This is a genomic window from Mesorhizobium sp. M1409 (assembly GCF_040317535.1).
Lineage (GTDB): Bacteria > Pseudomonadota > Alphaproteobacteria > Rhizobiales > Rhizobiaceae > Mesorhizobium.
In genome coordinates, this window is sequence record NZ_JAMYKV010000006.1 from 1 (window position 1) to 55,815 (window position 55,815).

Consider the following 55,815-nt stretch of genomic DNA (forward strand, 5'->3'; position numbering starts at 1 on the left):
TCTGGCTGATCGTCAGCACCGTGCCGTTAGCGTTGAGCGCCTGGATGAAGTCGCCGTTCACCGCCGACGAGGTCGGCAGGCCAGCGCCGCTCAGCAGCGTCGAGCCGGCGCCGTCGGTGCCGTAGCTGTGCGCCAGCGTGCCGGTGGTGTTGGCGGTGTCGGGATTGACGTCGCCTGTGCCGCCCGCATTGCCGCCGGTCAGCGCGTCGTCGTCGAGTTGCACGGCCGCGTTGGCCGACACCGTCGGCCCGTCATCGTCGGTGTGCAGCTTGTCGCCGACCGATTCAGTCACCGTCACGCCCTGCGATAGATCGACCCGGCCGACGTCGAATTTGCCGACCACCGCTGTCGCCTGAAAGCGGTTGAAGGTCTCCACCGCCTGTGTGCCGGTGTTGTCAGTGAACCACTGCACCGTATAGGCGTCGTTGAGATGTTGTGCGGTTATGGTTCCATCAGGTATGCCGTTAACGGTGTTGAAGGTGACGAAATTGTTCGTGACGGTTGTGTCGGTGACGACCTGCCCGTTGCCGTCTTTGATGATGACGCGAACGATGGCCACCGCCGCATCGTCGGCAAGTGCGCTTTGGCCGCCATCGTTGCCGAGATTGGCGCCACTGTTGAGATTGTTGTCGATGTAGCTCCGGCCCGACTCAGCAGCGGTTGTTGCGCCGCCGGCGCTGAATGCCCCGATCTTCACGGTGAAGTTGGTGCTCGGAGTGCCTTCCGTCTGCGAGATGAAGAGCGCGGCGTCGGTGACATCGATGAAGTCGGTGTAGCTCATGTTGTCGATGTCGCCATATGTGCCCGGTGCCTGGCCTTTGACGAAGCTGAACACCGCCGTCTCACCCGGATCGAACATCTGGTTGTTGACGCCGATCGTGGCGCCGATGCCGCCCTGGCTGGTCTTGATGTTGTCACCTGAATTGTCGAGTGTTCCGTCGGCGTGGATGACCGGGTGTATGCCGCTTACCACCAATCCTGCGCCGGATGTGCCCACCGCCACGAACAGGTTGTTGCCGGAGGCGAGATTGTCGAAATTGAAGGACGTCGATCCCGTTGCCGAGACGTTGAGAATGTCGGTCCAGTCGATACTGTCATCGCTGCTCGTTACATCCGGGTGCGCGATGGCCTCGAAGGTCACCATCTCGATGCCGGCGCTGAGATTGTCGCCGGCCGCTTTCAGATAGAAGGCGGCAACGACGTCGCCTACGCCCTCGGTGGCGCTGGTGGTGGCCAGCACGATCGTGCCGTTCGCATAGGAATGCAGATAGATGGCATCGCCATCGACCGTCAGTAGCGGGCTGCCATTGAAGATGACCTGATCGCCATCGAGCGGCGCGCCGCTGCCATCGGAGAAGAACAGCTTGCTGATCGTCGCTCCGTCGGGATTGACCGTGACGAGCCCAGCCCCGCTGACCGCCGCCTCGACGTCGTCGGCATAGGCGCGCTGGCCCGCGGACAGTAGCAGGTCGCCAGCAAGGCCGTTCAGGAAAGTCTGGAAAGCGGAGGAAAGCCCGGTGAGGTTGCTGTCGATTACGGTGTCGTTGCCGTCCAGCAAGGTCTGCTGCCCCGAACTCTGATCCAGAGTCAGTGTGCCGGTGATGTCGATGGTGGTTGTCATGATTGTTATCCCCAACAAGAACTTTGAGTTTTGAATCTTGTGATCCGCCATCCGGCGACGCCGACATGTCGGGGTTCCCCAGATCCGATGGCTTATCGAATTGCGGCCTTAATTCCCTCAATGTGCCGCCGACGCGGAGGACGCGTCCATTCCCGCTTAGGTAGTATTGGGGTCAATGGCCGTACCTGATCGAACGATATATATCCTTCGATAGTGGCCGGTGCCGGCGGTTGCACGGCCGATGCCGTCAGGCGGCTTTCCTGCCCGTTGACGGCATCATGTCGATGTCAGTTGAAAGCGATGGTCAGATGAGGCCGGTTCGGCCCGTTCCCGGGCGCTCGGCGTCTTTGCCATGCGCCACCCAGGCCAGTTCCGCCCGGCTGCCGAGGTGCAGCTTCTCGTAGACGTGATGCAGGTGCATCTTCACCGTGCCTTCGGATACATGCAGCCGCTGCGCGATGGTCTTGTTGCGCAGCCCGCGCGAGACGAGATCGGCGACTTCAGTCTCCCGTCCGGTCAGCTTGGACATCGGCTGGGACTGCGTTTCCGGCATCAGCAGTTGCTGGACGATCTTGTTGTCGATCCACTTCTTGCCCGCCGCCACCGCGCTCACGCATTCGACGAGATAGCGGTGGCTGATGCCGTCCAGCAGCAGACCGTCGCTGTCGAGCGCCTGTATTTCCTTGATGTCGATCCTGCCGGCTGGCTGGACGATGAAGATGATGCCGAGAGCGCTGTTGCAGGCCTTCAGCCGGGCTGAGAGACCGGTCGTCTGCGGATCCGCGATGTCCAGGCCGACGATGACGATGTCTGGCCGATGGCGCTCCACATGAGGGACCACGTCGACAGGGCGGCGGCACTGGGCGACAACATCGTGTCCAGCCTTCTGCAACACCCACTCAAGACCGGCGAGATACACCCCCCGCGGGTCGGCGACAACCAAAGTCGACATACCAACACCGTCCGAAAAAACGCAACAAACTTGGTTAAACACCCGTTAAAGCACGAAACCAGAGCTCATGCGTATTGTCAAGTAAACACTAATATAGTGATTGCTATAATAACGATCCGAGGCTTTCAGACCAGCGCGGAATCCCACACGCCGTCACCATGTTTTCCCGGCGGACCGCCTTACGATGGCGCGACGCGCGTTTTCTCCCCGCTGACGGCGATGTCAAATCTCGCCCCCAGATTGCGGCGACTTGTGACCAAAAAAAGTGCTGGCAGCCCAACCCTAAAGCGCGTCGCGTTTGAACGGATTCAGGCGACGCTTTAGGTCCTTGTTTTTATGCATGTCGTCCTCCCAAAACCGAGGTCACTTTTGGGCGACATGCATTAGTGCATTCGAGGCAACGAGGCGGCCCGAATCGCCCGCGTGTTAAGTTATTGGTAACCCTCACAAGTCGAACACAACTCGAAGGCCAAAAAAGGCATTGGCTTCTCGTGCCCTGCATGGATGCTGCGGCTGATATCGAGGCGAGTCCAAGGAGCAGAGACCAGCATGGCCACCGTCCTCAACGCCAAGGGCGTTCCACTCCCCTATAGCGGGTCCTCGACCAGGTGGTACTCGGCGACGAATTCCGGCCCGGCACTTTATGGCAGCATATACAACGACTCGCTCTACGGCGACAGCAGCGTCAGCGTCACGATGTATGGCGGCAAGGGCGATGACATCTACTATCTGTATTCCACGAAAAACAAGGCGGTCGAACTGGCCAACGAGGGTGTCGACACCATCTCGACCTGGATGAGCTACAGGCTCCCGGCGAATTTCGAGAACCTGACGGTCACCGGCGACAAACACTACGCTTTCGGGAACGAACTGAACAACGTCATTACCGGCGGCTCCGGCCAACAGACGCTCGACGGCTTAAAGGGCGACGACGTTCTCAAGGGCGGATCCGGGGCGGACATTTTCGTCGTGGCCCCCGGCAACGGCAGCGACCTGATCCTGGACTTCAGCGCCGAGGATACGGTGCGCGTCGGGAGCTACGGCTTCACCTCCTTCGAGCAGGTGCACGCCAACATGGTCCAGTCGGGCGCGAACGTCCGACTTGATCTATCCGACACCGAGTTCCTCGTCTTCGCCAACAAGACAATCGACCAGTTCACCGCAAGCCAGTTCGATCTGGCCCTGGACAGGTCGCATCTGCAACTCACCTTCTCGGACGAGTTCAACACGCTGAACCTGTGGAATGGCTCGAGCGGTACCTGGGACTCGAACTTCTGGTGGGGAGCCGCGAACGGCAGCACGCTCACGAGCAACAACGAGCTTCAATGGTATATCGATACCAGCTACGCCCCGACGAGTTCAGTCAACCCGTTCAGCGTCGAGGACGGTGTTCTCACGATTACCGCCGCCCGAGCCCCCGAGGCTATCAAGCCCTACATAAACAACTACCAATACACGTCGGGTTTGCTGACGACTCACGAATCCTTCGCGCAGACCTACGGCTATTTCGAAATTCGGGCCGACATGCCCGAAAAACAAGGCGCATGGCCGGCCTTCTGGCTTCTTCCGGAGGACGGCTCCTGGCCACCGGAACTGGACGTCATAGAGATGACCGGTCAGGATCCAAACAAGCTTCTTATGACAAGCCACTCGAACGAGACGGGAACACATACGACCGTGGCCTCGACGCCCTTTGTCTCGGATACCGGAGGGTTCCACACATACGGGGTGCTGTGGACGGAAGACGAACTCGTCTGGTATTTCGACGACGTCGAAGTTGCCCATGCCGCGACACCCGCCGACATGCACGAGCCGATGTATATGCTGGTCGATCTGGCGGTGGGCGGCATCGCGGGAGCGCCCGCCGACGGGCTTGCGACGCCCGCGGAAATGCAGATCGACTACATCCATGCCTATTCGTTGAACGATTGGGTTATCTAGGTGGCACGGTGCACGCTGAAGGCAACAACCCGCAGGGTATGCATACGAGAGCGCTGCATTGAAATCATTGATCAATTTCCGCCGGCGGCACCGCCGCCAGCATAGATTTTAGTTATTTCAACAGCTTAGCGAATTGCGGGAGAGCGCTACCGCCTTTCTTCGACCCTTGACGGTCTAGTGAGCACGCGTTGCGGCGCGCTCGGGCGGGCACGGATATGCTCATCATCTTTCGACCTGCCGCGCCCGAAACGGCCCGGGAGGGAGCGCGGCAGCTAAGCGGCTGATCGCGCCCCCAGCTCCCGCCGAACCAGGACAAGCGTCGCATCGTCGGGATCGGTGGTGATGGTGAAACCCATGTCGCGCTCGACCTCGATCGCGGCACGGTTTTCACGGCTCTCGATCGCTTCGATCGCTTCGAGGCCGAGGTCTTCGGCATATTTCGCAATATAGGCGAGCAGCTCCCAGCCGACGCCCAGATGCTTGCGATCGGCGCGAATGCAGATCGCGACCTCACCGTTTCGGTCGGCTGGATCGCTTGCCAGCGTCGCAACCGCGATCAGCATTCCGTCCGCCGAGAACGCAAGAAAATTATGGATATGGGCGTCGTCTGAACGCGTCATCGCGACCAGCCGTTCATGGGAGACTTCCTTCACGGCGCCGAGAAAGCGGAAGCGCAGGTCGTCCGGCGTCACATGGGTGAAGAACTCCGCCAAGGTCGGTTCGTCTTGGGGATGCGCAAGGCGTATCTCGAAGCGAAAGCCGGTGCGTGTGGTGATTGAGCTATTCGTGGTCATACGCGGACCTCTAATCCTGGATTGTTCTGAAGCGGCCGGATGCTGCGGAGCCAAAGGGATATGGCTTTGCTCAGTATCTCCATGCCGCCGTTCGACGATATCCGGGTCATTCGCTCATGCAGTGGAGCGCGTCGCGCTTGACGATTTCGATGCTGCGCAGGCTGAGCAGGCGGATGACGCCCTTGTCCTTCAGCCGGGTGAAGACCCGTGAAACGGTCTCGATGGTGAGGCCGAGATAGTCGCCGATGTCCATACGAGACATGGGCAGTTCCACCTGTCGCAAGCCGCCCTGCCGTTCCGCGATGTCGACCAGGAAAGCGGCGACGCGTTCGATGGCGTTCTGGCGACCCAGGACCAGCAGGTGTTCCTGCGCGCGGGTCAAACCCTTGAGCGCCAGGGGCAGCAACTGGTGGGACATGTCCGCCCCGGCATTGAGCCGCAAGACGCGCACAGCGGTGGCGTTGATTGCTTCCGCGAAGAAATGATGTGTCGTGTCAGCCTCGAAGCCGAATGTCTCGCCGGCGAGGTGGAAGGCGCTGATCTGCCGGCGGCCGTCGGCAAGCAGGCGGTAGATGCGCACGGCGCCGAACTCGACCTGATAGAGGGCTAAGGCCTTCTCGCCCTGGGCATAGATCTCCGAACCAGCGGGAAAGAAACTAACCGGCTGCAATGGTGCCGGGTCGAATACCGCCGGCAGGCTTGGCTGGACAGAATGCGACGGCAGTGAAATTCTGGAGCTCGTGTAGGCGTGCATGGCTGTTTTCCCGGTTGTTCCGTGACACAGCAATCGCGCGAATCCGCGGGTCGCGAAATTCGGTTATATCCCTACGGGAAACTACCTAGGATTCGACCGTGGCAGCACGGGAGCCGTTGATGATGGCCGGTGCATGCCCGATCTGCTCGGGCGAGGTCGGGGGTGCCTGCCGGAGCCGATCGAGCATCTGGTCTGAGCCGTAGCCCATCGGACCGCCCATGGAAAAGCGCTACGGTCCCCGCCGGGCTCGCGGCACCGGTCGAGGATTTGATGCGGCGAATTTCACCACCGCGCTTGCCCAATTGTCATCCCGCGGTCATACGTTGGCGCTACATACCGTTAAATCTGGATTTATAGATACATGGATAAAAAACTAGCTCTCCTTGCCTTGGCGGCGCTCGGCCAGGATACCCGGCTCGAGGCTTTCCGCATGCTCGTTCAGGCTGGCGGCGAGGGAGTTCCCGCAGGTGAGATCGCTGCACGGCTCGATACCGTTCAGAACACCATGTCGGCGCACCTGAAGATTCTAGATCATGCCGGCCTGGTTCGAGCCGAGCGCGACGGCCGCACAATCCGCTACGTCGCGGACATGACCGGCTTCCGCGATCTACTCGCCTATCTGATGGAAGATTGTTGCAACGGCGCACCGGAATTGTGCCAGCCCGTCATTCAAGCTGTGACCTGCAAATGCTAGAAGGGAGGCGTACGCGATGAGCGAGCCGTACAACGTTCTGTTTCTCCGCACCGGCAATTCGGCCCGTTCGATCATCGCCGAGGCGGTCCTTAACCGTGTCGGTGTCGGCAAGTTCAAGGCCTATTCCGCCGGATCGCACCCCAATCAGCCTGCCGATGAACATGGTCGACAAACTTGCCCTGCAGAAGCAGCTGGACGAGATCGGCCGCAACCCGCCGAAGGCCGGCTGAGTCAAGGAACCAACCATGACTGATCATGCTTTGAACGCGGGCGAGGCGACGCGGCCCAGGATTGGCTTCGTTGAGAAATACCTGACGGTATGGGTAGCGCTGTGCATCGTTGCGGGTGTGGTGCTCGGTCATCTGCTGCCCGGCGCGTTCGGCGCCATTGCTTCAGCCGAGATCGCCAGGGTCAACATTCCCGTCGCGGTGCTGATCTGGCTGATGATCGTGCCGATGCTGTTGCGCGTCGATTTCGCCTCGCTGGCCAGGGTCGGCACCTACTGGCGCGGCATCGGCGTGACGTTGTTCATCAACTGGGCGGTGAAGCCGTTCTCGATGGCGCTGCTGGGCTGGCTCTTCATCGGCTGGCTGTTTCGGCCTTGGCTGCCCGCCGTGCAGATCGATTCCTACATTGCAGGGCTGATCATCCTTGCCGCGGCACCGTGCACGGCGATGGTGTTCGTGTGGTCGAACCTGACGCGCGGCGAACCGAACTTCACACTGTCGCAAGTGGCGCTCAACGACGCGATCATGATCGTCGCCTTCGCACCCATCGTCGGTCTGTTGCTCGGCCTGTCGGCCATTGCCGTGCCGTGGAGCACGCTGGTGTTGTCGGTGGTGCTCTACATCGTCCTGCCGGTGATCGTCGCGCAACTGGTTCGCGCCCGGTTGCTGGCGGCGAAGGGGCAAGCGGCGCTCGACGCGCTGCTGGCTGCCATGCAGCCGCTGTCGCTGTTTGCCCTGCTGGCAACGCTGGTGCTGCTGTTCGGCTTCCAGGGCGAGCAGATCATTGCCCAGCCGCTGGTGATCGCGCTGCTGGCGGTGCCGATCCTGATCCAGGTCTATTTCAATTCCGGCCTTGCCTATCTGCTCAACCGCATCTCCGGCGAGCGGCATTGCGTGGCCGGGCCATCGGCGTTGATCGGCGCGTCGAACTTCTTCGAGTTGGCGGTGGCAGCCGCGATTGCGTTGTTCGGGCTGAATTCGGGCGCCGCCCTCGCCACCGTGGTCGGCGTCCTCATCGAGGTCCCGGTCATGCTGTCCGTGGTGTGGATCGTGAACCGCAGCCGGGGCTGGTACGAAGAGGGTGCCGCCGTCAAAACCACAATGTCGACAGAGAGGCCCGCGCAATGACCGTCACCATCTACCACAATCCCGATTGCGGTACGTCCCGCAATACCCTCGCGATCATCCGCCAATCGGGCGAGGAACCGGAAGTGATCGAGTATCTGAAAACGCCGCCGTCGCGGGAACGACTGGTCGAACTGATTGCGGCGATGAGGATGAAGCCCCGTGACTTGCTGCGCGAGAAGGGCACGCCCTATGCCGAACTCGGCCTCGGCGACCCCAAGTGGACCGACGACGAGATCCTCGATTTCATGCTGGCGCATCCCATCCTGATCAACCGGCCGATCGTGGTCACACGTCTCGGCGTCGTCCTTGCCCGGCCTTCGGAAGCGGTTCTCGACGTCCTGCCAAATCCGCATATCGGGCCATTCGTCAAAGAGGATGGCGAAGTCGTGGTCGACAGGACGACATAGGGGCGCACCCTCGCGGTGATGCAGGTGTCGGGCGGCTCGCGGAGCTTCAGCGCCGTCAACCAGCTGCGTATTCTCGGCCGCTGGGTGCGGATGGTCACGATTCCCAACCAGTCGCCGGTAGCCAAGGCGTTCGCCGAGTTCGACGAAGCCGGCGGTCGATCTGAGCCAGAAAATTCATATTTCGAGAATCGCCGAAATTCATTTGACCGACTTCCCAATCGCGCTTATACATATTTCCATGAAACTCGAACAAGCAGCATCGCAACTCGAAGCTCTCGGGAACCCCACCCGGCTTCAGCTCTACCGTGTCCTGGTTAGGGCGGGGGACGAAGGGCTTCCGGTTGGCAGTATCCAGGAGAAACTGGAGATTCCGTCCTCGACACTGTCGCATCACCTCAAGCGGCTTGTCGACACTGGCCTCGTGACCCAGGAACGCCAGGCAACAACTCTGATCTGCCGCGCCAACTATCCCGGCATGAATGCGTTGATTGGCTATCTGGCTGACGAGTGCTGTGCCGACGCAAAATGTGCGCCAGCGGCCAGCAAAGCTGTCGCCTGATTTTTTTTGCGCGAATAATTCGAAGATACTGGAAGGATCGAACAAATGAGCGACATCGCAAATCTCCCGGTGGCCGTCATCGGCGCGGGGCCCGTGGGCCTCGCCGCGGCCGCTCAACTGATCAGCCGTGGACTGAAGGTGAAGGTGTACGAGGCCGGCTCGCATGCAGGTTCGAACCTGTTGGACTGGGGGCACGTTCGCGTTTTCACGCCGTGGCGCTATTGCGTCGATGCGGTTGCCCGCCGGCTGCTCGAGGGCCATGGCTGGACAATGCCGGAGCTTGAGGCATTTCCCACCGCCGATGAGATCGTCGATCAATACATCGGCCCGCTCGCGCAGCTTCCGGAACTGGCACCGTCGATCGAGACCAATGCTCGCGTCATCGCCGTATCCCGCTGGGGTGCCGACAAGGTCCTCAGCAAGGGGCGTGAACAGAGGCCCTTCATGCTGATGGTCGAAACCGCAAGCGGCCGGCGCCGGGATACGGCCCGCGCCGTCATCGACGCTTCGGGCACATGGCAAACACCGAACCCGCTTGGCGCAGGCGGCTTGTCCGCTGAAGGCGAGAGCGAGTTCGGCGACCGGATCGCCTACGGCATACCCGATGTCCTCGGCCGGGACCGCCATCTCTATGCGGGCCGTACGACGCTCGTGGCGGGGGCCGGTCATTCGGCTGCCAATGCCTTGCTGGAACTGGCCAAGCTGTCAGAAAGCGCTCCAGGCACCTCTGCAATCTGGACGACGCGCGGCACCGACCTGGTGCGGATCTATGGGGGCGGCGATGCTGACGCGTTGCCGGCACGCGGTGAACTCGGCTCCGAAGTCAGGGACCTTGCCGAAAGCGGGCGCGTCCGCCTTGTCACCGGCTTTGCCACCACAGCCATCAGTGAGGTGGACGGCCGCCTGCTTGTGGACGGGCAAACCAAAGACGGTCTTCAAACCATCGGGCCCGTCGACAGGATTATCGCGGCCACCGGCCAGCGGCCGGACCTCGCCCTGACCCGCGAACTGCGGCTCGATCTCGATCCATGGCTTGAAAGCGTAAAGGCGCTCGGTCCTCTCATCGATCCTAACGAGCACTCTTGCGGGGACGTCCCCCCGCATGGCCACCGTGAACTCAGCCATCCGGAACCGGGGTTCTATACGGTCGGAATCAAGAGCTATGGGCGTGCGCCGACATTCCTGCTGCTGACCGGCTATGAACAGGTCCGCTCCGTCGCAGCAGTGATCGCCGGTGATATGGCGGCGGCCGATGCCGTGCATCTGGTGCTGCCGGAGACCGGCGTTTGCACGGTGCCGGCATCGTTTTCCGGCTCAGCAGCCAAAGGCTGCTGCGGTGGCCCGGCGCCTGTGGCCGTTGACGCCTGCTGTGTTGCGGACGCGCAAGCCAAGGACAAGGGCAAGGCCGGCTGCGGCTGCAGCGCCGCAGCATGACCATGTCGCCCCCGTCGGCCGCCGTCGTGCGTGGTCGTCGCACGATCATCACGACGCTCGGCGTGACACAGATCATGGCGTGGGGATCATCGTATTATCTCCCCGCGGTCATTGCGCCGGCAGTCGCCTTAGGCACAGGCTGGCCTCTGGCCTGGGTCGTTGGGGGCCTGTCTCTCGGATTGCTCACAGCGGGAGTTATCTCGCCGCATGTCGGGTCTTCGATCGAGCGGCACGGTGGCCGCAACGTTCTGGCCTTCAGCGCGGGTTGCATTGGGCTTGGCCAGATCGGACTTGCGGTAGCGCCCAATCTGGCCGCCTACATCATCGCGTGGCTCGTTATCGGCCTCGGCATGGGGGCAGGGCTCTACGACGCCGCGTTCGGCACCCTTGGCCGGCTCTACGGCCATGGGGCTCGCTCCGCCATCACCACGCTCACCCTGTTCGGGGGCTTTGCGAGCACGATATGCTGGCCGATCTCGGCTTTTTTGCTGGGGGAGATTGGATGGCGCGGCACGTGCCTGGCCTACGCCGCGGTCCAGCTCTGCCTTGCCTTGCCGCTTTACCTTGTGATCTTGCCTCGTGGCCTGCCGCAACCGGCTGCCAAAGCCGCGTCGAGTAGGGCGGTGACGCCTGCCCTGCAAACCGGCTCCAATCTCACGATCATGATCGTCCTGGCCGCGACCCTCACGCTTGCGGCGGTAATCTCTTCGATGCTGTCAGTGCATCTGCTTACGATCCTGCAACGGAGCGGCATGACGCTTGCCGCAGCCGTTGGGCTTGGAGCCCTCGTCGGCCCCTCCCAGGTGGCTGCCCGGACGGTCGAGATGGTGATCGCGCCCCTCCATCACCCGATCTGGACCAAGTTCGCGTCGGTTACCTTCGTCGCTATCGGGGTCTCGGCGCTCTGGCTCGGCATGCCGATCATCCCGCTAGCACTCGCGTTCTACGGCGCGGGCATCGGGCTGGAATCCATTGCGCGGGGCACTCTGCCGCTCGCGATCTTCGGCTCCAATGGCTACGCCAAGCTGATGGGTCGCCTTGCCATGCCGAGCCTGATTGCTCAGGCGGCGGCGCCGTCCCTTGGCGCGCTGCTGCTGGAGCGCTTCGGCGCTTACGGCACACTGGCGACGCTTTCCGGCCTTGCGCTGATTAACGTCGCCCTGGCATGCGGCTTGGGTTGGCTGTTTTTCAGTCGAAGGGATATTCAGGTGCAGCCGCAATAGTGTGGCTGACGGTAGCGGTTGCCCACTTAACTTATTATTAGCGACTGGTAGCGGGAGAGGGACTTGAACCCCCGACCCCAGGATTATGATTGCTAGTGTCGGACAATTTTTCACCCGCCAAGTTTGTTTACTAATACAGGCATAGCGACAAACTCAGTGGTCAACCTGCTGAAAAACAAGGGTTTTGTCAACGAATTGAATCAACTTCCGTTCAAACATGAACGATACGATTGAGGTTCCGTCGGGGCTTGTAAACAAGATAGCGAACGGTATAGAGACGGTATACGCAAAATGGGCCTGATCATGCCGACCGAACGCTGCAGCATTGGAGTTTCCGAAACCAACCGGGCCTTCCGGATGGCCAAGGATGGACACGAAGGGCCTGTTCACATCTTCAAGCACATGGGGAGGGAGGGCCTTCAGCTTCGCGTCCAGCGGAACACTGCCGCCTGGGTCGTCCGCTACAAGGACCTGACTATCACGATTGGATATCTCTACCCGGAGAGGTCGGAGCTGCCTCTCGGCGGCCACAACGCCGCGCTCGATCTCGCGGCCGACATCAAATCGGTTCTCATTGACCAGCCCGACCGCCGCGATGAATACCTGCTTCTGCGGTACCGCACCACTGAGGATGCCAAGGGCAAGGCCCGTCGGCTGACGCATGCCGAGGCGCTGTCCGCTCTCCGGCCGAACTCCAACACGTGGACGCTGCGCGAATGCGTCGACCAGATGGTCTCGGAGCGGGAGAAGCCGGACGCGGATGAGCCGCTGCGCCCGGCTACCGTCACGGAAATCCGAACAGCCTTCAATCGGCCCTGCATGCAGGCGCTGATAGACAAGCCAGCCTCCATGGTCACCCGGGGAGAGGTCGAAGCCGCCCGCAACGAGGTGCGAAAGACGGTCGGCGCGTCGTCGGCGAAGAAGCTGGTGGCCTGGGTGAGGTCCGTCTTTGGCTACATGGCCAAGAACCATTCCGGCGCGTCTGGCATCACTGGCGCCGACCCCTGGTGGGAGCTGCTTCATGCGCCGTACAAGGTCAAGGAGCGGACGCGGAAGCCCAGCCTTGAGGACATCGTGAAGACGTTGATCCTTGCGGAGGAATACCTCGACAAGCCTCTCCCGGGCCGGATGATGGACAGGGCATCCGTTGGGGCGGGGGTCCTCGCCGGACTGTGGTTCGTCGTCATGACCTGCCAGAGGTCGGATGCCGCGATGCGGTTAAAGACCTACAACCTGCTCCCTGACGAGCGGCGCGGCGAGGGCTGGATGATAGCCGCATGGGAGGCAGAGCTCATGAAAGCCGGGCAAGCTCAGATGCTTCCGATCCCGGGGAGGGCGGCGGCTCATATCCAAGCTGTTCGGGCGAGGGCGAAAAACACAGGGTCGAAACAGTGGGCTTTCCCAAGCGACCGTGATCCGGACATCAACGCCAGCCGATCAGGCGTATACCGAATCCTATACCGTCTCGCTGGCAAGGACGTGCTCATACAGAAAAAGCCTGATGATCACGAACCCAAATTGAGAAAAAACGGCTCTCCTCGTAAAGTCCCTGAGAGGACGCCGCGCCGCGACCTGATGGCGGAAGCCGACATCGCCTGGTGGTCCCTGCATGACGTTCGCCGGACGCTCCAGGATATTCTCGACAGCGCTGGCATTCCTGGCGGCGCGTCGGCGGTGCTGGCGCACGAGATGAAGTCCGACGTCACTCTGACGCTGACGATGACGGAGCAGCAGCGTGACGACTTTATGCGGCAACGCGTCGCCCGAATCACGAACGCGGCCTACGGCGCAGCCCAGTATCCACGGTTGAAAGCGGAGGCCATGGAAATCTGGACGAACGCACTGTTCGACGAGTACGCCAAGCAGAAGGCGGCCCTGTTGACTGCAGGCGCCGCATGATCATGCGTTCTCCCGGAGGATGCCCTCTTCTTTGGCGGCTAGCCGGAAGCATCTCCGGACCTCCTGCGATGTCGCCTCGTCTGCCAGCGCGGCCATGCAAACTCGAACCGCAAGCTTCCACTTCGGTCCCTTCTTGGTAAACCGAAGGAGTTCTTCGGAGGCTGCCTCGACGTGACTGATGCCCGAGGTAACCCCAGGCTGAAGTGCTTTGATATAAACGGGGGGCGAAAACCAGTGCAGGGCCATTGGGGAGGACTATCGGGTATTCGGGTTCAAGAGGAAAGTCTGCCGCCGTCGACGAGGATGCCAAGCGCTCTGAGGATTCGGATGCCTGTCCAGAGCCGCGGTCCCGCTGTCGACACGGTGACAAGCAGCCGCCCAACGGCCTCTGGCGACATCGCACCGGTCACGATGTCGCCGAAGCGCTCCCGGGCGAACTCGGCCAGTTCTTCGGCTTGCGTCATTCCGGCATCTCGTCACCGGGTTCCGGAGGCACGTCGGGTGCTCGGTCGAGAATCGACAGCGCCCGAGCCATCTTCAGGAATGCCCGCGTCTCCTCGATCGCCGACTCGTAGGCCGCGATCCGTTCCTCGAGCAACGCCTCCGGAGTCAGTCCACCGGGAGTGCCGTCGACGAACACAATTTTCCTGCTGCCGTCCGCCAGCTTGACTAGAACGGCGACGCTGTCGCATTCCCAGCCAGACCACAACACAGACAGGGCGGCGAGCGGCTCGAAACCGACATTGCCGTAGCGATCGAGTATCTCCTCGCTGAGCAGCTGCAGCTGGCCGCCGTCCAGGTTTGTCATCGCGTCTTCTCCTTCGACAGCGGCGGCACAGGCACGCCGCCGTCCGCATGGTCGTCACAGCGGGTTGCGTACCAGCCTCCACGGACCCGCAGGACACCGGGCGCCCCGCAGACCTCGCAGGTCCGGACAGCGCTGGCCTCCGCCGCCCGGTAGGCTTTGCTCAGCTCGATCTTGACCGCATCAGGCAGGTCGTCGGCGGTGCGGTAGTAGATGCACAGGTTCCCGAATTTTTCCTTGACCTGCCGCAGATCGAACGCATCCTCGCGCCCTACGGGGATCACCTGCCGGACGACGAGGAAGAACTCGCGGATGATAGAGAACCACCCGGCATTGCATTCGAAACGCTTGGTCGCGAGGCCGGGGAACACGGTGGCAATCGCTTCGTATTGCCGCCGCTGATCGACCCGATATTCGTCCGTGTCCCATTCATACATCGTCAAATCTCCACTACCAGCGCGAGATCGAACGCCGGGTTTTCGGTGCCGTATCCCCGAGGATTACAGACCACCCGCGTCCCGCCGACCTCGTAGTCGAACGAGTCATGCGTGTGCCCGTGCACCCACAGCGCCGGCCGACCCGTGTCGATGGTCGCCGTCAGGTCACTGGCGAACGCCGCGTTGAGGGCGCTGCCTGCATAGCGCTCATGGACCGAGTTCCGGTGCGGTGCATGGTGCGTGACGACGACGGTCTGACCGTCAAACGGAGTTCTCAACTCCTGCCGGATGTACGACACCGAGGCTTCGTGCAACTCCTTCGCCCGGCCCGAGGTGAAGGCTTCATGAGGCTTCTGCGTCCACGTGATAGCCCGGTAGTCCGTGAGCATGCCTTCCGCCGTCGCCATGGCCCAGGCCAGGTCGCGCGGACTACGACTGTCGAGCGCAAAGTCAGTCCAGAGCGTCGCCCCGATGTATCGCACGCCGCCGATGACAACACTGTCGTTCTCAAGGAAGTAGACGTTCGGCAGCCGGGCCTGCCGTGCGAACTCCAGCTGTTCGACGACCGAGTACCGATAAAATTCGTGGTTTCCGGCGACGAAGATCGTCGGCATGAACGTGGCGATCTCGCGCTCCGCCCAGTGCAACGCGTTGCTGATGCCGTTGGTCACGTCGCCCGCTACGATGCACACGTCCGCGTCCGCCGGCGGGATCGGCGGCATGCCTTCGTAGTCGAGGTGAAGGTCGGAGAGGACCCAGAGTTTCATGGCTTTGCCCTCCGCGCAGCCTTCTCGGCTTCCCGCGCCAGCCGCTCCCGGTGCTTGATGCCGCCTTCGCGCTCGGCGTATTTCGGGGCCTTCGCGCGCAGCACCCTTACGATGTCCTCGATCCGCTTCTCCGCATTCAGGATCGTGGCATCCGCCTGCCGGATGAATTCCTCTACGCTGATAGGCTTGAAGGCTTGCGCGTCGACCCCGACATCCACGGAACCCGGCAGGCCGAGGGCCTTGCCATGGCTGTGGCCGAAAGCTTGATAAGCGCCGCGGTGCTGGGCGTTCCAGACGTAGCCAGCGTAGTGCGACAGCATGATCCGCTGGCCGTCATGGGTGATCTCGGCGGCATGCGCGACATCGGCCCACGGCAGCCGCTTCAGCGACGGCAGCACGTGGCCCTTCTTGTCGACGTCGTGGTTGCCGAGGATGAGCTTCTTCGTGCCGTGCAGGGCGTGAAAAATCTGGGCGACCCTGCGCTCGTCCAGTCCCATTGCGAAGTCGCCGAGATGCCACACGGTGTCGCGGGGGTGGACAGCCCGGTTCCAGTTGTCAATGAGGCACTGGTCCATGTCGTCCGTCGTCGAATACGGACGGGCGCATGCCTCTTCGCGAAGCATGAGGGCGTGGCCGAAATGGGTGTCTGCAGTCAGGAAAGTAGACATGGGGAACTCCTCGAAAACGATAGTGATGACGTGCGCCCAGTGAGCGCGGCGGTCAGCTGGCTATTCGCTTCGGGGTCCTCAACATGATGTCGTCTCCTGTTCTGTCGCCATCTATAGCGGCAGAGATCTAACGAAGTGCGATCGATAGCGGGCTCGACCTTGTGGCGTCAAGGATCCGTCAGAACGGGCACACGTCGTCGGGTCTCAGGTCGTCCGCCGAGCGGTCGTCCCATTGCAAGGCTCCAGCGGCGTAGGCCGGATCGGTGAAGTCGTATTCGGCCGAAGCCTCCGTAACCTGGCGCGTCGGGATGAATCCTCGCGCCGAGCGCAGACGCTTCGGAGCGGGCGGAGCCACGGGAATCCTTCCAGCCTTGTCGTCTACGAGGATTGCCCCCGCGATCTTCATGAGCTGGGGCAGGTTCCATTCCTTCGCGGCGTACGCCAGGTTCTTCAGCGCGGCTTTCTGTGTTGCGCTTTCTGCCTTGCGCAGGACCCTAAGCGCGGCAACCAGCGTGCCGAACCCCTTGACGTACGGTTCCATGGGCAGCCACGGCGAAACCTGATGGTCGCAGTAGACCTCGAAATGGCCATCCTGGAAGTAGCCACGGAACTGGCCCCGCCAGGATAGAAGCCACGCAGCGCGTCGAGGATGTCCTGCGCTCCGTTCGCGGCGATCTCCCGTGCGCGGGCAAGGCGGCCTTCCTCTGTCGGCCGCTGCCTGACGGCTTCGAGCAGGCCGCGGGACATGCCCGTTCCGGCAGTTGGCGCTGGAACTGGAACCGGAGCCTGGACTGGCTTGGCGACGGCGGGAAGGCGGTGCGTCGGGACGGAGCCTTGCTCCGCAGCCATCTCGCTCCACATCGAGAAGCCGGCGCCTACGCCGCTGCGTTCGACGACGCTAATCAAGACCCAAGCCTCCAAGCCAGACATGGCCTCGCCCTTCGGATTGGCCTTCGCCCGCTCATAGACGGCCCTCCAGCCTTCGGACAGGGTGATCGCGTCAAGTCCGGTGGACGTGACGGCGCGGCCAATGACCAGCGTGGACGGCAGCTCGTGCGGCTCGAGCGTGACATCGCCCCGGCTGATCACGTCCATCTCCCGAGGCGTCAGCCTTGCAGCCTGCGTCGTCGCCTGCCGCTTCTTCACCGGCGAGATCAGGAACACCAGTCTCTCGACGCGGCAGCCCCGTCCCTCTCCCAGGACAGGCTCGCTCATAGAGACCTTGAACCCGATGTCGTCCTCCTCGCGGGCGATGTCGGCGAGTGCTGGCTTGACGGCGCGAGCCATGAAAGAACCGAGGTGGAGATGGCCGTCGGCCATTGGGTATGAAAGGGACTCGGCCAGCGCGGCCGGCGAAACCTCCCAGCGCTTGCTGGCCGCGTCCGGGCGCGAAGACCTGTACGCGAAACGCGGATAGAGCCGTCCGGCGTAGCGGCTCGTGAAGCGGGCGAAAGCATTGAGGGACAGCATCGTGTAGTCATACGCGTCGAGGATGGCCGCGCGCACGGGGGCCGGGATCGAGTAACGCACCAGCGCCGTCCCTGTCAGCAGGTCCTGTTCGTGCTGCGCCAGGATCAGTGGCATCGAGCCGTCGATCCGCGCCCGCTCGGTCCGGAAGTCGTAAGTGACGCGGGTGCGCTCGAGCCTCTTGATGGACTCCCGGACGCGCGACTGGCGCACCGTGCGGTCCGTGTCCGCGTCGAGGAACCGGGCCATCTTGTCAATGCCGAGGACGTGCCACTCCTGCGCGATGCCGCAGTCGCGGGCGTTCGCCAGCATCAGCTTGTAGAGCGCCGTGTCCTGGGCCGTGAGGCAGTCCGCCCCTTCGATACGCATCGTCTCGATCATCGTGCGGGGCTCGTCGAACTCCGGAGGCGCTTCCGTGAGCTTGGCCTTCTCGCAGGTTGCCTGCTTCAGGAGGTTTCCCTTGGAGCGCACGCCCTTGCGTTCGCTTCCTCGAACCCGCCCCTTCTTCCTGATGATCTGCACGACGCCTTCCCCCTCGTTGCCCCTGTGACAAGGTTGGGCGTCGGCTTGGAGGCGTCAACGTCTCTGTGACAAATCATGCCGCAATGTCACAGAGACGTTTAAGTGACATGAACTGCCATTGTGTCACGGAGACGCGGCAAGCCTTTGTAATCGCTGGTCAATCGTCTATGTGCATTCGCGTGCCATTTTGTCACATAAACGATCCGTGATCGGACTCTGGCCGTCCGGGAAACGAAAATGGCGCGTTTCCGTGACATGGCCTGCCATTTTGTCACATGAACGAGGATTCGAGGCTCGCCGCGGACGGTCAAAAAGGCCGTTCTCGTGCCATCATGTCACGGAAAGAATCGGGTTTTGGCGAGATGGGGTCTGGCCGTGTCAACAGATTCCTACCGGGTACTAGGATCTTACCCTAGGAGACTTCGGTTTTTTGGGGGATTTCGGGGGCCGTCCGGCTTTGAGAATCCGTGTTGCCTGACGGCGAAAGTGGACTCGGTCCTGCTCCGCTTCAGAGGCTCCTGGAACACGAAGGATCGGCTCACGCGAGGCAAGCGTCAACGGGTGCCTCCGGCTGTGAAAAAGAAAGAGCCGTGCCGCTGCGCGGGTTTGGGGGTTTAGGCCGAGCAGGAGGAAGTGGCAGTGCTAGTCCTGCCACCGTCGGCAGGGATTCGAATCTGGATGTGCTGTGTTCCGGAAACCTTGGCCGCAGGCTCCAAGGCTCCGCGTCGGGCTCGCCCCGGGCTCCGCCCAAGGTTTCCCGTCAACCCGTGCCGAAGGCAGCTTGCGAAGCCTCGCCGGTCACTTTCGCGTTTTCATCGTTTACGCGTAAATCCCCGCTGCATCGTGCGGCCGTCCGGGTCAGCATGGTCCTTGGAGAGGGGGAACGGACATGCACGACGTCGACGTCCCCATGACGTACGTGAGGTCGTCGGCGAAGCGGCGGAGCGAAGCACAGCGGTAGATTTCCGTTGTCGCCTCCGCCGCCGGCAGGCAGGCTGGCTTCAGGGCATCGGAGGGGAACGATGGAAATTTCACTGTGGGACGACCCGGAGGGCTTCGTCGACGAATTCAACGCCACGCCGGAGGCAATGCAGCACGACCATGCGACGGCCACGCGCCGCCGCGGCGGACTCCGGGCCGTTTGCGAGAAGTCCTCGCTGGCCGTGTTCGGCATGAATTTGCGGGATCTCGACCTGGAGGCCCGGAAGACCCTGCCGCCCCGGGACCAGCTGGAGGCGGCCCATACGGCCGTCCGCACCGTCGCCGGCTACGACCCTGACCACGCGGCGCTGGACAACAACTGCGGCTTCGCCCGCAGCGACGTCGCGCTGGGCCACGCTCTTGCCTCCGCGCCTTCGTCGGCGGCCATAGGCTCTCCCGGCATGGCGCTGCTCGTCTGGCGGATGGCGATGCGGTATCGGCGCCAGGTGCCGCCGCGGCTGAACCTGATCACGGGTTTCACGGACCAGCACGATTTGTTCGACTAGCCCTTGCATTGGAGGATTCGCCGACTGAACATGGTCTAGCTCCGTCCTTCCGAACGATGCAACCAAACCGACACGAACCACGGCGGAATTCCAGTCGCTGCTGCGGCTGATCGGCATAGCCTTCTGGCTGCTGATGGGCCTAGCCGCCGTCCGGGCGCCGCGCGGCGACGCGGCGCTGACCACGACGCTGCTGATGGCGGTGCTGCTGCGACTGTTCCGGAAGGAAATCTGGCTGGCTGGCGCGCCGGCGACGACGGCGGAAGCGATCGGAAAGCCGTTCAAGGCGCTCCGCCGGATCGTCAAGGCCGCCCGCCCGGACAACGATCCGTTCGAGGCGGCCTTCGGCGACGTGCCGCACATGGGGCGGCGGGATCAGGATTCAGACAGCAAAAAGGGGGAATGACCATGGAGAACTGTAGATATCGCGGGCCCGAGGCGCAGGCCCGGTTCGAGAATCGCGCCATCGCCGAGATCGAATCCCTGAAGCAGCAGGCCGCCGACCGCACCGCCGACTGGGCGGACGCCGAAAAGCGCCTCGCGGCAGTGCTGCGGGAGTGGGAGGACTCGCAGGCTTCTGTTCGCATTCTCCAGGCCCGACTCGTCGGCGCTGAAATGGCTGCGTCCGCCGGCCGGGAAACGTCGAAGTCCGCCATCGCGGAAATCGAATCCCTGAAGGCTCGGATCGCCAGCAACCAGGACGAATACAACTCCGAGGAAACCCGGTACCTGACCAAGATTTTCGATCTGGAGACGGAGCTCGACAAGGCCGAAGTCGAAACCGGGCGGCTGTCCTGCGAACTCCATGACGAGAAGGGCTGCCGGATCAACTCGCAGCAGGACCTCGACGAAGCCAACCGCATGCTGAACGCCGTGAAGGTATTCAACTCCCGCTGCTTCAGCGGATCGTCATGCTCGTACCTAGACATCGTGGACGCGCAGGATGCGGGTTACATCCCCACCGCCGCCTGATCCGCCAGCGGCCTTGTCGCTTTCAGGCGTTCCCCCAATCCTGTTTCTGGGAACGCCGAAAGGCCGCTGGGGGAACAACATCATGGTCAAGCCCGTAGACGAAGAGCCCGAGGTCGTCCTCACTCACTGGGGCATCATGCAAGAGAACCGCATCGGCTTCCGTCTCGTCGGCGTTCACGCCGGCACGGGTCGCGGCCGTGTGACCAGCGCCCTGGTCGAGTTCGAAGAACTGACCATGATCGCCAAAACGAAAAGCGGCCGCACCTACCACCTGCGCGGTCCGACCGATCCGGATGCCACGGCGGCAATGATTCATGAACACATCCAGCGCTGGGGGCTGACGGTCCACGAAGTCGCCATGGCCGACGTCAGCGACCTGGCGTACGCGCTGCCGCAGAATCCGCAGGGGAGCTGGCATTGATGGCCGTCCTTCCAGCCAAGGCGGATGCCGCCATCAGCATCGCGACCCTGATCCACGAGCGAGGCCTTACCATCGAGCAGGCTGCCGAGATCGCCGAACTGGAGGCGGGCGTGCTGCGCGGAATCGTGGAACACGGACGCGTGGATGGGATCAGTCTGGAGAGGCTGGATCGCGTGTCCGAGGCGTTGCTGCAGGATGTTGATCTGACTGCGGAGGAACAGGTCGGCCTCGCGCAGCTCGATGCCGGACTCGGTGTCGACTTCGATGACGTGATGGCGAAAGCGGATCGGATCATAGCGGAGGCCAGGCACAAGGCGACTGGCGATCGTGAAGGTGATGGCGACGATGATGCGCCGGGGAGGAAGCCATGATCGGCCTGATGTCGGAACTCCGGGCAACCATGGTGCTGTCGATCTCCGGCAGCGCGGTCTGTCCGTTGAAGCCGCAGCGGAGATCGCCGATGTCGATGTCGGCGTGATGCGCGCGCTGGTCGAGAGACGTGATCACCGGATGCTGGATGTCTACGCCCTGGGAAGAGTCATGGAGGCGCTTGAGGCGGCACCGGAAAGCGGGAGGCGGTTGTGAGCTACTACGACATTCCGGAAGGCGGGCGAGACCTCGAACTCGGCCGCAAGATTTACATGGATGCGCTGGCGGACCGCCGTGGCTTCCGCGAGGACCAGCTCGCGCCGCGCCTGTGCGCACATGTCTATTAATTGAAGCGCGCGGGGGCGCTGCGCCCCTTCGCTTTCCTGTCCCCTCGCATTGTCTGCTGTGCGTCAGTCCGTCGCCGGCTGTGTGGTTGACGCCGAGGCCGGGTCGGCCAATCCTGTTGATGGCGAGGCCTTTGGCCTTGGCGGAGGCGGCTCTGGCCACGTGGCCGGCTGCGGCAGCCTGGGCGACGTCGGCGGCGGATCGAAGCCTGCTGACCCCTAAATGATAGCCGTGTCCCGGGCCTGAATCCCGTCTGGCGGCATAGGCCTTCCCAAAAATAATTTCATGGTAAAATGAAAGTAGTAAGCGAGGCGTTTCGGTAATACGTCAACAAATTTGTGCAGTGTCAACGATTGAAAAGGCGTCCATAGACAAAATACTCCATTGCACTTCTGTCCGCTCGCAGACATCCTTTATGTGTGAGCGGCGTAAACGAGGCCGAGATCACGGAAACGCCCCACAGGGACAAGTATATAGGGAACGGGATTATGAGTGAACTTCTGAAGAACGTCATCGCCGAGGGCAAGCGCATCCGTGAAGCGGTTGAGGCCGACGGCGGCAAGGACAGGCCCATCGATGCACGTCCCGGCGAGGACGAGCGCTTGTATCTCGAGATCGATTTCCGGGACGGCGAGACCAATCTTGTGAACTCGTGGGGCAACGGAACCCCGGCCTGGATTTGGGAAGGCAGCGGCGTCCGCTTCCAGTTGCAGCCGTCGCTTTCGCAGCTGGCCTTGGCCAACCTCCTCGAGGAGCAGCCTGAACTTGTCGGCGCGGTCATCGCCGCGGCAACCGGCGCTGACGATGAGAAAATCGGCGCAAACGATGCTCTGGACGCAGCGCTTGAGAGCCTCGGCGGCTTCATCGTCATGGACGAGGCGGAATTCTTCGGCGACAGCCCGATCACGGGGCGCGAAACAGACGCGGAACTCGGCGCCTTGGCCCACGTCCGAGGGGACAATGCTTCGGGCTACGACCGCGAACTTTACCTGGCGTTCAGCGAAGCCGAGGCTCTGAAGTGGCTCACCGGGCGCCGCAACGAAGCCCGCGACGTCCTGGACGACCTCGACGCAGCAGCATGACGGTTTCTCAGCCTATGCGGCCGGCATCGCGCTGGCCGCATATACGGGGGAAACCTGACCATGGAATGGCAGCAATCAGACATGAAGGGAACGGGACTATGCTCAAGAAGATGACAGTATACGGTCGCGAATACGACGTCGCTTTCGATGCGGAAGTAGTCCGCGCAAACCGCCGCCACCGCCGCTACATCGTCAACGGCGGCGGGTATGAGGATCGCTACCTCCTGGTTCATCGCGAGTCCGTGCAGCAGGCTTTGGAGCGGATGATCGACTGCGACCGCGAGGCTGAATTTGAAGCAGCCTGACGGATGTCCCAGCCTATTCGGCCGGCTTCCCGCTGGCCGTATATACGGGGACATCCCGGCCGCGGGGGACGCGGGAAGCATCTCGACAGGAGAAAAGAGATGAATACGCTTGCAAACCAACTGCGCGGACTGCGCGACACCGCAACCGCTTTCCTTGCGACCGCGAAGCCGGAGGACGTCGAAGTCTCCGTCGCTCTCGACGAAGACAACCGCTTCGAAGCGGTCGTCTGGATCGACGGCCTCAACCTCGGCGTCGGGGTCGGCGACATCGAACTGATCGGCACGCCGGGCAGTTACGAGGCCGAGTTTGAGTTCCGGTACTCGGATCCGGAGACATACGAGGAGCGGACGGTCACGCTTTCGGCGGCCCATGAGCCGGCGGAGCCGGACAGCCAGGCGCGCGGCTGGGACCACCTGCGTCGCCATCCGGCCGCCGCCGCGATCGACTTGGCCCAGATCGCGATCGGGGTGTTCTTCGACAGTGAGCTCGAGGATCTGGCGGCGGCAGCCTGACGGATGTCCCAGCCTATGCCGGCGGGGGTTCGCTCCTGACGGCATATACGGGGACATCCCGGCCGGACATGAAGCGAACGCCACCATGGGCGACATCAAGAACGGCATCATCAGCAAACCGCACGGGGTCAGCACCTGGACGGCGGCGGAAGCGGCGGCCGAGGCCAAATCCCGGAATGGAAGGAGCGCCGGCGTCAGCTACGGCCGGCTACGATGACGTCGAAACCCTGACGCATGGCGGGATCGAAGGCATGATCTGCCCCGCACCGATCGGGAACGGAAGCGGATGGGAATGGATTTCAGCTGGCACTGCGAGGGAATTTCGGCATCGTCGTTCGACACGCTCGCTTTCGCCCGCGCCGACCTCGTCGAGCGTCTCGCATACGAAGCCGAACTGACGCAAGCGAAGCAGCTTGACGGTTTCCCAGCCTATGCGGCCGGCCTCCCACTGGCCGCATGTACGGGGAAACCTGACCGGATCATCCGGCAGCAATCAAAACCAAGAAGGGAACGATCATGAACAAGGAATTGAAAGCTTCCGTCGCGAGGATCGGCGTCGCCGCGATGCAGGCGCACCAGGACTACATGGCGGGCAAGATTGGCGGCGTCGATGCGGTCGTCACGCTGCACCGCGCCATGGACGAACTGGTTGACATCGGCGCGAAGAACAAGGACCTCGATTTCGTCGCCGAGATGGCGGCGGAGGTCAGGGTCGCGGACTATGACGCGCCGATGGCCGACGGCGACATGCTGACGATCTTCCGCGACGTCGACCCGATGATGACTGTGCGCCAGTTCGGACGGCTGTGGTCCGGTGCCATGGAGGAGGTCGGCATCGAGAACCGTCTTTCGGTAGACGTGGAGTGCAACCGGGCGTTCGCCGCCTACGAGATCATGGACATCGTCGCCGGGGGCGATGCGATCCCGCCTCTGCCTGCCGCGGCACGGTTCATGAAAGAGATGGCGGCGCTGACCTGGAAGATCAGAAGCGCTCATTGCGCGAGGGCGGCAGCATGACCGCCAAGGCCCGTTTCAACGAACTCAGAGGGGGGCTGCGGCTTCCCCTCGACGACCTCGCCAGGCTGCTCCGGCGCCCGTTCGGCACCGTCAAGGCTTGGGCCAGCGACAGCCGCCCCGATCTGATCCCGCCTCCCGACGTGCTGGCGGCAATGGAGGCCGAACTGGTCGGCCAGGCCATTGATCGCATCCGGGCGGCCGGGTTCGACGTCATTCGGCACCGGAAGGCAGCCTAAAATCTGAAACCTGAAAGGCGATGAGAAAAGTGTCGTACTACCATGTCGGCAATTATGCGACCTTCGGCCGCTTCGGCCCGAGGGAGGCGAAGGATGCCATTGAATCCCTGCGGGACCTGTGCACGGAGCCTACCAGCCGGCTCTCGGTCATTTACGACGACGGGCTGTGCATGCACCTCACCATCGAATCCTTCGACCGTCCCGAACCCAAGCCCGCCTCCTGACCTGCGCCAGCCTGTCCGTCCTGACGCCCCGGCTAGCCACCGGGGGCTTTCGCTTTCCATGGGTCCACATAGCCCTGCACCTCGCCGACGCAACGAATGGGCCGTTTCTGTTGATCCGTTTTGCGCCGAATCAGCCGAAAAGCCGTGAACCCGCCCGGTTGACCCGAAGGCGGGCTTCCCGATCCGCCCCCAGACACGCCGTGGCAGGCTGCGCATCCACGCTTTCCGGTGCCGGCACCTGCAGGAGTGAATCCTTGGCCCGCATGCCGACGTCTGCCTGCTGCGCATTGGCATCCCGCGCCTTATAGTAGTCAAGCGGGAGGTGTCGCTTTGATGGCCACCGGGGTCGGCCCCGCGCCAGTCCACTTGTCGAAAGCCGCAGGGACGGCCCGCTCTGTCAGACCGTTGCGTTTCAAAGCCGTCATCACCGTGACGGCAGACACGCCAGATGCGACAGCTCCTGCGCCGACTGCCAGGACCGCCCCGTCTCCCGAGCGCGTGTTCTCAAGGCGGCGGCGGATGCGGCTCGAAGGGATCGCATGTTCCTTTGAAATATTTCGAGAAGCAATGAAGCAATGTTGACGCAGTTTCGAGAAAAGCCTTGGCGATCGGAAAATGGGTGTGGTTTCCTACATGCCACCTTATCCGAGTTTCGCCAGCTTTGCGGCCTGACGAATGGCCTTGACGGCATCCGGGTTGGTCACGGGATAGCCGGCGATGAAGCGTTCGACCGAAAACTCCGGGAACTCGGTCTGCAACCGGGCCGCTAACCCGGCCGCCTCCAAGGCCTCACCAACCGCCGCATGCGCCAGCGCCAGGAACATGATCACATTGGGAGAATCCGGCGCTCCCCTGCGCAGCGATGCGATGGCCTCATGATGCCTGCCGGCGGCGAACTGGATGCGGCCCAGCATGCGGAAATACGAAGACGGCGCCAGCGGATTCAGAAGCATGGCGCGCTCAATGAGCGGCATCGCTTCGGCCGGATCGCCAGCAACCAGCGCCTTGCTGCCGGCCAGCAGCGCCAGCGTGTCGGCGTGATTGGAGCCATATTCGAAGGCGCGGCGATACGCGCGCTCCGCTCCTTCGAAGTCGCCGAGACATCCCCTGAGATCGCCAAGGCAATTGCAGGCAGCACTATCCATCGGATCAAGCAGCATCGCGTTTTCAACCGATGCCCGCCACTTCTCGATTGAGCCCTGCGCATCGTCGCTGAAGCCCTGGCAGGCCTCCATCGAATGGGCATAGGCAAGCTGGGTCCAGGCCCTGACCAGGGTGGGGTCAAGCTCCAGCGCGCGTGAAAACAGGCGGATCGCTTCGGCAATGCCGGCGCGGCTAAATGTGTCCTGCCGTTCGACACCAAGCAGATAAAGGTCATAGGCCCGCAGACTCGCCGGCGGCTTGCGGCGGATCGCATTGCGGCCGACCGTGGCGAGCGCTCCGTAGCTGCCGGCGATCACGTTGATGACGCTCTCGGTCAGACTATCCTGCAGCGTGAAAATGTCCTCGACGGGGCGGTCATAGCGCTCGCTCCACAGGCTGACGCCGTTGCCTGCGTCGGCAAGCTCGATCGTCAAGCGAACCCGCTGGTCGTCCGCCCGCAGCTGACCCGAGACGATGTAGGTGGCGCCGAGCGCCCTACCGTCGGCAACGAAATCGGCGGGCTTGCTGCCCAACGACTTCATGGTGTGAAAGGCGATGACCGGCAGATCGGCGTAGCGTGCCAGATCGATGCTGATGTCCGATGACAGGCCGTCGGCGAAGCGATGCCAACTCTCTTCTGAATTCAGGCATTCGATCGGAAATATCGCAAGCACCGGCGACGCGTCGGCCAGCGAAGGAGTCAGCCCCGTGCGGGCCGCGCCATTGATGTGCGATGCAAGCGCGATCTTGTTGTTGACGCCGAGCTTCTCGTAAATCGCGGCGAGATGGGTGCGAACGGTCGACGGCGCGATGAACAGCGCCTCGCCAATCTCGCGATAGGTCAGGCCCGAGGCAAATTTTTCCGCCACCGCGCGCTCGCGGTCCGATAGCACGTCAGCCGGCGAAGGCGTCGCAATGCGGTTCATCAAGTTTCCTGCCATCGGATTGGCATGGTTTCAAATGCTGCCGCAGCAAAATACTACAAATGCAGGATGCGAAACACCGCATCTGACCGATGGTGCGTTCCCCCGCCGAACCACAGGCTCCCAGCATGCCCCGCAGACAGGGCCATTGATATCGAGGAGCACGCCCATGAGAACGATTCTGACCAACATATCCGATGTCTATGGCGCGATGCGCCTCAACCCCAGCGAACGGCAATCGAAGGCGGCCGGACACACGCAGAACCGGCCCAGTTTGAAGAGCCTGATCAAGGCGTGGCGCGACCGTGCCTACTACCGGCACGAGCTGGCACCTATGGCGATGGATCTGCCGGAGCTCATCGACGACATCGGGCTGACCATGGCTGAGGTGAACGCGGAGATCGCCAAGCCGTTCTGGCGCAGCTGAAGACCAGAACTGACTCGCAGCCGTAGCCTGCGCCCCACTTCAGCCGAGCTTCGCTGTAAGAGTTCGGCGTTGAGCAAGCGAGATGCGCCGGGGATCTTTCATTCAGCCGCTGTGGGAGGAGTTCGATGGCCAGGCGACCGACCTCATTGTTGTTCTACGCAACCGTCGTGGTCGGCGGCAGGCATAGCGCGACAACGGATAATCGTAGTGTCCCGCAACCCGCATGTCGAAGACCCGTCAGCCGTCGCTATCTCGGCGGCACCGCCTTAGCCGATTTGTTGGCTCCTTGGGGTCACGAGCAGACATCGGCAAATGACTACTTCGGGCCGTTAACGGCCTGGCAGCTTTCAGGATGACTGGCAAGAAAGCCGACCGTTGCGTCCAGCGTAATGCGGACAGCCTTGCGCCAAAAGCGGTTCTCCGTGTCCGACGACCGCCGCTGCTCGATCGCAGACACAACAGCTCACTCGGTCGGGGCGCAGGGGTAGTCTGACGGAAGACCACCGAGCCAGTGCTTGCTTCGGGGCACGCCAGTTGCATCCATGTCGAGGCCAGCGATGACGCACAGCCTGATGGTCTCGGCGAAGCGAAGTACACTCTGCGCCGAGATGTCCGATCGATCCTCGGACACGACGTAGCGCACCCGAACATAATCGTTCTTGTCTGCCATCTTGCGCGCCTGGGCCGGAATCTGCGGGGGCAGCTTCAATCCGAGTACCCGGGCCCGATCGACCATGGCCAGTAGGTCGTGGCCGTGATCGCGCAAAGCCGCCACGGTCTCGCCAGCGGACCGCATGTACGTTTTGAGGAAGAGTTCAGCAGCATGATAAGCCAGCAGACGAACCGGTCCGGCGGAACGCCGGCTCGGAGCAGTCGCCGCCAGCCGGGCCGCCTCAAGATAATCATCGGCTAATAGGAAGATGCCGTAGGGTGTGGCCCCGGCCGACTCTGGTATCATGCGAGGAGCTTAAGGGGCGTAGCAAACTCAAGGCAAGAGGCTGTCAAACGGCAGTTCCTCCGTCTCTTCTCACCACTCTGCGTGCTCCGCACCCGCAACCCTAGTGCGCGATTGCCGATCCAAGACCTTTGAGCCACAAGCGGCCTTTGGCTGACGTACGCTTCGCGCCAGAAGCGGCCGTTCGCGGTACCTCCGACCTCGCGTCTTAAGGAGGCCCAATTCGGGACCCGGTCCCGCGTCACCTACCTGGGTCTAATGATTGTCGAGAGCAGAGAGGAGATCGACTTGGCCAACCAGCATTGTCGCCCGACCACCCCCCTTCGAGTCCGCAACCACTTTTGGTTCCCGTGCATCATAACATTGTCCGACGCGTCGATTGCTTCTATGCTAGGGCGACTACCCACAGCCTTCATTAGTTATCGAAATTTGTGTACTGACAATCAATCTTGGCAGGGCACCTAAAATGAGGCGATCAAGATGGATGCATACAATTATCCTTACATTCGAGATACGGTCGTCATTAACGCTTACGTCCAAAACTTCTACAATACCTTTGTAGGCGACGGGCCGGTTTATCTATTTGGACGAGTTGTGACTCATGAGGCTGATCTCCTGGTTGGCCAGAGACCTTTGGTAATCATCGCCGACGAGTACCACGGCAACGGCTACATGATTGATGCCAGAGGCGCATACCCTGGAGGTAATGGCGGCACGGTCATTGTGCGGTGCAAGCGATCGACCGGGGCGCATGTCAGCGTGTCTGGCGGCCAGGGATTTGGTGGCACAACGGGGGCGGATGGCACGGAGGGCACGCCCGACATCGTTATCGAGGGAGAATGGGTTACAGTCCCCGATCCTTGGCCCATGGAAACCTCACACGAGGAATGGAGACCCGGCGAGACCATTCCCGGTACGCCGGGGAGTCCCCCCGGCATAGGCGGGAGCGGCGGACCAGGAGGAAATGCAGGAGCGCTGATATTCACGTCTACGACCGAGGACGGTTATCCCACTCTTGAAGCAGAGGGCGGCAGCGGCGGCCCGGGCGGCCCAGGAGGGTTCTTGGGCAACGAACAAGCCCCGTACGGCGAGGGCGGTGCGTCGGGGGCGTCCTCCGCAATCAACTACACCGTTGTTTCCGATGGGGATTTCCTTGCGCTTGTGCGTGGCGACATAGGCATCTACGCCAACTACTGGGCCCCGTTCAGGATTGTCGTCGCGGACTATTATTATCACAAGTACAACGCTCGCGTGGCCGATCGGGCAAACTGTCTGACGCTTGCCGCAGGTGAACTGGCGGCTGCGTTGCAGTTTCAACCGGACAATGCGGGGGCCCTTCGCCTGCAAAAGCAGATGTTGGGTTTTCCCGACCCCGTAGCAGGAACCGACCGGGTGGTGTGGAAGGGCGGCGGCAACAACGCGCTGGGCCTGCCACGCCAGATGGACCTGCTGCCGCGGTTTGACTACTACATCGACGCCTATGCCAACTTTGGGGCGCTCGCGGTGGGCTTTTTGACCAACGGAACACAATGGCTTTCGGCAGCGGAGGGCATTAGCGCCATGGGGGAGTTTGCGAACCAGCAACTCACCCAAGTCATCGCGGCGCGCGATAACAGCAGTGACGAACTCGACATAGCCAAGACCGAACTGAAGTACGCGGCTGAAGAAGTCACCTATGCCAAGCAACGGCTCGACAAGGTGATCACTGAAATTCAGACGGCGCTGCCGGTGATGGCGACCAAGAGTTTCTCTTTCGCCGGATTGTTCGGCACCGTGGCATCGATCGGCGCGGCAGTGGTGAGCATTGTCGCCGCGATCCCGACCGCGGGCGCTAGCGTCGTCGCCCTTGCGCCCTCATTGGTCGCGCTTTCAAATTCCCTCAGCGACAATGCCGAGCCGATCGCAAAGGCGCTGATCGAGGACGCAAAGGTCAAGAACGCAGAACTGGAGCAGGTCAAGAAGGCCTACGAGAAGGTGGGCAAGAACGTCGACGAGGTCGTCAAGGGCGGCAAGTCCATCGTGAGCTTTGTTAAGCTGGTGCAGGGTCTCAACGCCACCACGACTTCGGACAACTCCAAATATGTAGCGCTGGTCAAGCAGGGCGCCGAGTTGGCTCACGATCTGATGCTTGCCGGGAACCGAGCGACATTGGCCCAGCAGCGGGTTGATGCGGCAGCCGCCAAACTCGCGCGGGCCGAAGCAGTGGTCACATCGGTGGACAATCTGAAAAAGGCTCTGGATCTCAGGCAGCACACGCTCCGGCAGGTGGGGCTGGCCGCCATGGACATCGCCGCCTCAAAAGCCAACTTGTTGCAGACACTGGCCTTCCGCGCACAAAGATCGGTCGAAATTTATACGCTGGAAGATCAGGAGCAGAACGTCTTCCTAGATGCAGGAATGATCAGCCCGGACGACGGCCGGGCCTTCTACGAAGGGGAAAAGGATGAAGCCGCACTTGCAAGCGCACTGCTGACGTCCTGGGGCAGGATACTGAATCCCCTCAGTATGAAGCTGAACTATATCTCCTTTTTTGACGCAAGACCGGACTGGGACACCTATCGGCTCTCGTTCACGGACCTCCTTGAACTGGCATCGTTTCGCAATACGAACAGTTTCAGCTTTAGGATTGAAGCGACGGACCTGCACGAGAGTCACTTCGAGACCAAGGTCAAGAACGTGCTTGTCTCCCTTGTTGGAGCGCGCAACCAAAGTGCAGAAATATCGTGCATGGTGCGGCACGGCGGGCAGTACGAGCAGCGTCGACTGGACGGAAAAGTGGAGGTGCAGCTCCTGGCGCCACAGACCATCAATCGCCGGGCCAAAACGACGCGCCTGGACCGTCCTGTCGCGAACACCGACGCACCGCTCGACGCCCCCACGTCACTGGCCATCTGGGGCCGTGGTGTGGGCGGAGATTGGGAATTGAGGATCGAGCAGCACGAAATAGAATCGGGCTCGCTGGACCTGAGCGGACTATCGGAGATTCAGATTTGGGTCGACTATCAGTTCACTCGCTAACGCTCGTCCACCGCCGGCCTCTCTAAGGGCCGCTTTGGCCACCAACCCGGACATCATGTCGCCCAAGCTGAACGTCTGCTTTGAGGAAACGGCGAGTCTGATCTCAACGGCCGACATTAGGCGCGAAGCTGCCGTTCGCGTCGTGAATAACGTGCCCCGGCTTTGGGTAAAAGGGGCGCTAGATGGTGGATGATCTATGCTAACATTGTGAACCATTAAACTGCATCATATCCGCCATCGAAACTCGGGCTGAGGCCCGGGGATCACCGTGACCTGCTGGTTTGGAACAAGTGTTCGGCGGATGGATTGATCCGGATGAGGGCATTCATCCGGGACCGGAGGGTGAGGCAATAGCGCCGGAGTTGAATTCCTCCCAGCCTCAAGGAGATTGCTAGGTCGTGAATCAATTCTGAGGGGCTCTATCGAGAAGATCAATAGCTATATCCTTTTCACCCCCTCGCCGATCCAGGTGTTGCCTTGCTTTCAAGCATGCTCACGCGCCGGCTGAGATAGGCGTCGTATTGCTGCGCGGCATCCTGAATGAGTGCTTTCATGTGAGGCGCGCCCGTGGTGCCGTCTCCGCCGCCGGTTGGTCTAACACTTTGAAGATATGCAAGTACCTGCATAAGCATGGATTCAGTCAGCGTCGTCTCTTCAGGAAGCTCCGAATACCTGCTTGCCGGCATTTCTTTCGCCTGCTGGAGGAGAAGCTCCATAGCAGTAATCCGTTCCGGATTTGCGAGCTCCATTGTCGGGCGAGGCAAGATTTCGCGACTAGTCTCCTTGAAGCCACTCCCGATATGCAAGCCTGCCAAGAGTGCGCCAGCGGCAATAAGCGCGGATGCAAAGATCATGAACGGTCGCATGGGACACTCCCTTCAGTTGTTGCTTTGTTGAACAACGGGTTTCGGTCCAGGAGGCAAGAGGCGCCCGCCGTACCGCAGCATCCAGTCGACCTCACCTCGAGAGACGGGGCCGGACGGACCATAGGGGTGCTGCTGAACTTCTTGGAAAACGCGATCGACGAGTGCAGCGTGCTGCTTTTCAGATCGAGCCGTGCTGGCGGGACTATCGAGTCGCTTGATGATGTTCCTCGCAATCACTTCGGACGGTTTCCAGCTCGAAGACGACATTGGCGGTTGGAGGCCAACCATCCGCTCGCGGAATGTGAGGCGGTCCAAAAGATCAGCGATCCTTTCGGTTACCTTTTCCCGATCACCTGCGTTGAGCGTGCCAGCAATGCTACGAGCCTGATAGGCTGTTATCGCATCTTCGATTTGGTCGCGGTATGGCTGGATCTTGGTTTTAATGAATTCCTCAACGCCTTCGTTGCCCATTAGAAAGCGTGTCAACTGAGCCTCATCGACGACAACCGAGATTCCGCTTCGGAGCAATTCGGCGCCTGTCAAACTGCTCGTTACCTTCGCGAGATTCCGCTCAAATTGGCTATCGCCCCTCGCTGGGAGCCTTGGACTGGCAGGATCAAGGGCATCCTGCCAAGCGGCGGAGGCTTGGGACCATGCAGACGATGGGGAAGTTACAGTCTCGTCAATCTTGGTTGACGAGACTGCCCCATTCGCTCGGGGAGCGGTATTGGTGGCAGGGCTCTCCTCGGTCAGAAGCGTGTAGGCATGTTCCTTGGGTCCGTACTCCGATCCGAGCTCCGACAGCGAGATGGGTGAGGCGTTTTCAGGGTCGGAGGAAGGGGCCTCTGCCCCAATAATATCAGGCTTTGGCGTCGAGGATCGCATTTTATCGAGCAGAGGTGACACCGAAGAATAGAGGCTCAGGCCCATCTGAAGATCGCCGATCCAGGCTGTTTTCCGGTTTTCAGCGATGAGTTTGGCGATTCGCACCTGATGCTCGCGCTCTACCTTGTGAAAGTTGGCACTCGCAGCGGCCATATCCTCGTCGCGGGCCGTGGTTTCCTGATGGGAGCTCTCTGCCACGATAGCGTCGGAAGCACTGGTGGCGCGTCCGACGAAGGCGATCGCTTCTTCAATTGCCGAGTCGGGGATGACGGAGTCTTCCATGGAAAGAGCAGCGATCGTGCGACGTACCAATCCTTCCAGGCGCTGATATTCTGAAAGTGCGAGAACCATCGCGTTGTGCAGTTCGATGTTGTTAGCCAACGTCGTGTCCTGCAGCCGCAGGTCGGCCTTTTCAAAGTCCGCATCGGAATCGAGGTGGGCGCTCGAACCAGGCACTGCGCCAGGCGTTTCTTGCGCCGGGGGGACAGGAGAAACCTCGATCGTGACGAGGTCCGGCGAGCCGCCAGATACCGACAGGAGCCTTACTTGACGCTGCCAGGTTCGGCTGTGGACCGGGACATCAACAGTAAACGCCGAGTGACAATATTCAAAACCATCTGGCCCCATAGGTGGATCGCACCACTCTTCATGCTGTTCCCGGCGCATAAGGGTATGGCTGAACCACGGGAAAGTCCCTTCCTTGACGAGACCGTCTTGCAGCCCCAGCTCCTTCGCGATCGCGTATTTTTTCTCAATGATATCGGAGCGGAGCTGTGTCTCCAGTTCGAGGAAACCACCTTTTGTCCCGTCATCGAGCGTCTTTTCGAGCTGCGCGATCGCGGAACGCCGGACCATGGGATTCTCTTCGGCGTATTCGGACTGCTGATTGGCAAACATTTCTGCGTAGACAGCCGCGATCAGTCCGGGCACGCCGGCGACTGACATCGCCGAGATTTCTTCCCGCTTCAGCCGGAGATCCAGGGCAGAGCGCCGGATGTCGGCCTGGTATGCCAACCCTTTCAGCCTGCCGTCCTTGAACTGGCCGTTGCCATAAGCCTTGGCTTGCTCAATCAAACCCCTGACCATCTTGACCTGAGCGATTACAGTGTTCAGCCGGTCCCATTCGATTGCCTTGATGGTGGCATCGTAGCTGGTCTTGCCGAGATTCTCTGTGCGTTCGAGTACCGTTACGAGGGAACCTTGGACGCTATCCATGCTCTTCCCAAGAGCCGACAGCATCTCCAGAATTGCACTTATTCGAGCGCCATTGATGTCGTTCTGCTTGTTGAACATGGACAGGAGGCCGCCGGCAGCGGTTGCTGCTGTCAGGGGATCAATCGCATGCGCCGGGATGGCGGCGTTGAAGCTGAGCGCCCCCACCAGGCCCAGAACACAGCCTTTCCGAACGATGCTGTGAGAAAGTCCAGCGCCAATCTGCTTGAACATGTTGTGCCCCTTTTACAGATTTTCCCGGTCGTTGATCCGGAAAGGGTCGCATCGGCGACTTATCGCAACCGTAAAGCGGGGGCCAAATTGCGCTATAGAATCGGGAAAAACTTTCCTATTTTGCGGGTCCGGTAAGCGGAACGCCGTGATAGGTGAGCACCTGAAACCGGGGCGCCGGGTCGGGATTTTCAACCGATGTAGCGACGAGGAGCTGGTGCTTTTGCCAGGCCGTGAAGAACAAAATATTGGCGTTCGCTTCACGAACCAAAGTGATCAATTTCAGGTCGTGGAGCCTTTCCGAGAGGGTACGGAGGGATTTTGGGCATAGTTTGTCGCCGTCGTGCTCGCATAAAAAACTAAAATAGTCATTGGCCCGAACGGTATTCTTAGCATCACGCTTGCAGAAATCGTATGTGCTCATGAAAACTGGTAGGCAGCTGACAAACCGCCGGGAATATTCGGGTATTTGGCATCTGTAAGTCGACTTCCAGCGCGCATCAGCAGCGAAATAGTCCACCGGGCACAGCCGCATGCGTGCAAGTTCGCTGCCGGTGAATCCGTGGGCATCAAACATCGGCGACTTTGGCGGGTCCTGGAACGTGTGATCGCGACCCGTGTCATCGTGTCGGCGATAAAAAACCCAGGTTCGTTCCGCAGCCATGAAGGTCATACCCCCAACCAAAACGAATGTGGGAATAATGATCTTCGGGTTCAATGGCCGATTTGTGGCGCACGCCTAACAGCTCAGCAGCATCGATTACCGGCTGTGATCAGACCAGCCGATACAGGCTCTTCTCTCGATATCACGTCGGCGTCTCCTCTACAGACTGAGCGCCATTGTCTCGAAACGCCTTTAGGAGGAGCCCTTAAACCCTAAACCAGCGTTTATGTTTGACGAGGCTCCATGAAATATGTCGGCTACTATAGGGTTTCCACGAAGAAGCAGGCTCGATCCGGCCTCGGTTTAGAGGCTCAGCAGCAGATGGTCCGCCAATTTGCACAGGCCAACGGGTCGCTGGTCGCTGAGTTCGTTGAGGTGGAATCAGGTAGGAACGATCAAAGATCTGAACTGGCAAAAGCGATGATTGCGACAAAGAAGGTGGGAGCGTCGCTATTGATCGCCCGACTTGACCGCTTCTCCAGACGGGTCAGCTTTATCGCGACGATGATGGACAAGGGCGTTCAGCTTGTTGTCGCTGAAATGCCCCACGCAACAGACTTTCAGCTGCACATTTTTGCAGCCCTGGCACAGGAGGAACGTCGTCTGATACCCGCGTAGTCTGCGGCTCGCAAGAAGCGTTGTCGTTTTCATTGATCTCCCCCGAAAACACTTGAGGCAAGTTCCGCGCGGGAGTCCAGAGACTTGTTGAGACTGCTTATGGATGAGTCATGCACGAACGGCCCGCAATTACGGCGCCAGCCGTCAGCGATCACGGGCGAAGCATCGGATGGCCTGAGGCATGGTTAACCGCTTATCAGCGAAGTTCCTGCAAAGTATCATTCGCAGCGGTGGGGACCGAGATGAAAAATCAGCTTTGGTTCGGAGATAATTTGACGATTCTCCGTGAAGAAATTGCGAACGAAAGTGTCGATCTTGTCTATCTGGATCCACCATTTAACAGCCAAGCCAACTACAACGTCCTCTTTCGAACCCCGGACGAGGATGCTGCCAGCGCTCAAGTAGAAGCATTCCGAGATACGTGGACCTGGGGGCCGGAAGCTAAGTGGGCTTTCGACGAGATTATGCATACTGGCGGCAGTGTCACATCGATTGTCCACGCTCTGCATGCTGCGCTCGGTGACAGCGATATGATGGCTTATTTGGTCATGATGGCGCAACGGTTGCACGAGTTGCGACGTGTTCTAAAGCCAACAGGAAGCCTGTATTTGCATTGTGATCCGACGGCGAGCCACTATCTCAAGATCATTCTCGACGCGATTTTCGGCCCCACAAATTTTCTGAACGAAGTAATTTGGAAGAGAACCAGCGCGCACAGCAGCGCACGGCGCTACGGGCCAATCCATGATGTTTTACTATTCTATTCGCGGGGAGATAGGCATTGTTGGAACGCTCAATATCAGCCCTACGAAGCAGAATATTTGGACACTTTCTTTGATCAGGCGGATGCCGACGGCAGGCGGTGGAAGCGCACTGATCTCACCGGCGCGGGAAAAAGGAACGGGGAAACTGGCAAGCCATGGCGCGGCATAGATATAACCGCCAAGGGGCGGCACTGGTCAACGTCGCCCGACCAACTTGACGCCCTTGATCTTGCTGGGAGGGTTCATTGGCCGAAGAAGCCAGGGGGGATGCCTCGGCTCCGACAATATCCGGAGGATCTGCCGGGAGTCGCCCTTCAGGACATTTGGACGGACATCAAACCTCTGCACAATCGAGCGGCGGAAAGATTGCACTATCCCACCCAGAAACCTGTGGCACTGTTGGATAGGATACTCCGTTCTTCGGCCAATGAGGGTGAGGTGGTGCTGGACCCATTCTGTGGCTGCGGGACCACCATTGCTGCTGCTCAGTTGGCTGGGCGTAAGTGGATCGGTATTGATGTGGCGTATCATGCCATCCGCGTGATCGAAGACCGCTTGGCCGATATGCCTGGTAAGGTGGACTATGATCTTGGGGGCATTCCCCGCGACTTCGCCAGTGCTGCCCGCCTCGCCGGGCGCGACAAATACCAATTTCAATGGTGGGCCAACTATTTGGTGGGCGTCCAGGCGCTAAAAGAGATTCGAAAAGGCCCAGATCGTGGCATCGACGGTCAAATGTATTTCATGAACGGCCCGCGCGGGTGGGGACGGGTGCTGACGTCCGTCAAAGGTGGTCAGCATATCGGCACCAAAGATGTACGCGAGTTCAAAGCCGTGATCGATCGTGAACGCGCGGAAATGGGCTTATTCATCTGCCTTCGGGAACCCACGCGCGATATGCGGTCGGAAGCCGCATCCTTTGGCTTTGTCGATACCGCCCACGGCCACCTGCCCAGATTGCAGATCGTTTCAATCGAGCGATGGTTCAACGGGGAGCGTCCAATCATCCCGTCGCTAGGGCATGTTTCCCGGGAATTCTTCCGCCAATCTTCTAAACCAGAAAAGAGCAAAAAGCAGAGGCGTCCGGACCCATCCGCACCCGAGTTCCCGTTCAGCTTTATTGGAGATGGCAAGGACGCGGTGGTACATTTCAACCCGACCGCAGTCCCCAAGGAACAAGAGCTTTCTGGAAGTTTGCTGTAAATCCAGATCAAATGGTTTGGCCGGTCGACGAGGCATTCAGCACAGACTTTCACACGGAACGCCGTCGCTGTCCCGGTCCAGCCTGCCACCCCATGGGCAGTTGGTGAGATACCAGTTTGCCTCGTCGCACGAACTGATTTGCGAGCATTTCCGCCGTGGCTCGCAGGAATAGCCGCTCTGCGCGACCAGTCGCCGGCTGACGATGCCGAGCGGCTGGCTCGACGGGGCAGCGCCGCCCGCATGACCCGCGCGCCAATCCCAAGGCGCCTGAAATGTTCCGGCCCACAAACCGACCTTAGCTGCCTCCGCTTTGGCCTGCTGCGCTGCATAGGCGCCATGGCTGTATTTGGGCCAGTCGAGCGCCTGGCCGTGCTCGACCATCCAGGCGGCCACATTGGCGCCGTCTGCGCGCCGGCAGTCGCCTACGAAGCGGTTGTAGCGGTCCCACGCGACAAAGGTGCATGTGACCGGCCTCGAGGCGGCCAGGAACCCGTCGAGCGCTGCCGCGGCCTTCGCGCCGCACCGATAGCGAACGCCCTTGGCATGGTCGCATTGCTGGGCTGACTCAGGGGCGTCGATGCCGTTGAAGCGAATCCGCTGGCCGTGGATCTCGATCGTGTCGCCGTCGATGACTGACGCGACGCCGGCGATCGGCTCGGGCGATCGCCCAATCCAATGGGAGACGCTCAGGTCGGGGGCGCTTTCACTGTGCTGCACGATGAACTGCGCGACGAAGGCGGCCATCGCAGCAAGCGTCACGAGTACAAGTCGCTTCGGAATGCCCGCTAGCATGCGCGCATGCATCCGCTGCGCACCACGCCGCTTGCGCCATTGATCAGATCGGTTGTCGTATCGAGACTTGTCCACGCCCCTCTTCCCCGATGAGAGGATGCGTCCTTTGCCGTAAAGAGTCCAGTTGGTCCGCCAACACGTTGTGCGGTACCCATTCACTAGGACAACGGGAGGGCACTTCAATGATGAATAGATGGCTGTCGGACATGCTTGCCACGCTGAATGTAGCGCTGGCGTTTATGATCACGTTTCTTGGCGGCATCGTCGGCTCGCAGTGGGCAAATACTCACGACCGCAATGCCTTGGTCGGGATCATCATCGGAGCGTTGACGGGATTTGTTATCGCCGCAAGCATCTGTGGCACCCTGGCGACTTTCATGTTGATTGAAAATCACCTTCGCAATCTGCGGGCGCTTGCCGAGGAAGACTTTCGACGGAGCCGCAAGCAATAGTTTCGGAACGTCGGGTGTTCTGGGGACTTACCCAGCCACGGCATCCCCAGAAAGCATCCACTTCCTAACACGCGGTCACCGGCGGGCGCTGAAGCAGGCTGCGTACCAACGCGCGCTCTATTCGCTAATGCGAAGGCGGAAAAGCCCCTTGATCTGAGTCCCGTCTGGGCCGAACAACGAGTAGGCGGCACGGCACTCAATGTCGGATAGCTGCGCCGGTTCTGGGTGGCCCAGAAATGGCACCACGTTCGAGATCATCGAACTGATTCCTTCGTTTGCAGTGACCATGATCGAGCTAGGGGTATCTGGAAGGCCGACGGACACAGCAACCTCCATGGCACGGCCTGGATCAAGTTCGTAGGCTGGGCATTTGGAGGAATACCAAAGCGCATGAGAGAATTGCCCACGTCGTGCCTCGGCATGCGATTGCGCATACCAGCTAGCAAAGCAAATGCGGCAATTCCTGGGCGAGCTTTGAGGGTCTAGAGCTGCATGGGTGAATAACCAGGTGACGAGAGCCATACAAGCGAACGTCGCCCGCGTCGGCAAGTTCCCCGCGGGCTAAAATGGCCGGCGCCAGGGTGGGAGCTGTTGGGCTGTGCAGCGCCGGCCAAGCGGACATCAGATCCGCCGCACTTCAAGAATGGCCCGATCCGCAGACATGCGGTAATGGTGTGATCGCGGAAGCGCGCACAGGACTTTGCGCGCTATGGACGGCCTGACTATTTGGCTTTTCGCTTAGCCGGAGCTTTCTTGGGTGGCATTGCTTTCCGGCCAAGCCCGATTGATTTGGCCAAGGCTGAACGCTGCGCAGCATAGTTCGGGGCCACCATAGGGTAATCGCGCGGTAGGTCCCACTTGGCCCTGTACTCATCGGGTGTCAGGCCATAGTGGACGTTCAGGTGGCGCTTCAGCGATTTGAACTGCTTCCCGTCCTCGAGGCAGACGATGTAGCCAGGGAAAATCGACTTCTTCGGATTAACAGCAGGCGTGAGAACCGGTTTTTCGGGCTCTGCAGGTTGTCCGACCTTCGACAAAGACAGGTTCACGCTGTGGATCAGTTCCGGCAGTGACGCAGCCGGCACAGGATTATTGCTGACGTAGGCGGAAACGATATCTGCGGTTAATTCGATCAGGTTGATGGATTCGTCGGCCAAGGGCTTTCTCCTTTAAAGCATTTAGCCTTCCTAGCTTTTGGCGACAGGCTAATCAACGGCGGCCCGGCCTTCGAGATCACCTCGCACAGATCCACTTCAACATTCCTGAGCCTCGTTTGCCGACAAAGACATTAGGGACGCGGGCCAGTTCCTCAGCGATATTGTCCATCGTAGCTTCCGGAACGGAGCCGTTACCTGGACCGGACCGTTCAGCCAAAATCCACCCTGCTAGGCCGCATCTACAGAATGCTAGGAGCGCAGGGCGATCGCCATTCCAGGCATAGAAGTAACGCTGATACGATCATTCGGCCAAATCGACTGAACGTGGGCGCTGTCTTGTTGCGCCAGCAGGGCGATGATCGACTTCTCCGACCCATTGAGGTTGTGTACCGAGCTAGTTCGATTGGGATACATGGTCGCTATCTCCTGATAGCCTGCTTTCTTCATTAAAATCGCCATCGACAACCGCAGAATTTCCCATGCCGGTCCGTGGTGAAAAACGTGGAAAACAGCGATTCTGACGCTGATTTGGGGGATTAGAACGGGATACGCCCTGGTTCTGATGCCAATCTGGAGGTCCCCAACTCGCCTATTCCTACGTCCGACCGTGGCGGGAGACACGCCAGGTGCGACAGCTCCTGCACCAACTGCCAGGACCGCCCCGATCTCGCGTGGCTTCTTGCCTTCCGCGATTCGCCTCCGCCACAGCCGCGTCTTCTTTCCGAGCGCGTGTTCTCATTCTCGGGAGATCGGCGGCGGATGCGGCTCGAAGGGATCGCGTGATACTTTGAAATATTTCGAGAAGCAATGTTGACGCGTCGAAGCTACGCATAGGCATCGTCAACTAAATTTGCCGACGGAACGATTTGAACCAGGCGGGACGTCGGGCGATCCTTCTTCAGGGAACTGAAGAGGGATGACAATGAATCTCAAGGGATTGCTGCCGCAGGATGTCGAAGCGGTCGAGGAATACCTGCACGGAATCTACGAGGAATACGACATCGACATCGGGGTCGCCTTTCTTCTGCGCTGCAGCGTAGGCCGCATCGCGGCGAACCGGATCCGCGAGGGATACCCGACGGTCATATCCGAAGGCTGGCATGATCCGTTCCCGCGTCGCGAAGTCCTCCTGCACATACTCGACTGGCTCGCCGTCGATCAGTGCGAAGGTGTGCCTTGGCTTGAAAATACGGATGACCGGGGCCGGCCGCGCAAGTTGCTGAAATGCGCCGGCTACGAGGACCTGGTGCGCGAGGCCGACAAATCCATGGACCGCAGGAACGCGCAGGTTGCCAAATCGCTCGGCGTCGCCGACGAGCGCTGCGTCGCGGACCTTGAGGACGGCTACAAGCTCGTCAAGCTGCTGACCCCGGAAGCCCTCGACCTTGAATCCCGACGGATGCATCACTGCGTAGGCCACGGAAGCTACGACGCAGGACTGGCCGCCGGCCACCACGAGATCTATTCCCTGCGGGACCGAAGGGGGCGCCCCGTCGCCACCATCAAAATCAACCGCGGAGAGATCGACCAGATCAAAGGCAAGCGCAACGCCAGTCCGGAAGCGAGGCACATAGCGGTCCTGAAGCCGCTGGCGAAGGCGGTCAGGTGGAAGGGCAGGGGAGGCTTCTGGCCGTATGCCGTCGACATCAACGGAGTCGAGCACGACATCGACGAGATCCCAGCCGGGGCTACGTTCGACAAGCTCAATGCGTCGATTCCCAACGGCATGTCGGTTGTCCTGCCGCCGGGCTTGACCGTGCTGGGCAACATGATCATCGGGCATGGGATTGCCGAGATACCCGAGCGGCTGACGATCGGTGGCGACGTCTACCTCTCGACCACGAGGCAACGCAGTGTCGCGCTGCCGGAGAGCATGCACGTCGGAGGATCAATCCTGACGTGGTCTGGAGACGAGATCGCCTGGCCGATCCCGGCGCATTTGGCAGAAAAGATCGAAGAGGCTCCGAAGACCAAAAAAATGAGTGGCTTCGCAAACCTGATCCCCGCCGGCCCCATCGACGGCGTGCAGTTCGTTTTCGACGATCCCGAAGACGACGATCATCTTCCAGATTCCGCGCCCCGCTAGACCGTGGTTGCTGCAGTGTTCCTTCTCCGAGAGGGAAACCCACACCGATGGCTAGATGTTCATTCACGAGGTCAATGCGCAGTTCTTTCGTTCCGAACAGGACTCACATCGCCCCAAAGCAAACAAAATGCCCGCGAATACCCGAAAAAGCTCGTGAATGCCGAACGGAGCCAATCCATCCCTTGTTCACCAGTTCCTCCGCGCTGAGGCTTGGTCTTCATCCCGCGATAAAAGCTCGTGCCCTTTGCCAAATTTCGAGTGCTTCCAGCGCAGCCTGCATTCTCTCGGCCGATATCCCGTCGACTACCCGCCCGCGAATTATGCACCGCATCTGATCTCGTTCGAGGCCGGTCAGGGCGGCTGCCTCCTCATCCATCAATCTGGACGACTCCATGGCGAGAATGATCCTGCTGGCAATATCGGCCTTGGCGAGCGCGCAGTCCCGATCGGAGCCGCCGAAATCGCCAAAGATGTTGCCGCAGCCAGGCGCGTCCATCGTTCCTCCACCGGCACCCGGTTGCATCATTCATGTCCTTAACGTTGGTTGCGACAGAGAACGGCTTTGACTTCCTTGCCGTTAATCCTGACGCCAAATTCCCATGGCGTCATCACATTCCTACGCGTTTCGCGTTAGTCCCAGCGACGCTCCAAAACCGTCCGCGTCAAAGTCACGGAGCGTGTTTGGCGCGCCTTATTCCGGGTATTGCCGGCTCGGGTGATAAAGCCGCGCCAGTATTGTCACTACCGCCGGAGACGGAATTCCGATTCCGCGTGACGAAGTAACGGGGAGAGCAATGATTGGCCGAAGTTGTCTTCGCGACGAGACCGCCGTCATTTCCCGGAATCTCCATCGAGGCCTGGCGGGACCGAACGACCAAAACGTCCCGCGCGGCGGATGACTTTGAGGCGTGATTGATCGCGATCACAGCCGGCTTCGGCGAGCCTGTCGACGGCATCTCGCAGAATTCGCCCAAGGGCCATCGTATCGAGAGACGGATCGAGCGCGGCTCTATCGACATACGCGGCAACTGCCGCTGCGACCGCGGCATCGACCATGGATGCCTCCGGTTGCCCGGTCGCGCGGAGGCGAGCGCGATAGCGCCGCTGCCGCCGCTGTTGTTCGCTGTTTGCGGCGTCTGCTGGCCTCGGCATGTCCGTCCCCCGTCACTTCGATACGCTCACTACGAGATGAGGCTGCCGATCTGGCATGCATGCGACAAACGCCTCTCGGTGGCATGTAACCAAAAGGTGTCAAACGCAATTTATTACGACCTATCATGACGCGCGGAAAACTTTATCCGCTTCGGGAAGATGGCGGAATGTCGCCTTTCGGGGAAGACCAACAGGCTGCCATTCCATTGTCGCCCTGCCTTCGGAGCTGCCGAGGGCACGCGGTCATTGCCAGCGGCACTATTGGCGCACGGGCGATCAATGTCGGAGCTTCAGCGGGGGCTCATCGAAAATCCATATGGCATAGACCAGAGCCGCCTCCTCCTTCGGCGGATGTCGATGGCAAGGCTGCTCGTCATCCAAAAATCAAAAGCAACTTCCCAGTGTTGCAGTTTGGGCGCTCCCATCGCTCTCAAAGCGCGCCACCCTTGGTTCATCGCAGAACACGGAGGGCGAAAAACATGCAGACCTGGCTGGACTGGTACGTAAGCGGTGCAAGCGCATCTCTTCGACGGATGTGCGAGCATTTCCCGAAATCCCTGGACACACTCGACGCCGAGACGCGCCGGCGGGCTCTGTCCGACGATGCATTTGCTTTTCGACTGATGGTGCAGGAATCGCGTCAGGCGCCATCGCAGGCGGCGTCGGCGTATGCCGCTTTTCCCGGCGCCCGGAAAGTGGCGTTGGAAAACGCGGTGTGGCAGGTGAGCCTGTCACCCTTCTGTATGGAGACGGATCGGGTGCCGCTAGCGGCCGCACTCGACCGTGAGGTCGTCCGCGAACTCGTCGGGACACGGGTGTCGCCGGAAGTACGCGGATACGCTCGTGAGGCTGTATCGCGGCACGGCACAATCTACCTGGACATCGCCGATCGCGCCCTGCTGTTCAGCGATGCCCTGCAGCTTTGCGCCCTGTTTGTCACCGAAGCCGACGGAGGCATCCGCTTCTGTGCCGTCTTCGCGGAACCGGGGCGTAAAGGCGCTCGCCGGGTCGCATGGCTTGAAGGCGATGATCGTCTTCTGACGGATCAGTGTCACGACCGGGATGTCAGGAAATTCCAGACCCACATTGGTGTGTCCGCGCCTTCTTTACGGCCGCTGGTCGAGATCGCACGGGCTGCCGGCGTCGATCTGCACGAAGTCCTCAAAGGCCTGGAGAGCTTCGCGTACCTGGCAACGACCTATACCCTGACCGAGATGGAGGCCGCCGAAAGGCAGCCCTGGGAAATGTTGCCCCGTCTACCTGCCGGACATGAAGGCAGGCTGGGCCGGAAAGCCGCTGCCAACGCCAAAAAGTTCAGCCTGTTCCGGGTTTGGCGTGTGACCGCTCGCCGCCTCGATCACGGGCAACGAAAAAGTTTGGGCGAGGGTTGGAGACTGGGTCACCGCATCAGGGTGTCGGGCCATTATCGTCTCCAGCCGTGCGGGCCGAAACGCAGCCAGCGGCGGCTCCGGTGGATTGCGCAGCATGAACGCGGCCCTCGCGACGGCGTGCCGGTCACGCCCATCGTCAGGGTTGGCGCGTTTCATGGTCAGGCGGCTGCGCTGTAGATCGGACGATGAAGTAGGCAGCCCGAGGCGAATGAGGCAGAGCCGGATCCAATCGGAATTGATCGTTTCAGCATATGAGGGGTTTCGAAGTGAGCACCATCGACATTCACATCCGGGACATCGGTCGCGACCGTAATCGCAATCTAGTCGCACGGCGAAGCGGTCGATCGAGCGCAACAGATGGTCAGCAGGGACGGGACGCTCGATGCTGAACTCGTAGAACAGCGCCTCCTGCATCACCGTCGGGTCGCCCATCATCGACTCAAATCTCCTTACCAAGGAGATTGAATCAGTGCTCAGAGCTGCTTCAGCCGGTGTTTTTCAACACAATCCGCCCAAAGCCGTCCTTGCCGAGTAGCTACTCTGATCCGCTTTGGAAAGGTGGCAGCCGGGGAGGGGGAACTGAGGCAGTCACGTCAAAGCTCCCAGCCCGTCCATGCGCAGGGGGCTCCCCCTCATGCATAAGAACCACAGAGATTCGCAGTGCTGCGGATCTCTGATATTCATTCTCTGTACAAAAATTAGTCTCCCGGAGGTCTCGGTCACACTCCGGGAGACTTTAGACGAGTCCCTGCTACACGCCGCGATGATAGTTTTCGAGGTTACGCATCTCGGTGAGCTTCAATCGTTTCCTGCTGCGCTCAGGTGGCATCTCGGGCAATCTTAGCGCCTGGGCGTAGTCGAATTCGACACCAGTGAGGGCATTGTAGATTGCCAGGCCGACGGCGTGGGCCATGATCGGTGGGAGCGCGTTCGCGATCTGTCGGGTTTTTGTCTTGCGGTCCTTGTCCGAACCTTCGGCGCCGGCGCCGACAAACTGCCATCCGTCAGGGAAACCTTGCAGCCGAGCCCCCATCTCAAGAGTGAGCGGGAACAGGTCATCAACTTCGTGATTCGGTCCAGGAGCCGTTTCACCAATACCGAACGGATCGATTTTCATGTCCAGCCAGTCTTCTTTGCGAAGGTTCGACGAAAACGCCAGGCGACCTGACTGTTCCGAGCCGCCAACGATGGTCGACCCGCGACGGTTTGCATAATTTCTTGCCCATTCTTCGGCCCCGGACCAGCCATTTGCCGAGACAAGATCGAGCAATGTCTCGCCAACCGTCCGGCTCCATTCGGGGAATTTTGGCGGCATCTGGAACCGCTGGATTGGGACGTCACGGAAACCGACAAAGGCGATACGCGGACGCAGCTGCGCGAGACCGTAGTCGCTACCATTAATCGAGAATATCTGGCTCTGATATCCAAGATCGGCGAACTTCTTGTACAGATCGGCCCGGTAATCGGCATTGGCCTGGAAGCCGAAGCCTTTCACGTTTTCGAAGAAAAAGGCTCGCGGCTGGACTTCATCAACCAGCCTGACCGCTTCCATAAACAGGTCGCGTTCGTCGTCTCGGCCTTTTCGTTTGCCGATGCTCGAATGCGGCTGGCAAGGCACTCCCCCCGCCACGAGATCGACATTGCCGCGATGGTGACGAAAATCCACCTGAGTGACATCGGCGCAATGGACCGGTCCAAACCAGCAATTCGCCATCAACGTCTCGGCCGCCGCAGGATTGCGCTCGTACAACGCCAGGGCGTCAAATCCGGCCGCGTGAAGTCCGAGAGCCTGTCCGCCCGCGCCGGCGCAGATCTCAAGCGACGTAAGGCGAAATGGCGGGTTGTCTTCCTTTGACACAGCCGGCTCGGCCGGAAGTTTGCGCGCCTTGAGATCATCTTTGGATATGCCGTTGTCGTTGAACAGCCAAATGACATTCTCAACAAGATCCCGATCGATGTGATCATGGTCCCTGTCGAACGGGTTGCCATTCTCCTCGTCGACGGCCTTGAATGTGCCATCAGCCAAACTGCGAAGGCCGTCATATGCCTGAGCCAGCCGGACAAGCTGGCCATCGTTGCCGTGGAAGCCATACTCCCATGCGCCGGGCAGTCCGGTCGTGTCGAACACAGTCTCGAATTCGCGAAGACAGCGACCGGCTTCCTCTTGCAGACGAGTCCGGCGTGTTTTGAGTTTCGCGAGATCGGCACCGTCGTCCTGCGCGTCGTTGAAGAAGGCGATCAGGGACTGGGCGAAGAAGATGAACCTGCTGGCAAATGTGTCGAGGTCGACCTGCGCCTTGCGTTGTGCCGACTGTCGCAGCACCTTCAGCCGACGGCGCTCCAGTTCCATCCGCGGATCCGAAGCCATTTCCCGTTGGCGGCGCTTGATATTGGACACGTCGCTTGAATGGACGAAGCTTCCCGCTTCAATTCGATCGAGGGCTTCCTTGCGGACAGCCTCAGGCGCGGCAATCAACGACTTGGCGACCGTCATTGGCAGCCCGCGAGCGGTGATTGTCTTCGCATGCTCGCCCAAGGCTTCCGTGAGCCGCAGGTACATGCCGATGTCGCTGCGGTTGAGACCGCACTCCGACACCAGGAACGTCTTCATCTTGGATGCCGGAAGATGGTCGCGTACCCGCTCGATTTCGGCGGCGATCCGAAAGTAGGATTCCGCCATGCGCTGGTTCTGCTTGAGCACTACGGTCTTCAGCGAATGCAACGTCTTGCTCAGGTCAGGCTCGGGCTCCAGTTCAACAGGCTCGATATGGACGACCGCGACATGTTCATCCTGAATAGCCTCGACATCGTCGCGTCCGGGTTTTGTAAATTCCAATTTCAACTCCCACTGCTGTAATGGGGGGCACTCTCAACGTCAAAATCCTAACTTCGAGTGAAAACTATATATCGGTTTGTGGCCAACCACCGGTTGCGCGCTGTCGCTGCAAATTCTGGTTACTAATTTGGTATCGCTGAGCGGCCATGCAAACTCGAACCGAAAGGCCATTAAAGCCCGGGATCAAACACCTAGAGTCATTGCAAAAATGAAGCACGACGTCGGAACAAGTGTCCGCAGGCGAAAAAGGAATACAAAATTGTTGAAGCGGTTTTACAAAGCAAGGCGTTCGTAATTGTTGACAAAATGCTTTCAGAAAACCTTCAGAAAAGCATTGCGTAAAAGACGTTTGTGACAAAGACTTTTCCTATCGGAAGCGCATGCCATGCCGACACGAAAGGGAAATCAATATGTCACAGAGGCTGCAGCATCGAGATCGCCGGATCCTACCTTTGCCCGCGCGCCGCAGCCCCCCGTCAAGCACGGGGACGCCGCCGTGTTCGTGGGATGGGAGAATGAACATGGCCGACAGACTTGATCTTTCGAAGCTCCGGAACATAGACGTCCGGGACTGGGAAGCTGCTTGTGAACGGGAAGCCGCGGAGGAATATGCGCACCGCTTGGCGCAAGCGATGAGCGCGCCGCTTATGCGGGCCATCGACAATTGGAACAGACGATTTAGCGAGGGCATCACCCCTTCTAGCGCTGAAGAAGACGACCTTGACGACAGAATCCGGGACGAGGACTTTTTACTCTACGCTCACGGTTGCAGTGTGATGTCTAGTTACGGCCCCTTCAAACGGCGCAGCGCCTCGGTCAGCTGGCGAACCGTAGACATTGTGCCTGCACATTTCGGCTACGAGGTCTTCAGTCTGGATGACCTTGCGCTCCCCCAGCCAGGTTCGGTCATTAGATACGCGGCTACCGGAGGTGGAATTCCAGGCGAATTCGAGCTTGCCCGCGATCACGCCGAGTCTTTGGGAGGCGTAGTCCTACGGCGGTGCTTGAGCTACCTTTGCAGCGATGACCACACACTGCTCAAGTGTGTTCACGTATCCGAAAGGATCACGCCACAACGCGCGTACGACGCATTCATGCGGATGTATGACGACGGCTGGGTGATCGATCGTTTTCTTGCTGTCTTCGAACGGCTGAGAAATCGCGAGCACCGCAATATGGAGGCCCGCGCGGACAGAAGGCCCGAGCACTACCAGAACCTCGGCGAAATCGCTTTCTATCTGGCCGAAGTACGCAGCTGGAGAGATGACCGTGACTGCCTATTGGCGCAAGGGAAAATCTAGGGTCTGCGCCAAAATGGCGTGCGCTTCGCAACGGACGGAACCCAACGCCACGCCGGACGCATTCGGCTTGGTCGGCTCAAGTTCTGGGCATTCGGTAGCAACCGAACGCCACGGTCGTGTCACCAGCAGCTGCGGGTGCGAAAAATCAACGTCTTCAACGAGCCGAACAGTGCGAGCGCCCCTGGAAAGGGTGCCCTAGGCATTGTTACATACCGGTAGCCGAACGTCTTTTCGGCGGTTCCTGTGGTCAAGGATGTTTTTGAAAAACGCCAGCCTGCCTTGCGAGACAACAAAAGGCGCTCGCCATATATCGGGCGCAAGCCGTGTCCGGTCATGCCTCGACTTCAGTCGCATCCGGTCCTCAGAGATCGAAGTTGGTTGGCATCATGACCACGTCGCGGATCGTCATGCCGCGAGGACGCGTCAGCATAAAGATGATCACGTTCGCCACTTCGGCTGCTTCCAGCAGGCTTCCCGACTCCCTGGCTTCCTTCAGCTTCTCCGGTGGCCAGTCCGCCAGAAGCGCGCTGATCACAGGGCCTGGCGAAATCGAACCGAGCCGAATGCCATGCTTGAACACCTGACGTCGGACCGTCTGTACAAAGCAGTTGATCGCCCACTTGGACGACGCATAGACTGGCTCCCATGGCGTTGGAAAATGGGCGGCCAAGGAACTGGTGATGATGATGTCGCCCGTCCGTCGTCCGATCATGTGCGGGAGCACATCGTGCACATTCTTCATCACGACGTTAACGTTCAAGTTCAGCATCCGGTCGATAGCACCCGTGTCAGAGTCCACTAGGTCACCACCCACATAGGTGCCCGCATTGGCATGAAAGATGTCGAGCTGACCTGCTGTTTGCAGAACGCGTGGCATCAGGGTCGCACAGTCCTTGGGGTCGAGGAGGTCGATGACAAGCGGGATGACCGCCTCCCCATGCTTGGCCTGGATCGACTCGAGAGCCGCCTTGTCGCGATCGATCATCACCACGCGCGCGCCTGCAGCCAACATTGCCTCAGCACTCGCCAGTCCGATACCAGACGCCGCCCCTGTGACGGCGGCAATCTTGCCTTCCAACTCTCTAGCCATGAAATCTCGCCCTATCTGACTTGCTGGAACTTGCGGATGATAGCAAAAAAGAGCGCCCGATTGCCCCTGATGATCTTAAAGCATCAGGAGGACGCTTATGTCATGTAACCGCCTTTGGTCATTGTTGTGGTCGCGGCGTCCCGGACCCGCTTAAGTGCGCTTGGAAGACACTCGACTGGCCCGCAAGGGCTGCCGAGAACAGCTGGCCGATGGTCGTGCTGAGACCCTGTATTCCGGTATCCGACGGGCTGGCCGCCGATGATCGGCAACAAGTTCGAGGATAACGACGGCTTGCTCGTCGGGGGTCAGCGACGTAGCGACCTTCCGTTTAGTTGATGCTTAAAGGTCGGCCGGCCCTTACCCTGGTCTTTTGTAGGAGTGCCGGCTTCGCTGGCGATGTCCGGCTCAGGACCTGTTTCGCCAGGCTCCGGTGTCGACCTCTTCGAAGGCAACGGCGATGGAGGCGCCGCAGTAGTTGATCCGCGGTGACCGTGTGGCCGTTGCGGCACTACACATCATCCGTTGGTACCGCGCAGCGTCTCGAACAGGAACCAGACACGCTTCTCGCTCTCATCGATCCAGTTTTCCAGAAGGCTGGCGGTGGCCAGGTCGCCATGTTCGTCGCAGAGATCGTGCATCGTGCGCAGGCTTGCGACGAGTGTTGCATTATCCTCGCGCAGTTCGGCGAGCATCTCGTGCGGATGGACGAAATCCGCGTCGTTGTCCTTGAGTCGCTGCCGGCGGGAAATGTCTCCGATCGACCTGATGGTGCAGGCTCCGAGCGTGCGCACTCGCTCTGCCAGCGGGTCGGTCATCGTAACAATTTCCGTACCCTGATCGTCGAGCATAAGGTGGTAGTCGCGGAAATGGGGACCCGACATGTGCCAATGGAAATTCTTCGTCTTCATATAGAGGGCAAAGATGTCGGCAAGCAGGGCTGTCGCGGCGGCGCCGATGTCCTTCGCCGCCTCCGCGCCGAGCCCGGTCGGGGTTTTCAGGTCGTATGCCCTGCGTGATTTGACGGTCGTGTTCATGAGACAGTTCCTAATGTTGAGACGGCGGATATCCGGCCCGCCATTCGGGGATTGGTGAGAAAACCGCTCAGTCCTTTGGTTTGCGCGGCGTGTTCCTTGAGATTGTCGAGCTCACACCTCGGACGGTTCGCCGGACTGGGGCAGAAGGCTGATGGCGACCACGCCAACAGGCACGACGAAGCACCAAGTCGGGGAGGCGACGAAGGCCAGTGCCGCGGCAGCGCAACCAATTGCAAAGCAGAAGAGGCTGGTTGCCATGCGTTTCAGGCGCTCCTTGACCTCGCGCATGTGGTCGGTTGCTGTGCCGGACATGAGGTCGGCGAGATCGATCATGATCTGCGTCGTTGTGCCGGTCATCAGCGTTGTTGGTGGCAGCTTGGAAAGATGGGCCCGATGCAGCCCGTTCTGGATTGCCATGGCCGTTACAAGAGTCATCCCGATGCCTATCGCAGCCACCGAGTCGCCATTCGAGACAGGGCCATGAACGTATGCGGCGATAGCGGCAATCGTGAACAGCACAAACATGAGGGACAGGAGCGTGACGATAGCTCTTCGTCCTTCAAGCTTGAGGCGCAGCGATAGCACACTCGTGAGCAGGATGACGATGCAGAAGACCGGCAATGCGAGCAGCTTCGCGATAATTCCTGTCGTTCCGAAGACGAGCGCGGCGCCCAGCGTCACAAAGTTCCCGGTGACATGGGCAGTAAAGAGGCCGGCAAGCGCCAGGAAGCCCATTGTGTCGACGTAGCCGCCGTTGAAGCTGAGAAGGACGCCGAGCGATGGTCTGGCCATGAAGATCTCCGCTTACGCTATATTCCTCTGACGATTCACGCCGAAGTCAGGACGTGTGTAAGCGAAGATCGCTCCAAGACCGTCGCTATCATTTGAAGCTACCCTTTATCGATGTCAGCAGCGGCATCTCTTTCGAAAGAACGGTAGATTGGGCCGGCGGCAATTCCCAGAAACGCAGGGCGATCCATGTCGCGCCGAGAGTAAAGCCGGCAAGCGCCAGCGCTCCAATCCAGCGCGAATATCCAGTCAGAATCAGCGCCGAAGTCGCGAGTTCGAAAACGATGACGGCGGCGGCAAAGAACGGTGCGGGCAGCAGTCCGAAATGCTCCATCTCGGCGATGGCGCCGCCGAAATCGAGGAGCTTGACGACTGGCCCCTGGATATAGGCGGCACAGAGGCCAAGCAGCGCCAAGAAGCGCACGGCACGGGCGGTGAGCGGTCTGCCGGCAAAACTGTGTTCAATCGTGCGGATGGCATTCGTGTTCATGAGCGGCTCCGTAGATCAGGCGGCCCAACAACTGCAGCCGAGCGCACCGAAAAAACTCTTGAGGTCGGACACCGGGAGCTTCGAAGTCCACGCGCCGGCGTGATCGTGGCCGTGCATGCCACAGGCGGATGAACAGCCGCAGGAGGTGATCGCGGTCCGTCGCAACGACTGCCGGCCCGCCAGGTAGGTCTCGCCCCAGGCGCCGTAGCCGCCGAAGACACGTACGGGTGACCAGTCCGGCATCGCGGGTGGAACGGCACTCTCGTCGAGATAGGCGAAATCACCCGCGCCATAGACCACCTTGCCGCCGACAATGGTGAGTTCCGAAGTGAGAAAGGAGATCTCGTCCTCGGCGCAGGCGAAGAAGTCCTTGTCGGGGACGATGAGGTCGGCGAGACGGCCTTTTTCGATCTGGCCTCTCTTGCCCTCGTCGTTCGAGAACCAGGTGACATACTCGGTCCACATGCGAAGCGCCGTCTCACGGTCGAGGCAATTGCGGCCCGGGTAGATTCGCATGCCGCCGACCGTGCGCCCCGTGATCATCCAGGCGAGCGAGACCCATGGATTGTAGGAGGCCACGCGGGTGGCGTCAGTGCCGGCCGAAACGCGCGCACCGCTTTCCAGCATCTTTGCGATCGGCGGTGTCGCCTCGGCAGCGCCCTGGCCGTAGCGTTCGACGAAATACTCGCCCTGATAGGCCATGCGGTGTTGGACGGCGATACCGCCACCCAAGGCGGCGACCCGGTCGATCGATTGCTCGGAAATCGTCTCGGCATGGTCGAAAAACCAATTGAGGCCGTCGAGCGGAATATCCTGGTTGACCTTCTCGAAAACGTCGAGCGCCCGGCTGATCGTCTCGTCGTAGGTGGCGTGCAGCCGCCAAGGCCATCGGTTTTGCGCGAGGATTCGGACGACTTCCTCCAGTTCGCCTTCCAGCTCCGGCGGCATGTCTGGGCGCGGCTCGCGGAAATCCTCGAAATCGGCGGCCGAGAAGACGAGCATCTCGCCGGCGCCGTTGTGGCGGAAATAGTCGGTCCCCTGCTTGTATTTGACCGAGGAGGTCCATTTGAGGAAATCGTCTTTTTCCTCCTTCGGCTTCTGCGTGAATAGGTTGTAGGCAAGCCGCACCGTCATGAGGCCGTCGTCTGCGAGCTTCTGGATAACCGCGTAGTCGTCCGGATAGTTCTGGAAGCCGCCGCCGGCGTCGATGACACCGGTCACGCCGAGACGGTTGAGTTCGCGCATGAAATGGCGGGTGGAATTGACCTGGTAGTCGAAGGGCAGCTTCGGACCCCTGGCGATCGTCGCATAGAGGATGCCGGCGTTCGGCTTGGCGAGCAACAGTCCGGTCAGATTGCCGGCTGCGTCGCGGGTGATCTCGCCACCGGGTGGGTTTGGCGTGTCCTTCGTGTATCCAACTGCCCGAAGGGCCGCGGCATTGAGCAGGGCGCGGTCATAAAGATGGAGAATGAAGACTGGGGTGTCCGGCGCGATCGCGTTGATTTCCTCGATCGTCGGCAGGCGCTTCTCGGAGAACTGGTGCTCGGTGAAGCCCCCGATGACCCGCACCCATTGCGGCGGGGGGGTGATTTCCACCTGCCGCTTCAGCATTGCCATGGCGTCGGCAAGCGAGTGGACGCCGTCCCAGCGCAGTTCCATGTTGAAATTCAGGCCGCCGCGGACGACGTGGGTATGGTTGTCGATCAGCCCGGGCATCAGGCGCTTGCCCTTGAGGTCGATGATCCTGGTCGTGGCGCCTGCAAATGCCATGATTTCCTGGTCACGGCCGACGGCCAGGAATTCGCCGTCCCTGATGGCGACGGCGCTTGCAGCCGGATTGGAACGGTCAAGAGTGGTGATCAGCCCATGATGTAGGATCAAGTCTGCGGTGATGCTTTTATCCATGGTCATCGCCTCGCCATTTTGGGGTTCAGCCCTGTACGCTCTTGTCCGCAGGCCGGGCTCCCGACAACTCGGATGGCAAGCCGCCTTGCGGCAAATGTCCGAATACATGCGGGCGCACCTGATGCAGCCATGAAAGCGCCGCCGGTTCACTGCGCCACATATTCTTGACAAGCGGCGGAAGCTGTTCGCCGACGAGGATGCCAAGGAGGCCGACAAGCGCGATGATGGGTGGGGCTGGAGAACGGACGTTCAACAGCCCATAGATGACGCCCACGAGAAGGCCGGCAGCAAGCGAGATGACATAGGGTTTCATGGGGCGCTCCAGGAGAACGGAGGGGATTGCCAAGTGGCGCCGACGAAATCGCCAGCGCCACTTTCGACGGTTCAACCTTCGTGAGCGCCGAGCATGGTCTTGGCATAGATGACGCCGAGGCCATAGGCGCCGCCGAACTTCTTGGCGATGCCGGTCGTCAGCTCGTAGGTGTCGCCGCGCGCCCAGTCGCGCTGCAGCTCCAGCAGGTATTGCAGGGATGTCATCGGCCGCACGCCGGCCTGAATCATGCGCTGCATGGCGCGCTCGTGCGCCTCGTCGGAGACATCGCCGCAGGCGTCCGCAATCACATAGACCTCGAAACCCTGATCGAGCGCGGAGAGGGATGGGCCGACGATACAGACGCTGGTCCAGAGACCGCACAAGACGACACGGTTCTTGCCGATCACATTGACTTGCTTGATGACCGCGGCGTCCTCCCAAGTGTTCATGGAGGAGCGGTCGAGCAGCGCCTGGCCGGGAAAAGTAGCTGTGATCTCGTCGAACATCGGTCCCGAGAAGGTCTTCTCGGCAACAGTGGTTAGGATCGTCGAAACTCCGAAACCGGCGGCGGCATGGGCGACCAGCGCGGCGTTGTTGCGCAGCAGGACGGCATCGATCGACTTGGTGGCAAACGACATCTGCGACTGGAAATCGATCATGATCAGCGTGTGGTCCTTCGGCGAAATCAGCTCTGAACCGGGTGTCGGAGTGGCATTCATCTGCATGGTCGTCCTTGTCTGAAATGGATTGACGTTCGGTGCAAAGCCTGACTGGCAGAGCATTCTGCGCTTGCGCCTCTCCCTCGAGAGCGTCGGGAAGCTCCGTTTTCCGTAAGGCACACTTGATCACGG

The 55,815-nt window shown here is 60.6% G+C and carries 61 protein-coding genes and 2 pseudogenes; 33 read left to right on the forward strand and 30 right to left on the reverse strand.

The annotated features are described in order from the left end of the window. Positions 1–1,621, reverse strand: a 1,621-nt coding sequence (locus NKG99_RS06915) for a hypothetical protein (RefSeq protein WP_352865608.1), incomplete at its 3' end; no start/stop codon positions are given. Positions 1,622–1,925: 304 nt separating this feature from the next. After that, positions 1,926–2,573 (reverse strand): response regulator transcription factor, encoded by a 648-nt coding sequence (locus tag NKG99_RS06920; RefSeq protein ID WP_352865610.1) that lies wholly within the window; start codon positions 2,571–2,573, stop codon positions 1,926–1,928. A 549-nt stretch (positions 2,574–3,122) separates the two neighbouring features. Here NKG99_RS06920 and eglC point away from each other — a divergent pair. Next, positions 3,123–4,514 (forward strand): endo-1,3-1,4-beta-glycanase EglC, encoded by a 1,392-nt coding sequence (gene eglC / locus NKG99_RS06925; protein WP_352865612.1) that lies wholly within the window; start codon positions 3,123–3,125, stop codon positions 4,512–4,514. Between the two features lie 272 nt (positions 4,515–4,786). On the opposite strand, the gene NKG99_RS06930 is transcribed toward eglC, so the two are convergent. Together NKG99_RS06930 and NKG99_RS06935 are read right to left on the reverse strand one after the other, a co-directional pair. Next, on the reverse strand, positions 4,787–5,308 hold the full coding sequence (locus tag NKG99_RS06930; RefSeq protein ID WP_352865613.1) for a GNAT family N-acetyltransferase: 522 nt from the start codon (positions 5,306–5,308) through the stop codon (positions 4,787–4,789). Positions 5,309–5,414: 106 nt separating this feature from the next. Then, a complete protein-coding gene (locus NKG99_RS06935) occupies positions 5,415–6,062 on the reverse strand; it encodes a helix-turn-helix domain-containing protein (RefSeq protein WP_352865615.1) in 648 nt (215 codons plus the stop codon). A 361-nt stretch (positions 6,063–6,423) separates the two neighbouring features. Between NKG99_RS06935 and NKG99_RS06940 the strand changes: the two genes are divergently transcribed. The 9 genes and pseudogenes from NKG99_RS06940 to NKG99_RS06980 all read left to right on the forward strand — a co-directional run bounded on the left by NKG99_RS06940 (position 6,424) and on the right by NKG99_RS06980 (position 13,633). Beyond that, on the forward strand, positions 6,424–6,756 hold the full coding sequence (locus tag NKG99_RS06940) for an ArsR/SmtB family transcription factor (RefSeq protein WP_352865617.1): 333 nt from the start codon (positions 6,424–6,426) through the stop codon (positions 6,754–6,756). A 16-nt stretch (positions 6,757–6,772) separates the two neighbouring features. Further along, positions 6,773–6,898 (forward strand): annotated as a pseudogene (locus tag NKG99_RS35925) (arsenate reductase/protein-tyrosine-phosphatase family protein); the annotation flags it as partial. 103 nt (positions 6,899–7,001) lie between these two features. Then, positions 7,002–8,111, forward strand: a complete 1,110-nt coding sequence (gene arsB, locus NKG99_RS06950; RefSeq protein ID WP_502910976.1) for an ACR3 family arsenite efflux transporter — start codon at positions 7,002–7,004, stop codon at positions 8,109–8,111. Then, the gene (gene arsC, locus NKG99_RS06955) at positions 8,108–8,518 is read left to right on the forward strand and encodes an arsenate reductase (glutaredoxin) (RefSeq protein WP_352865619.1); all 411 of its coding nucleotides are present in this window, start codon (positions 8,108–8,110) and stop codon (positions 8,516–8,518) included. The genes arsB and arsC overlap by 4 nt, the downstream gene beginning before the upstream one ends. Then, positions 8,519–8,699, forward strand: a pseudogene (locus NKG99_RS06960) (arsenical resistance protein ArsH); the annotation flags it as partial. A 57-nt stretch (positions 8,700–8,756) separates the two neighbouring features. Continuing rightward, complete coding sequence (locus NKG99_RS06965) at positions 8,757–9,077, forward strand: ArsR/SmtB family transcription factor (protein ID WP_352865621.1); 321 nt, start codon at positions 8,757–8,759, stop codon at positions 9,075–9,077. Positions 9,078–9,122: 45 nt separating this feature from the next. Beyond that, entirely contained in the window at positions 9,123–10,511 is a 1,389-nt protein-coding gene (locus NKG99_RS06970; RefSeq protein ID WP_352865624.1) for an FAD-dependent oxidoreductase, read from the forward strand. Continuing rightward, the gene (locus NKG99_RS06975) at positions 10,508–11,734 is read left to right on the forward strand and encodes an MFS transporter (RefSeq protein ID WP_352865626.1); all 1,227 of its coding nucleotides are present in this window, start codon (positions 10,508–10,510) and stop codon (positions 11,732–11,734) included. Before NKG99_RS06970 ends, NKG99_RS06975 begins: the two co-directional genes overlap by 4 nt. A 291-nt stretch (positions 11,735–12,025) precedes the next feature. Beyond that, entirely contained in the window at positions 12,026–13,633 is a 1,608-nt protein-coding gene (locus NKG99_RS06980; RefSeq protein WP_352865629.1) for a hypothetical protein, read from the forward strand. On the opposite strand, the gene NKG99_RS06985 is transcribed toward NKG99_RS06980, so the two are convergent. The 8 genes from NKG99_RS06985 to NKG99_RS07020 all read right to left on the reverse strand — a co-directional run bounded on the left by NKG99_RS06985 (position 13,634) and on the right by NKG99_RS07020 (position 18,299). Next, positions 13,634–13,879 carry a DUF982 domain-containing protein gene (locus NKG99_RS06985; RefSeq protein ID WP_352865631.1) on the reverse strand — a complete coding sequence of 82 codons (246 nt, stop codon included), beginning with the start codon at positions 13,877–13,879 and terminating at the stop codon, positions 13,634–13,636. It lies immediately after the preceding gene. Between the two features lie 26 nt (positions 13,880–13,905). Then, on the reverse strand, positions 13,906–14,097 hold the full coding sequence (locus tag NKG99_RS06990; protein ID WP_352865633.1) for a hypothetical protein: 192 nt from the start codon (positions 14,095–14,097) through the stop codon (positions 13,906–13,908). Then, positions 14,094–14,441 carry a hypothetical protein gene (locus NKG99_RS06995; RefSeq protein ID WP_352865634.1) on the reverse strand — a complete coding sequence of 116 codons (348 nt, stop codon included), beginning with the start codon at positions 14,439–14,441 and terminating at the stop codon, positions 14,094–14,096. Before NKG99_RS06995 ends, NKG99_RS06990 begins: the two co-directional genes overlap by 4 nt. Beyond that, a complete protein-coding gene (locus NKG99_RS07000; protein ID WP_352865635.1) occupies positions 14,438–14,875 on the reverse strand; it encodes a hypothetical protein in 438 nt (145 codons plus the stop codon). The genes NKG99_RS06995 and NKG99_RS07000 overlap by 4 nt, the downstream gene beginning before the upstream one ends. A gap of 2 nt (positions 14,876–14,877) precedes the next feature. Beyond that, a complete protein-coding gene (locus NKG99_RS07005) occupies positions 14,878–15,642 on the reverse strand; it encodes a metallophosphoesterase (RefSeq protein WP_352865636.1) in 765 nt (254 codons plus the stop codon). Next, positions 15,639–16,310 (reverse strand): metallophosphoesterase, encoded by a 672-nt coding sequence (locus NKG99_RS07010; RefSeq protein ID WP_352865637.1) that lies wholly within the window; start codon positions 16,308–16,310, stop codon positions 15,639–15,641. Before NKG99_RS07010 ends, NKG99_RS07005 begins: the two co-directional genes overlap by 4 nt. Before the next feature lie 178 nt (positions 16,311–16,488). Next, entirely contained in the window at positions 16,489–16,665 is a 177-nt protein-coding gene (locus NKG99_RS07015; protein ID WP_352865640.1) for a hypothetical protein, read from the reverse strand. 95 nt (positions 16,666–16,760) lie between these two features. Then, positions 16,761–18,299: a RepB family plasmid replication initiator protein gene (locus tag NKG99_RS07020; protein WP_352865642.1), complete on the reverse strand. Its 1,539-nt coding sequence runs from the start codon at positions 18,297–18,299 to the stop codon at positions 16,761–16,763. A 1,022-nt stretch (positions 18,300–19,321) separates the two neighbouring features. Here NKG99_RS07020 and NKG99_RS07025 point away from each other — a divergent pair. From NKG99_RS07025 to NKG99_RS07095, 15 genes are all read left to right on the forward strand, one after another. Next, positions 19,322–19,786 carry a hypothetical protein gene (locus tag NKG99_RS07025; protein ID WP_352865645.1) on the forward strand — a complete coding sequence of 155 codons (465 nt, stop codon included), beginning with the start codon at positions 19,322–19,324 and terminating at the stop codon, positions 19,784–19,786. A gap of 133 nt (positions 19,787–19,919) precedes the next feature. Further along, positions 19,920–20,189: a hypothetical protein gene (locus tag NKG99_RS07030; RefSeq protein WP_352865648.1), complete on the forward strand. Its 270-nt coding sequence runs from the start codon at positions 19,920–19,922 to the stop codon at positions 20,187–20,189. Next, entirely contained in the window at positions 20,186–20,755 is a 570-nt protein-coding gene (locus NKG99_RS07035; RefSeq protein ID WP_352865651.1) for a hypothetical protein, read from the forward strand. Before NKG99_RS07030 ends, NKG99_RS07035 begins: the two co-directional genes overlap by 4 nt. An 82-nt stretch (positions 20,756–20,837) precedes the next feature. Continuing rightward, positions 20,838–21,176 (forward strand): SANTA domain-containing protein, encoded by a 339-nt coding sequence (locus NKG99_RS07040; protein WP_352865654.1) that lies wholly within the window; start codon positions 20,838–20,840, stop codon positions 21,174–21,176. Beyond that, the gene (locus NKG99_RS07045; protein WP_352865656.1) at positions 21,176–21,547 is read left to right on the forward strand and encodes a hypothetical protein; all 372 of its coding nucleotides are present in this window, start codon (positions 21,176–21,178) and stop codon (positions 21,545–21,547) included. Before NKG99_RS07040 ends, NKG99_RS07045 begins: the two co-directional genes overlap by 1 nt. Beyond that, positions 21,513–21,761: a hypothetical protein gene (locus NKG99_RS07050; protein ID WP_352865659.1), complete on the forward strand. Its 249-nt coding sequence runs from the start codon at positions 21,513–21,515 to the stop codon at positions 21,759–21,761. Before NKG99_RS07045 ends, NKG99_RS07050 begins: the two co-directional genes overlap by 35 nt. Then, positions 21,758–21,892, forward strand: coding sequence for a hypothetical protein (locus tag NKG99_RS07055; protein WP_352865661.1), 135 nt, complete (start codon positions 21,758–21,760; stop codon positions 21,890–21,892). The genes NKG99_RS07050 and NKG99_RS07055 overlap by 4 nt, the downstream gene beginning before the upstream one ends. A 417-nt stretch (positions 21,893–22,309) precedes the next feature. Next, positions 22,310–22,972, forward strand: coding sequence for a hypothetical protein (locus NKG99_RS07060; RefSeq protein ID WP_352865664.1), 663 nt, complete (start codon positions 22,310–22,312; stop codon positions 22,970–22,972). Between the two features lie 98 nt (positions 22,973–23,070). After that, the gene (locus NKG99_RS07065; RefSeq protein WP_352865667.1) at positions 23,071–23,277 is read left to right on the forward strand and encodes a hypothetical protein; all 207 of its coding nucleotides are present in this window, start codon (positions 23,071–23,073) and stop codon (positions 23,275–23,277) included. 99 nt (positions 23,278–23,376) lie between these two features. Continuing rightward, positions 23,377–23,790: a hypothetical protein gene (locus NKG99_RS07070; RefSeq protein WP_352865669.1), complete on the forward strand. Its 414-nt coding sequence runs from the start codon at positions 23,377–23,379 to the stop codon at positions 23,788–23,790. Positions 23,791–23,875: 85 nt separating this feature from the next. Next, on the forward strand, positions 23,876–24,007 hold the full coding sequence (locus tag NKG99_RS07075; protein WP_352865672.1) for a hypothetical protein: 132 nt from the start codon (positions 23,876–23,878) through the stop codon (positions 24,005–24,007). A gap of 75 nt (positions 24,008–24,082) precedes the next feature. Continuing rightward, positions 24,083–24,310, forward strand: coding sequence for a hypothetical protein (locus NKG99_RS07080; RefSeq protein ID WP_352865674.1), 228 nt, complete (start codon positions 24,083–24,085; stop codon positions 24,308–24,310). After that, positions 24,307–24,807, forward strand: a complete 501-nt coding sequence (locus tag NKG99_RS07085; RefSeq protein ID WP_352865676.1) for a hypothetical protein — start codon at positions 24,307–24,309, stop codon at positions 24,805–24,807. The genes NKG99_RS07080 and NKG99_RS07085 overlap by 4 nt, the downstream gene beginning before the upstream one ends. Next, positions 24,804–25,043, forward strand: coding sequence for a hypothetical protein (locus NKG99_RS07090; protein ID WP_352865678.1), 240 nt, complete (start codon positions 24,804–24,806; stop codon positions 25,041–25,043). Before NKG99_RS07085 ends, NKG99_RS07090 begins: the two co-directional genes overlap by 4 nt. 20 nt (positions 25,044–25,063) lie before the next feature. Continuing rightward, the gene (locus tag NKG99_RS07095; protein ID WP_352865679.1) at positions 25,064–25,267 is read left to right on the forward strand and encodes a hypothetical protein; all 204 of its coding nucleotides are present in this window, start codon (positions 25,064–25,066) and stop codon (positions 25,265–25,267) included. A 641-nt stretch (positions 25,268–25,908) separates the two neighbouring features. On the opposite strand, the gene NKG99_RS07100 is transcribed toward NKG99_RS07095, so the two are convergent. After that, on the reverse strand, positions 25,909–27,336 hold the full coding sequence (locus NKG99_RS07100; RefSeq protein ID WP_352865681.1) for a LuxR C-terminal-related transcriptional regulator: 1,428 nt from the start codon (positions 27,334–27,336) through the stop codon (positions 25,909–25,911). A gap of 166 nt (positions 27,337–27,502) precedes the next feature. Between NKG99_RS07100 and NKG99_RS07105 the strand changes: the two genes are divergently transcribed. Then, positions 27,503–27,760, forward strand: coding sequence for a DUF1127 domain-containing protein (locus NKG99_RS07105; RefSeq protein WP_352865683.1), 258 nt, complete (start codon positions 27,503–27,505; stop codon positions 27,758–27,760). A gap of 463 nt (positions 27,761–28,223) precedes the next feature. Here NKG99_RS07105 and NKG99_RS07110 read toward each other — a convergent pair whose 3' ends face one another. Further along, positions 28,224–28,718: a HEPN domain-containing protein gene (locus NKG99_RS07110; protein WP_352865685.1), complete on the reverse strand. Its 495-nt coding sequence runs from the start codon at positions 28,716–28,718 to the stop codon at positions 28,224–28,226. A gap of 477 nt (positions 28,719–29,195) precedes the next feature. Between NKG99_RS07110 and NKG99_RS07115 the strand changes: the two genes are divergently transcribed. Continuing rightward, positions 29,196–31,733, forward strand: a complete 2,538-nt coding sequence (locus NKG99_RS07115) for a hypothetical protein (protein ID WP_352865687.1) — start codon at positions 29,196–29,198, stop codon at positions 31,731–31,733. Between the two features lie 449 nt (positions 31,734–32,182). On the opposite strand, the gene NKG99_RS07120 is transcribed toward NKG99_RS07115, so the two are convergent. The 3 genes from NKG99_RS07120 to NKG99_RS07130 form a co-directional block, all read right to left on the reverse strand. Further along, complete coding sequence (locus tag NKG99_RS07120) at positions 32,183–32,599, reverse strand: hypothetical protein (protein ID WP_352865690.1); 417 nt, start codon at positions 32,597–32,599, stop codon at positions 32,183–32,185. A 12-nt stretch (positions 32,600–32,611) separates the two neighbouring features. Then, positions 32,612–34,930 (reverse strand): hypothetical protein, encoded by a 2,319-nt coding sequence (locus tag NKG99_RS07125; protein WP_352865693.1) that lies wholly within the window; start codon positions 34,928–34,930, stop codon positions 32,612–32,614. Positions 34,931–35,045: 115 nt separating this feature from the next. Next, on the reverse strand, positions 35,046–35,645 hold the full coding sequence (locus NKG99_RS07130) for a hypothetical protein (protein WP_352865696.1): 600 nt from the start codon (positions 35,643–35,645) through the stop codon (positions 35,046–35,048). 189 nt (positions 35,646–35,834) lie between these two features. Between NKG99_RS07130 and NKG99_RS07135 the strand changes: the two genes are divergently transcribed. Continuing rightward, positions 35,835–36,209: a recombinase family protein gene (locus tag NKG99_RS07135; protein ID WP_352865698.1), complete on the forward strand. Its 375-nt coding sequence runs from the start codon at positions 35,835–35,837 to the stop codon at positions 36,207–36,209. Positions 36,210–36,451: 242 nt separating this feature from the next. Next, complete coding sequence (locus tag NKG99_RS07140) at positions 36,452–38,176, forward strand: DNA methyltransferase (RefSeq protein WP_352865700.1); 1,725 nt, start codon at positions 36,452–36,454, stop codon at positions 38,174–38,176. Positions 38,177–38,212: 36 nt separating this feature from the next. On the opposite strand, the gene NKG99_RS07145 is transcribed toward NKG99_RS07140, so the two are convergent. Next, positions 38,213–39,043 (reverse strand): thermonuclease family protein, encoded by an 831-nt coding sequence (locus NKG99_RS07145; RefSeq protein ID WP_352865702.1) that lies wholly within the window; start codon positions 39,041–39,043, stop codon positions 38,213–38,215. A 107-nt stretch (positions 39,044–39,150) separates the two neighbouring features. Here NKG99_RS07145 and NKG99_RS07150 point away from each other — a divergent pair, with 107 nt between their 5' ends. Beyond that, positions 39,151–39,420, forward strand: a complete 270-nt coding sequence (locus NKG99_RS07150) for a hypothetical protein (protein WP_352865705.1) — start codon at positions 39,151–39,153, stop codon at positions 39,418–39,420. Between the two features lie 722 nt (positions 39,421–40,142). On the opposite strand, the gene NKG99_RS07155 is transcribed toward NKG99_RS07150, so the two are convergent. Both NKG99_RS07155 and NKG99_RS07160 read right to left on the reverse strand, forming a co-directional pair. Continuing rightward, positions 40,143–40,577 (reverse strand): Ros/MucR family transcriptional regulator, encoded by a 435-nt coding sequence (locus tag NKG99_RS07155; protein ID WP_352865707.1) that lies wholly within the window; start codon positions 40,575–40,577, stop codon positions 40,143–40,145. 249 nt (positions 40,578–40,826) lie between these two features. Further along, the gene (locus NKG99_RS07160; protein WP_352865710.1) at positions 40,827–41,042 is read right to left on the reverse strand and encodes a hypothetical protein; all 216 of its coding nucleotides are present in this window, start codon (positions 41,040–41,042) and stop codon (positions 40,827–40,829) included. 457 nt (positions 41,043–41,499) lie between these two features. Between NKG99_RS07160 and NKG99_RS07165 the strand changes: the two genes are divergently transcribed. Continuing rightward, a complete protein-coding gene (locus NKG99_RS07165) occupies positions 41,500–42,663 on the forward strand; it encodes a PcfJ domain-containing protein (protein ID WP_352865713.1) in 1,164 nt (387 codons plus the stop codon). A gap of 217 nt (positions 42,664–42,880) precedes the next feature. Here NKG99_RS07165 and NKG99_RS07170 read toward each other — a convergent pair whose 3' ends face one another. After that, on the reverse strand, positions 42,881–43,159 hold the full coding sequence (locus tag NKG99_RS07170; protein WP_352865716.1) for an XRE family transcriptional regulator: 279 nt from the start codon (positions 43,157–43,159) through the stop codon (positions 42,881–42,883). Between the two features lie 335 nt (positions 43,160–43,494). Then, positions 43,495–43,719 carry a hypothetical protein gene (locus NKG99_RS07175; protein ID WP_352865719.1) on the reverse strand — a complete coding sequence of 75 codons (225 nt, stop codon included), beginning with the start codon at positions 43,717–43,719 and terminating at the stop codon, positions 43,495–43,497. A 575-nt stretch (positions 43,720–44,294) separates the two neighbouring features. Between NKG99_RS07175 and NKG99_RS07180 the strand changes: the two genes are divergently transcribed. After that, positions 44,295–45,383, forward strand: a complete 1,089-nt coding sequence (locus NKG99_RS07180; RefSeq protein WP_352866092.1) for a hypothetical protein — start codon at positions 44,295–44,297, stop codon at positions 45,381–45,383. 574 nt (positions 45,384–45,957) lie between these two features. Here NKG99_RS07180 and NKG99_RS07185 read toward each other — a convergent pair. After that, a complete protein-coding gene (locus NKG99_RS07185; protein ID WP_352865721.1) occupies positions 45,958–48,042 on the reverse strand; it encodes a DNA cytosine methyltransferase in 2,085 nt (694 codons plus the stop codon). Between the two features lie 521 nt (positions 48,043–48,563). Between NKG99_RS07185 and NKG99_RS07190 the strand changes: the two genes are divergently transcribed. Then, the gene (locus NKG99_RS07190) at positions 48,564–49,343 is read left to right on the forward strand and encodes a hypothetical protein (RefSeq protein WP_352865723.1); all 780 of its coding nucleotides are present in this window, start codon (positions 48,564–48,566) and stop codon (positions 49,341–49,343) included. 361 nt (positions 49,344–49,704) lie between these two features. Here NKG99_RS07190 and NKG99_RS07195 read toward each other — a convergent pair whose 3' ends face one another. The 7 genes from NKG99_RS07195 to NKG99_RS07225 all read right to left on the reverse strand — a co-directional run bounded on the left by NKG99_RS07195 (position 49,705) and on the right by NKG99_RS07225 (position 55,683). Then, positions 49,705–50,433: an SDR family oxidoreductase gene (locus tag NKG99_RS07195; protein ID WP_352865725.1), complete on the reverse strand. Its 729-nt coding sequence runs from the start codon at positions 50,431–50,433 to the stop codon at positions 49,705–49,707. A gap of 515 nt (positions 50,434–50,948) precedes the next feature. Then, on the reverse strand, positions 50,949–51,467 hold the full coding sequence (locus NKG99_RS07200; protein WP_352865728.1) for a Dps family protein: 519 nt from the start codon (positions 51,465–51,467) through the stop codon (positions 50,949–50,951). Between the two features lie 111 nt (positions 51,468–51,578). Then, positions 51,579–52,259 (reverse strand): YoaK family protein, encoded by a 681-nt coding sequence (locus tag NKG99_RS07205; RefSeq protein ID WP_352865730.1) that lies wholly within the window; start codon positions 52,257–52,259, stop codon positions 51,579–51,581. A gap of 88 nt (positions 52,260–52,347) precedes the next feature. After that, on the reverse strand, positions 52,348–52,746 hold the full coding sequence (locus NKG99_RS07210; RefSeq protein WP_352865732.1) for a DoxX family protein: 399 nt from the start codon (positions 52,744–52,746) through the stop codon (positions 52,348–52,350). A 15-nt stretch (positions 52,747–52,761) separates the two neighbouring features. Beyond that, entirely contained in the window at positions 52,762–54,651 is a 1,890-nt protein-coding gene (locus tag NKG99_RS07215) for an amidohydrolase (protein WP_352865734.1), read from the reverse strand. A gap of 25 nt (positions 54,652–54,676) precedes the next feature. Further along, positions 54,677–54,964: a XapX domain-containing protein gene (locus NKG99_RS07220; protein ID WP_352865736.1), complete on the reverse strand. Its 288-nt coding sequence runs from the start codon at positions 54,962–54,964 to the stop codon at positions 54,677–54,679. Positions 54,965–55,035: 71 nt separating this feature from the next. Beyond that, positions 55,036–55,683 (reverse strand): hydrolase, encoded by a 648-nt coding sequence (locus NKG99_RS07225; protein ID WP_352865739.1) that lies wholly within the window; start codon positions 55,681–55,683, stop codon positions 55,036–55,038. Positions 55,684–55,815 lie beyond the last annotated feature (132 nt).

Coding starts and splice junctions, on each gene's coding strand:
- NKG99_RS07010 (WP_352865637.1), bottom strand. CDS start 16,310: ATGTCTACTTTCCTGACTGCAGACACCCATTTCGGCCACGCCCTCATG.
- NKG99_RS07045 (WP_352865656.1), top strand. CDS start 21,176: ATGGCCGTCCTTCCAGCCAAGGCGGATGCCGCCATCAGCATCGCGACC.
- NKG99_RS06965 (WP_352865621.1), top strand. CDS start 8,757: ATGAAACTCGAACAAGCAGCATCGCAACTCGAAGCTCTCGGGAACCCC.
- NKG99_RS06985 (WP_352865631.1), bottom strand. CDS start 13,879: ATGGCCCTGCACTGGTTTTCGCCCCCCGTTTATATCAAAGCACTTCAG.
- NKG99_RS07065 (WP_352865667.1), top strand. CDS start 23,071: ATGCTCAAGAAGATGACAGTATACGGTCGCGAATACGACGTCGCTTTC.
- NKG99_RS07100 (WP_352865681.1), bottom strand. CDS start 27,336: ATGAACCGCATTGCGACGCCTTCGCCGGCTGACGTGCTATCGGACCGC.
- NKG99_RS07220 (WP_352865736.1), bottom strand. CDS start 54,964: ATGAAACCCTATGTCATCTCGCTTGCTGCCGGCCTTCTCGTGGGCGTC.
- NKG99_RS07030 (WP_352865648.1), top strand. CDS start 19,920: ATGGGCCTAGCCGCCGTCCGGGCGCCGCGCGGCGACGCGGCGCTGACC.
- NKG99_RS07050 (WP_352865659.1), top strand. CDS start 21,513: ATGGCGACGATGATGCGCCGGGGAGGAAGCCATGATCGGCCTGATGTC.
- arsB (WP_502910976.1), top strand. CDS start 7,002: ATGACTGATCATGCTTTGAACGCGGGCGAGGCGACGCGGCCCAGGATT.
- NKG99_RS07005 (WP_352865636.1), bottom strand. CDS start 15,642: ATGAAACTCTGGGTCCTCTCCGACCTTCACCTCGACTACGAAGGCATG.
- NKG99_RS07120 (WP_352865690.1), bottom strand. CDS start 32,599: ATGCGACCGTTCATGATCTTTGCATCCGCGCTTATTGCCGCTGGCGCA.
- NKG99_RS07035 (WP_352865651.1), top strand. CDS start 20,186: ATGACCATGGAGAACTGTAGATATCGCGGGCCCGAGGCGCAGGCCCGG.
- eglC (WP_352865612.1), top strand. CDS start 3,123: ATGGCCACCGTCCTCAACGCCAAGGGCGTTCCACTCCCCTATAGCGGG.
- NKG99_RS07115 (WP_352865687.1), top strand. CDS start 29,196: ATGGATGCATACAATTATCCTTACATTCGAGATACGGTCGTCATTAAC.
- NKG99_RS07150 (WP_352865705.1), top strand. CDS start 39,151: ATGATGAATAGATGGCTGTCGGACATGCTTGCCACGCTGAATGTAGCG.
- NKG99_RS07215 (WP_352865734.1), bottom strand. CDS start 54,651: ATGGATAAAAGCATCACCGCAGACTTGATCCTACATCATGGGCTGATC.
- NKG99_RS07165 (WP_352865713.1), top strand. CDS start 41,500: ATGAATCTCAAGGGATTGCTGCCGCAGGATGTCGAAGCGGTCGAGGAA.
- NKG99_RS07180 (WP_352866092.1), top strand. CDS start 44,295: ATGCAGACCTGGCTGGACTGGTACGTAAGCGGTGCAAGCGCATCTCTT.
- NKG99_RS07190 (WP_352865723.1), top strand. CDS start 48,564: ATGGCCGACAGACTTGATCTTTCGAAGCTCCGGAACATAGACGTCCGG.
- NKG99_RS07000 (WP_352865635.1), bottom strand. CDS start 14,875: ATGTATGAATGGGACACGGACGAATATCGGGTCGATCAGCGGCGGCAA.
- NKG99_RS07110 (WP_352865685.1), bottom strand. CDS start 28,718: ATGATACCAGAGTCGGCCGGGGCCACACCCTACGGCATCTTCCTATTA.
- NKG99_RS06930 (WP_352865613.1), bottom strand. CDS start 5,308: ATGACCACGAATAGCTCAATCACCACACGCACCGGCTTTCGCTTCGAG.
- NKG99_RS07135 (WP_352865698.1), top strand. CDS start 35,835: ATGAAATATGTCGGCTACTATAGGGTTTCCACGAAGAAGCAGGCTCGA.
- NKG99_RS07105 (WP_352865683.1), top strand. CDS start 27,503: ATGAGAACGATTCTGACCAACATATCCGATGTCTATGGCGCGATGCGC.
- NKG99_RS07080 (WP_352865674.1), top strand. CDS start 24,083: ATGGATTTCAGCTGGCACTGCGAGGGAATTTCGGCATCGTCGTTCGAC.
- NKG99_RS07090 (WP_352865678.1), top strand. CDS start 24,804: ATGACCGCCAAGGCCCGTTTCAACGAACTCAGAGGGGGGCTGCGGCTT.
- NKG99_RS07170 (WP_352865716.1), bottom strand. CDS start 43,159: ATGGACGCGCCTGGCTGCGGCAACATCTTTGGCGATTTCGGCGGCTCC.
- NKG99_RS07195 (WP_352865725.1), bottom strand. CDS start 50,433: ATGGCTAGAGAGTTGGAAGGCAAGATTGCCGCCGTCACAGGGGCGGCG.
- NKG99_RS06990 (WP_352865633.1), bottom strand. CDS start 14,097: ATGACGCAAGCCGAAGAACTGGCCGAGTTCGCCCGGGAGCGCTTCGGC.
- NKG99_RS07140 (WP_352865700.1), top strand. CDS start 36,452: ATGAAAAATCAGCTTTGGTTCGGAGATAATTTGACGATTCTCCGTGAA.
- NKG99_RS07095 (WP_352865679.1), top strand. CDS start 25,064: ATGAGAAAAGTGTCGTACTACCATGTCGGCAATTATGCGACCTTCGGC.
- NKG99_RS06980 (WP_352865629.1), top strand. CDS start 12,026: ATGGGCCTGATCATGCCGACCGAACGCTGCAGCATTGGAGTTTCCGAA.
- NKG99_RS06975 (WP_352865626.1), top strand. CDS start 10,508: ATGACCATGTCGCCCCCGTCGGCCGCCGTCGTGCGTGGTCGTCGCACG.
- NKG99_RS07225 (WP_352865739.1), bottom strand. CDS start 55,683: ATGAATGCCACTCCGACACCCGGTTCAGAGCTGATTTCGCCGAAGGAC.
- NKG99_RS07210 (WP_352865732.1), bottom strand. CDS start 52,746: ATGAACACGAATGCCATCCGCACGATTGAACACAGTTTTGCCGGCAGA.
- arsC (WP_352865619.1), top strand. CDS start 8,108: ATGACCGTCACCATCTACCACAATCCCGATTGCGGTACGTCCCGCAAT.
- NKG99_RS06935 (WP_352865615.1), bottom strand. CDS start 6,062: ATGCACGCCTACACGAGCTCCAGAATTTCACTGCCGTCGCATTCTGTC.
- NKG99_RS07085 (WP_352865676.1), top strand. CDS start 24,307: ATGAACAAGGAATTGAAAGCTTCCGTCGCGAGGATCGGCGTCGCCGCG.
- NKG99_RS07025 (WP_352865645.1), top strand. CDS start 19,322: ATGGAAATTTCACTGTGGGACGACCCGGAGGGCTTCGTCGACGAATTC.
- NKG99_RS06995 (WP_352865634.1), bottom strand. CDS start 14,441: ATGACAAACCTGGACGGCGGCCAGCTGCAGCTGCTCAGCGAGGAGATA.
- NKG99_RS07070 (WP_352865669.1), top strand. CDS start 23,377: ATGAATACGCTTGCAAACCAACTGCGCGGACTGCGCGACACCGCAACC.
- NKG99_RS07200 (WP_352865728.1), bottom strand. CDS start 51,467: ATGAACACGACCGTCAAATCACGCAGGGCATACGACCTGAAAACCCCG.
- NKG99_RS07075 (WP_352865672.1), top strand. CDS start 23,876: ATGGGCGACATCAAGAACGGCATCATCAGCAAACCGCACGGGGTCAGC.
- NKG99_RS07125 (WP_352865693.1), bottom strand. CDS start 34,930: ATGTTCAAGCAGATTGGCGCTGGACTTTCTCACAGCATCGTTCGGAAA.
- NKG99_RS06920 (WP_352865610.1), bottom strand. CDS start 2,573: ATGTCGACTTTGGTTGTCGCCGACCCGCGGGGGGTGTATCTCGCCGGT.
- NKG99_RS07175 (WP_352865719.1), bottom strand. CDS start 43,719: ATGGTCGATGCCGCGGTCGCAGCGGCAGTTGCCGCGTATGTCGATAGA.
- NKG99_RS06970 (WP_352865624.1), top strand. CDS start 9,123: ATGAGCGACATCGCAAATCTCCCGGTGGCCGTCATCGGCGCGGGGCCC.
- NKG99_RS07205 (WP_352865730.1), bottom strand. CDS start 52,259: ATGGCCAGACCATCGCTCGGCGTCCTTCTCAGCTTCAACGGCGGCTAC.
- NKG99_RS07040 (WP_352865654.1), top strand. CDS start 20,838: ATGGTCAAGCCCGTAGACGAAGAGCCCGAGGTCGTCCTCACTCACTGG.
- NKG99_RS06940 (WP_352865617.1), top strand. CDS start 6,424: ATGGATAAAAAACTAGCTCTCCTTGCCTTGGCGGCGCTCGGCCAGGAT.